This window comes from Glacieibacterium arshaanense (assembly GCF_004681125.1).
Taxonomy (GTDB): Bacteria; Pseudomonadota; Alphaproteobacteria; order Sphingomonadales; family Sphingomonadaceae; genus Polymorphobacter_A; species Polymorphobacter_A arshaanense.
In genome coordinates, this window is sequence record NZ_SIHO01000004.1 from 111578 (window position 1) to 167217 (window position 55640).

At 65.1% G+C, this 55640-nt stretch carries 58 protein-coding genes (2 of these 58 running past the window's edge); 32 read left to right on the plus strand and 26 right to left on the minus strand.

The window, feature by feature from the left end; translation table 11 throughout:
* Both EUV02_RS15150 and EUV02_RS15155 read left to right on the plus strand, forming a co-directional pair.
* Window positions 1–155, plus strand: the final stretch of a protein-coding gene (locus EUV02_RS15150; protein WP_135247151.1) for a pirin family protein. It extends 709 nt beyond the left edge of the window; the window shows 155 of its 864 coding nt (coding positions 710–864); its start codon lies beyond the left edge, outside the window; its stop codon occupies window positions 153–155.
* A 23-nt stretch (window positions 156–178) separates the two neighbouring features.
* A complete protein-coding gene (locus tag EUV02_RS15155) occupies window positions 179–1081 on the plus strand; it encodes a sulfotransferase domain-containing protein (RefSeq protein ID WP_135247152.1) in 903 nt (300 codons plus the stop codon).
* On the opposite strand, the gene EUV02_RS15160 is transcribed toward EUV02_RS15155, so the two are convergent.
* A complete protein-coding gene (locus tag EUV02_RS15160; RefSeq protein ID WP_243445941.1) occupies window positions 1078–2457 on the minus strand; it encodes a peptide MFS transporter in 1380 nt (459 codons plus the stop codon). The two genes, EUV02_RS15155 and EUV02_RS15160, sit on opposite strands and share 4 nt — an antisense overlap.
* Window positions 2458–2570: 113 nt before the next feature.
* Here EUV02_RS15160 and EUV02_RS15165 point away from each other — a divergent pair, with 113 nt between their 5' ends.
* Genes EUV02_RS15165 through EUV02_RS15175 form a run of 3 tightly spaced genes read left to right on the plus strand, consistent with a single transcriptional unit; the run spans window position 2571 to window position 4281 of the window.
* Window positions 2571–2993: a protein tyrosine phosphatase family protein gene (locus EUV02_RS15165; protein WP_135247153.1), complete on the plus strand. Its 423-nt coding sequence runs from the start codon at window positions 2571–2573 to the stop codon at window positions 2991–2993.
* A complete protein-coding gene (locus tag EUV02_RS15170; RefSeq protein WP_135247154.1) occupies window positions 2990–3382 on the plus strand; it encodes a hypothetical protein in 393 nt (130 codons plus the stop codon). The genes EUV02_RS15165 and EUV02_RS15170 overlap by 4 nt, the downstream gene beginning before the upstream one ends.
* Window positions 3379–4281 (plus strand): sterol desaturase family protein, encoded by a 903-nt coding sequence (locus EUV02_RS15175; protein WP_135247155.1) that lies wholly within the window; start codon window positions 3379–3381, stop codon window positions 4279–4281. Before EUV02_RS15170 ends, EUV02_RS15175 begins: the two co-directional genes overlap by 4 nt.
* Window positions 4282–4424: 143 nt before the next feature.
* On the opposite strand, the gene EUV02_RS15180 is transcribed toward EUV02_RS15175, so the two are convergent.
* The 3 genes from EUV02_RS15180 to EUV02_RS15190 all read right to left on the minus strand — a co-directional run bounded on the left by EUV02_RS15180 (window position 4425) and on the right by EUV02_RS15190 (window position 7128).
* Complete coding sequence (locus tag EUV02_RS15180; RefSeq protein ID WP_207790212.1) at window positions 4425–5168, minus strand: class I SAM-dependent methyltransferase; 744 nt, start codon at window positions 5166–5168, stop codon at window positions 4425–4427.
* Between the two features lie 169 nt (window positions 5169–5337).
* Entirely contained in the window at window positions 5338–6777 is a 1440-nt protein-coding gene (locus tag EUV02_RS15185) for an ammonium transporter (RefSeq protein ID WP_424022200.1), read from the minus strand.
* 12 nt (window positions 6778–6789) lie between these two features.
* Window positions 6790–7128, minus strand: coding sequence for a P-II family nitrogen regulator (locus EUV02_RS15190; RefSeq protein ID WP_135247156.1), 339 nt, complete (start codon window positions 7126–7128; stop codon window positions 6790–6792).
* Window positions 7129–7529: 401 nt separating this feature from the next.
* On the opposite strand from EUV02_RS15190, the gene EUV02_RS15195 reads away from it, so the two are divergent.
* The gene (locus EUV02_RS15195) at window positions 7530–7823 is read left to right on the plus strand and encodes an Imm27 family immunity protein (RefSeq protein ID WP_135247157.1); all 294 of its coding nucleotides are present in this window, start codon (window positions 7530–7532) and stop codon (window positions 7821–7823) included.
* A 126-nt stretch (window positions 7824–7949) separates the two neighbouring features.
* Here EUV02_RS15195 and EUV02_RS15200 read toward each other — a convergent pair whose 3' ends face one another.
* From EUV02_RS15200 to tldD, 4 genes are read right to left on the minus strand one after another with little or no spacing between them, the layout of a single operon-like run.
* Window positions 7950–8762, minus strand: a complete 813-nt coding sequence (locus tag EUV02_RS15200; RefSeq protein ID WP_135247158.1) for a patatin-like phospholipase family protein — start codon at window positions 8760–8762, stop codon at window positions 7950–7952.
* Window positions 8763–8772: 10 nt separating this feature from the next.
* Complete coding sequence (locus tag EUV02_RS15205) at window positions 8773–8979, minus strand: putative signal transducing protein (protein WP_135247159.1); 207 nt, start codon at window positions 8977–8979, stop codon at window positions 8773–8775.
* Complete coding sequence (locus EUV02_RS15210) at window positions 8979–9533, minus strand: pyridoxamine 5'-phosphate oxidase family protein (RefSeq protein WP_135247160.1); 555 nt, start codon at window positions 9531–9533, stop codon at window positions 8979–8981. Before EUV02_RS15210 ends, EUV02_RS15205 begins: the two co-directional genes overlap by 1 nt.
* Before the next feature lie 26 nt (window positions 9534–9559).
* Window positions 9560–10993, minus strand: a complete 1434-nt coding sequence (tldD, locus tag EUV02_RS15215) for a metalloprotease TldD (RefSeq protein ID WP_135247161.1) — start codon at window positions 10991–10993, stop codon at window positions 9560–9562.
* Between the two features lie 38 nt (window positions 10994–11031).
* Between tldD and EUV02_RS15220 the strand changes: the two genes are divergently transcribed.
* Window positions 11032–11493, plus strand: coding sequence for an SAM-dependent methyltransferase (locus EUV02_RS15220; protein ID WP_135247162.1), 462 nt, complete (start codon window positions 11032–11034; stop codon window positions 11491–11493).
* 4 nt (window positions 11494–11497) lie between these two features.
* Here the strand turns inward: EUV02_RS15220 and EUV02_RS15225 are convergent, their stop codons facing one another.
* A complete protein-coding gene (locus EUV02_RS15225) occupies window positions 11498–11719 on the minus strand; it encodes a zinc-finger domain-containing protein (RefSeq protein ID WP_135247163.1) in 222 nt (73 codons plus the stop codon).
* Between the two features lie 90 nt (window positions 11720–11809).
* Between EUV02_RS15225 and EUV02_RS15230 the strand changes: the two genes are divergently transcribed.
* From EUV02_RS15230 to EUV02_RS15240, 3 genes are all read left to right on the plus strand, one after another.
* Window positions 11810–12730: an ABC transporter ATP-binding protein gene (locus tag EUV02_RS15230; protein WP_135247164.1), complete on the plus strand. Its 921-nt coding sequence runs from the start codon at window positions 11810–11812 to the stop codon at window positions 12728–12730.
* Window positions 12723–14363 (plus strand): L-aspartate oxidase, encoded by a 1641-nt coding sequence (gene nadB, locus EUV02_RS15235; RefSeq protein WP_135247165.1) that lies wholly within the window; start codon window positions 12723–12725, stop codon window positions 14361–14363. Before EUV02_RS15230 ends, nadB begins: the two co-directional genes overlap by 8 nt.
* Before the next feature lie 80 nt (window positions 14364–14443).
* A complete protein-coding gene (locus EUV02_RS15240) occupies window positions 14444–14791 on the plus strand; it encodes a hypothetical protein (protein ID WP_135247166.1) in 348 nt (115 codons plus the stop codon).
* A gap of 21 nt (window positions 14792–14812) precedes the next feature.
* On the opposite strand, the gene EUV02_RS15245 is transcribed toward EUV02_RS15240, so the two are convergent.
* Complete coding sequence (locus EUV02_RS15245) at window positions 14813–15100, minus strand: hypothetical protein (RefSeq protein WP_135247167.1); 288 nt, start codon at window positions 15098–15100, stop codon at window positions 14813–14815.
* Window positions 15101–15233: 133 nt separating this feature from the next.
* On the opposite strand from EUV02_RS15245, the gene EUV02_RS15250 reads away from it, so the two are divergent.
* The 3 genes from EUV02_RS15250 to EUV02_RS15260 all read left to right on the plus strand — a co-directional run bounded on the left by EUV02_RS15250 (window position 15234) and on the right by EUV02_RS15260 (window position 19651).
* On the plus strand, window positions 15234–16139 hold the full coding sequence (locus EUV02_RS15250) for an MBL fold metallo-hydrolase (protein ID WP_135247168.1): 906 nt from the start codon (window positions 15234–15236) through the stop codon (window positions 16137–16139).
* A gap of 31 nt (window positions 16140–16170) precedes the next feature.
* Window positions 16171–18918 (plus strand): DNA polymerase I, encoded by a 2748-nt coding sequence (polA, locus tag EUV02_RS15255; RefSeq protein ID WP_135247169.1) that lies wholly within the window; start codon window positions 16171–16173, stop codon window positions 18916–18918.
* Between the two features lie 79 nt (window positions 18919–18997).
* On the plus strand, window positions 18998–19651 hold the full coding sequence (locus tag EUV02_RS15260) for a YbaY family lipoprotein (protein WP_166430654.1): 654 nt from the start codon (window positions 18998–19000) through the stop codon (window positions 19649–19651).
* Window positions 19652–19743: 92 nt separating this feature from the next.
* Here the strand turns inward: EUV02_RS15260 and EUV02_RS15265 are convergent, their stop codons facing one another.
* Window positions 19744–20178 carry a RidA family protein gene (locus tag EUV02_RS15265; protein ID WP_135247171.1) on the minus strand — a complete coding sequence of 145 codons (435 nt, stop codon included), beginning with the start codon at window positions 20176–20178 and terminating at the stop codon, window positions 19744–19746.
* Window positions 20179–20264: 86 nt separating this feature from the next.
* On the opposite strand from EUV02_RS15265, the gene EUV02_RS15270 reads away from it, so the two are divergent.
* Entirely contained in the window at window positions 20265–20888 is a 624-nt protein-coding gene (locus EUV02_RS15270) for a hypothetical protein (RefSeq protein ID WP_135247172.1), read from the plus strand.
* Here EUV02_RS15270 and EUV02_RS15275 read toward each other — a convergent pair whose 3' ends face one another.
* From EUV02_RS15275 to EUV02_RS15290, 4 genes are read right to left on the minus strand one after another with little or no spacing between them, the layout of a single operon-like run.
* A complete protein-coding gene (locus tag EUV02_RS15275; protein WP_135247173.1) occupies window positions 20889–21701 on the minus strand; it encodes an enoyl-CoA hydratase/isomerase family protein in 813 nt (270 codons plus the stop codon).
* Window positions 21702–21761: 60 nt separating this feature from the next.
* Window positions 21762–22925: a PAS domain-containing protein gene (locus EUV02_RS15280; RefSeq protein WP_135247174.1), complete on the minus strand. Its 1164-nt coding sequence runs from the start codon at window positions 22923–22925 to the stop codon at window positions 21762–21764.
* A 56-nt stretch (window positions 22926–22981) separates the two neighbouring features.
* Window positions 22982–24073 (minus strand): ferritin-like domain-containing protein, encoded by a 1092-nt coding sequence (locus tag EUV02_RS15285; RefSeq protein ID WP_135247175.1) that lies wholly within the window; start codon window positions 24071–24073, stop codon window positions 22982–22984.
* Between the two features lie 31 nt (window positions 24074–24104).
* A complete protein-coding gene (locus EUV02_RS15290; protein ID WP_135247216.1) occupies window positions 24105–24425 on the minus strand; it encodes a 2Fe-2S iron-sulfur cluster-binding protein in 321 nt (106 codons plus the stop codon).
* A gap of 109 nt (window positions 24426–24534) precedes the next feature.
* Here EUV02_RS15290 and EUV02_RS15295 point away from each other — a divergent pair, with 109 nt between their 5' ends.
* From EUV02_RS15295 to EUV02_RS15305, 3 genes are read left to right on the plus strand one after another with little or no spacing between them, the layout of a single operon-like run.
* On the plus strand, window positions 24535–25233 hold the full coding sequence (locus EUV02_RS15295) for a Crp/Fnr family transcriptional regulator (protein WP_135247176.1): 699 nt from the start codon (window positions 24535–24537) through the stop codon (window positions 25231–25233).
* A gap of 43 nt (window positions 25234–25276) precedes the next feature.
* Window positions 25277–25798: a flavin reductase family protein gene (locus tag EUV02_RS15300; RefSeq protein ID WP_135247177.1), complete on the plus strand. Its 522-nt coding sequence runs from the start codon at window positions 25277–25279 to the stop codon at window positions 25796–25798.
* 12 nt (window positions 25799–25810) lie between these two features.
* Complete coding sequence (locus tag EUV02_RS15305; protein ID WP_135247178.1) at window positions 25811–27256, plus strand: lipopolysaccharide biosynthesis protein; 1446 nt, start codon at window positions 25811–25813, stop codon at window positions 27254–27256.
* Here the strand turns inward: EUV02_RS15305 and EUV02_RS15310 are convergent.
* The 3 genes from EUV02_RS15310 to purH form a co-directional block, all read right to left on the minus strand.
* Window positions 27253–27903 carry a hypothetical protein gene (locus tag EUV02_RS15310; protein ID WP_135247179.1) on the minus strand — a complete coding sequence of 217 codons (651 nt, stop codon included), beginning with the start codon at window positions 27901–27903 and terminating at the stop codon, window positions 27253–27255. The genes EUV02_RS15305 and EUV02_RS15310 overlap by 4 nt on opposite strands.
* Before the next feature lie 12 nt (window positions 27904–27915).
* The gene (locus EUV02_RS15315) at window positions 27916–28362 is read right to left on the minus strand and encodes a DUF2721 domain-containing protein (RefSeq protein ID WP_135247180.1); all 447 of its coding nucleotides are present in this window, start codon (window positions 28360–28362) and stop codon (window positions 27916–27918) included.
* Between the two features lie 145 nt (window positions 28363–28507).
* On the minus strand, window positions 28508–30100 hold the full coding sequence (purH, locus tag EUV02_RS15320; protein ID WP_135247181.1) for a bifunctional phosphoribosylaminoimidazolecarboxamide formyltransferase/IMP cyclohydrolase: 1593 nt from the start codon (window positions 30098–30100) through the stop codon (window positions 28508–28510).
* 112 nt (window positions 30101–30212) lie between these two features.
* On the opposite strand from purH, the gene EUV02_RS15325 reads away from it, so the two are divergent.
* Together EUV02_RS15325 and EUV02_RS15330 are read left to right on the plus strand one after the other, a co-directional pair.
* Entirely contained in the window at window positions 30213–30857 is a 645-nt protein-coding gene (locus EUV02_RS15325; RefSeq protein WP_135247182.1) for a glutathione S-transferase family protein, read from the plus strand.
* Between the two features lie 14 nt (window positions 30858–30871).
* Window positions 30872–31228 (plus strand): DUF1428 domain-containing protein, encoded by a 357-nt coding sequence (locus EUV02_RS15330; protein ID WP_135247183.1) that lies wholly within the window; start codon window positions 30872–30874, stop codon window positions 31226–31228.
* A gap of 620 nt (window positions 31229–31848) precedes the next feature.
* On the opposite strand, the gene EUV02_RS15335 is transcribed toward EUV02_RS15330, so the two are convergent.
* The 4 genes from EUV02_RS15335 to rpe all read right to left on the minus strand — a co-directional run bounded on the left by EUV02_RS15335 (window position 31849) and on the right by rpe (window position 36010).
* A complete protein-coding gene (locus tag EUV02_RS15335; protein WP_135247184.1) occupies window positions 31849–32880 on the minus strand; it encodes a DUF7064 domain-containing protein in 1032 nt (343 codons plus the stop codon).
* Between the two features lie 159 nt (window positions 32881–33039).
* Complete coding sequence (locus tag EUV02_RS15340; RefSeq protein WP_135247185.1) at window positions 33040–33531, minus strand: SRPBCC domain-containing protein; 492 nt, start codon at window positions 33529–33531, stop codon at window positions 33040–33042.
* A gap of 60 nt (window positions 33532–33591) precedes the next feature.
* On the minus strand, window positions 33592–35343 hold the full coding sequence (locus tag EUV02_RS15345; protein ID WP_243445942.1) for a heparinase II/III family protein: 1752 nt from the start codon (window positions 35341–35343) through the stop codon (window positions 33592–33594).
* A 10-nt stretch (window positions 35344–35353) separates the two neighbouring features.
* Window positions 35354–36010, minus strand: coding sequence for a ribulose-phosphate 3-epimerase (rpe, locus tag EUV02_RS15350; protein ID WP_135247187.1), 657 nt, complete (start codon window positions 36008–36010; stop codon window positions 35354–35356).
* Window positions 36011–36138: 128 nt separating this feature from the next.
* On the opposite strand from rpe, the gene EUV02_RS15355 reads away from it, so the two are divergent.
* On the plus strand, window positions 36139–38106 hold the full coding sequence (locus EUV02_RS15355) for an alkyl/aryl-sulfatase (RefSeq protein ID WP_135247188.1): 1968 nt from the start codon (window positions 36139–36141) through the stop codon (window positions 38104–38106).
* 20 nt (window positions 38107–38126) lie between these two features.
* Here the strand turns inward: EUV02_RS15355 and EUV02_RS15360 are convergent, their stop codons facing one another.
* From EUV02_RS15360 to gmd, 3 genes are read right to left on the minus strand one after another with little or no spacing between them, the layout of a single operon-like run.
* Window positions 38127–38918 (minus strand): glycosyltransferase family 2 protein, encoded by a 792-nt coding sequence (locus EUV02_RS15360; RefSeq protein ID WP_166430655.1) that lies wholly within the window; start codon window positions 38916–38918, stop codon window positions 38127–38129.
* Entirely contained in the window at window positions 38915–39883 is a 969-nt protein-coding gene (locus EUV02_RS15365) for a GDP-L-fucose synthase family protein (protein ID WP_279379531.1), read from the minus strand. The genes EUV02_RS15360 and EUV02_RS15365 overlap by 4 nt, the downstream gene beginning before the upstream one ends.
* On the minus strand, window positions 39880–40932 hold the full coding sequence (gmd, locus tag EUV02_RS15370; RefSeq protein WP_135247190.1) for a GDP-mannose 4,6-dehydratase: 1053 nt from the start codon (window positions 40930–40932) through the stop codon (window positions 39880–39882). Before gmd ends, EUV02_RS15365 begins: the two co-directional genes overlap by 4 nt.
* A gap of 121 nt (window positions 40933–41053) precedes the next feature.
* On the opposite strand from gmd, the gene EUV02_RS15375 reads away from it, so the two are divergent.
* A complete protein-coding gene (locus EUV02_RS15375; RefSeq protein ID WP_135247191.1) occupies window positions 41054–41575 on the plus strand; it encodes a DUF1993 domain-containing protein in 522 nt (173 codons plus the stop codon).
* 94 nt (window positions 41576–41669) lie between these two features.
* On the opposite strand, the gene EUV02_RS15380 is transcribed toward EUV02_RS15375, so the two are convergent.
* A complete protein-coding gene (locus EUV02_RS15380) occupies window positions 41670–42908 on the minus strand; it encodes an MFS transporter (protein ID WP_135247192.1) in 1239 nt (412 codons plus the stop codon).
* Window positions 42909–43007: 99 nt separating this feature from the next.
* Between EUV02_RS15380 and EUV02_RS15385 the strand changes: the two genes are divergently transcribed.
* The 11 genes from EUV02_RS15385 to EUV02_RS15435 all read left to right on the plus strand — a co-directional run.
* Window positions 43008–43586 (plus strand): DUF937 domain-containing protein, encoded by a 579-nt coding sequence (locus EUV02_RS15385; protein ID WP_135247193.1) that lies wholly within the window; start codon window positions 43008–43010, stop codon window positions 43584–43586.
* Window positions 43587–43711: 125 nt separating this feature from the next.
* Window positions 43712–44236, plus strand: coding sequence for a J domain-containing protein (locus EUV02_RS15390; protein ID WP_135247194.1), 525 nt, complete (start codon window positions 43712–43714; stop codon window positions 44234–44236).
* Between the two features lie 14 nt (window positions 44237–44250).
* Entirely contained in the window at window positions 44251–45240 is a 990-nt protein-coding gene (locus EUV02_RS15395) for a glycerophosphodiester phosphodiesterase (protein ID WP_135247195.1), read from the plus strand.
* Window positions 45237–45605, plus strand: coding sequence for an ArsC family reductase (locus EUV02_RS15400; RefSeq protein WP_135247196.1), 369 nt, complete (start codon window positions 45237–45239; stop codon window positions 45603–45605). The genes EUV02_RS15395 and EUV02_RS15400 overlap by 4 nt, the downstream gene beginning before the upstream one ends.
* Window positions 45606–45696: 91 nt before the next feature.
* Complete coding sequence (gene panB / locus EUV02_RS15405) at window positions 45697–46566, plus strand: 3-methyl-2-oxobutanoate hydroxymethyltransferase (protein ID WP_135247197.1); 870 nt, start codon at window positions 45697–45699, stop codon at window positions 46564–46566.
* Between the two features lie 283 nt (window positions 46567–46849).
* On the plus strand, window positions 46850–47194 hold the full coding sequence (locus EUV02_RS15410; RefSeq protein ID WP_135247198.1) for a hypothetical protein: 345 nt from the start codon (window positions 46850–46852) through the stop codon (window positions 47192–47194).
* Between the two features lie 160 nt (window positions 47195–47354).
* Window positions 47355–48140, plus strand: coding sequence for a tetratricopeptide repeat protein (locus EUV02_RS15415; RefSeq protein WP_166430656.1), 786 nt, complete (start codon window positions 47355–47357; stop codon window positions 48138–48140).
* Between the two features lie 11 nt (window positions 48141–48151).
* Window positions 48152–49498: an outer membrane protein assembly factor BamB family protein gene (locus tag EUV02_RS15420; protein WP_243445943.1), complete on the plus strand. Its 1347-nt coding sequence runs from the start codon at window positions 48152–48154 to the stop codon at window positions 49496–49498.
* A 214-nt stretch (window positions 49499–49712) separates the two neighbouring features.
* Window positions 49713–51107, plus strand: a complete 1395-nt coding sequence (gene der, locus EUV02_RS15425) for a ribosome biogenesis GTPase Der (protein WP_135247219.1) — start codon at window positions 49713–49715, stop codon at window positions 51105–51107.
* An 11-nt stretch (window positions 51108–51118) separates the two neighbouring features.
* Window positions 51119–51769 (plus strand): maleylacetoacetate isomerase, encoded by a 651-nt coding sequence (gene maiA / locus EUV02_RS15430; RefSeq protein ID WP_135247200.1) that lies wholly within the window; start codon window positions 51119–51121, stop codon window positions 51767–51769.
* A gap of 196 nt (window positions 51770–51965) precedes the next feature.
* Window positions 51966–55640: part of a beta strand repeat-containing protein coding region (locus EUV02_RS15435; RefSeq protein ID WP_166430657.1), annotated on the plus strand (this coding region is incomplete at its 3' end). 7167 nt of the annotated region lie beyond the right edge of the window; the window shows 3675 of its 10842 annotated nt.

The window sequence follows — 55640 nt, forward strand, 5'->3', positions numbered from 1 at the left end:
TGCTCGGCGGCGCACCGATGGACGGCGAGCGGCTGATCTTCTGGAACTTCGTGGCGAGCAGCCCCGAGCGCATCGAACAAGCCAAGGCCGACTGGGAAGCCGGGCGCTTTGCCCCGGTACCCGGCGAAACCGAATTCATTCCGCTACCCAAATAGGGAGCGACAAACGGGGGGGAGTCATGGGAGACGCATCCGGTCTGCCGGTCAAAACGCGCGAGCTGCACAGCCATCATTTCGATTCGACGATCTGGAACGATCTGCAGTTCCGCGACGATGACATCATCATATCGACCTACGCAAAGTCAGGCACGACCTGGGTCCAGCAGATCGTCGCGCAAATGCTGTTTGGCGGCGATCCCGAACTGGCGGTTGCCGACATGTCGCCGTGGCTCGACCTGCGCGTGCCACCTAAGGCCGTGAAGCTGCCGATGGTCGAGGCGCAGACGCACCGGCGCTTCATCAAGACGCATCTGCCGGTCGATGCATTGGTGTTCAGCCCGCGCGCCAAATACCTCTACATCGGGCGCGATGGCCGCGACGTCGTGTGGAGCATGTACAACCATCACTTCAACGCCAACGCCACCTGGTATGACGCGCTCAACAACACGCCGGGCCGCGTCGGGCCGCCGATCGAGCCGCCGCCGACCGATATCCGGCAATACTGGCGCGACTGGATCGACCGCGACGGCCACCCATTCTGGCCGTTCTGGGAGAATATCCGCAGCTGGTGGGCCATCCGCGACCTGCCCAACGTCAAGCTGATCCATTTCGAGGATTTGAAGCGCGACATGCCCGGCGAAATGCGCCGTATTGCAGCGTTCCTTGATATTCCAATCGACGCGGCGCGCTGGCCGAAGATTGTCGAATATTGCTCGTTCGACTGGATGAAGGCCAATGCCACCAAAAGCGTGCCGCTCGGTGGCGCATTCTGGGATGCCGGCGCCGAGGTGTTCATCAACAAGGGCGTCAACGGTCGATGGCACGACACGCTGAGCGACGCTGAATCGGCGGCATACGAAGCGCGCGCCGTCGCCGAACTCGGGCCTGAATGCGCAGCCTGGCTGGCGGGTGGATCGCGTTAGCGCGCCAGCGCGCGCCGCAGCGGCCGGTCGAGCAGTGCGAAGATGACCGCACCCGCGCCGATGATCGCGGTGTGCAGCAGCCAGAAATTGGCCGGCGTCATGGTTTCATAGAAGCCACCGATGCGGCCGCTGATAGTGCTGCCGACAAACACCGACATCGAATTGATGCCGAGCATCATCGCATTGACCTTGGCGGGGGCGGCGCGGGCGAACAGCGCGACGGCAATCGGCACAAAGAACACCCAGCCGGCGTTCGACAGGAAGTGGAAGGCGACGGCCCACAACAGTGGCACGCGGGCCACGTCGCCGAACACCCAGCTTGCCGCCGCCAACCACAGCGTGCCCACCCCGAAGATCGCACAGCCGATGGCCATCTTGCCGATGTCGCTGGGTTCGGCGCCACGGGCGGCCTGCCAGCGCCACAGCGCCAGCACCGGCGGCACCAGGATTGCCGGCGCCAGCGCATCGAGCGCCTGCAGCCACGGGACCGGCATCGACCAGCCGTAAATGCTCAGGTTCACATGGTCGCGCACCCACAGATTATAGACGTTCCAGACCTGCGACTGCGCCACCCAGAACAGCGCCATCAGCGGCACCAGCGCCAGCAGGATCAGCACCGAGCGGCGTTCGGCTGCGGTCAGCTTTGCTGCGGGGGCGGCCTGTGTCCGGCGCGGCGGATCGGCAGGCATGTCGCGCATGCCGAGCACATAGATGACCAGCCCGATCAGCATCGCAAAGCCGGCGCTGGCGAATGCCGCGTGCCAGTTCCACTGCTGACCGATCCAGCCGCTCAGGATGGGGGCAAAGAATGCGCCGAGGTTGAGTAGCAGGTAGTAGATTTGAAACCCGTCATCGCGGCGGCGGTCGCCCTGCATGTACAGCCCGCCGACCTGCGACTGCAGATTGACCGCCATGCACCCGGCGCCGAGGATCATCAGCAGCACCGCGAGCAGGAACAGCCGCTCGGTCGCCATCGCGAAATTGCCCGCGGTCATCAACAGCGCGCCAATTGCGATAGTATATTTGCGCCCGAGCCAGCGGTCGCCGATCAGCCCGCCGAACACCGGGGTGAAGCGTGCCAGTCCCGCGAACAGCCCGAAGATCTGCGCGGCCAGCGCCTGCGTGCTCAGCGGCCCGGTGATGCTTTCGACGCCGGCGCGGAACGGCGCGAAGCCGGCGATGTTCTCGACATGCCCCGACAGCAGCAGCTCGTCGACCATGTAGAGCACCATCAGCGCCTGCGTACCGTAGAGCGCGAATGCTTCCCAGAAGGTGGTCAGCGAAATCCACGTCAACCCGCGCGGCTGGCCGAACAGGTCGCGCGATGCGCGCACCGAGGAATCGGGCAGCGTCACCGGCTCGGTAATGTTGCTCACGCGCACGCCCCCTTGCGAACAAAGCCTGTTTGACCATGTCCGCGCGCACCGCACAAGGCGGGCCGAGCGTTCGGAGGGTGACAGCAACGTCGCACCCGCGATAAGGTATGCCTATGTTCAAGCAACTCACCCCCGCCGTCGCGGTTTCGCCGCAGATCGAAGTCGCCGATGTCGCCACCGCCGCGGCACAGGGCTTCGTCTGCATCGTCAACAACCGCCCCGATGGCGAGTCCGCTGACCAGCCGGCGGGCGACGCCATCCGCGCCGCAGCCGAAGCCGCCGGGCTGCGCTATGTGGCGATTCCCGTCGATGCGCGCGGCTTTTCGCAGCCGATGGTCGCGGCGATGGCCGATGCACTCGGCGCCGGCAAGACGCTGGCGTTCTGCCGCTCGGGTACGCGGTCGACCAATTTGTGGTCGCTCGCCAGCGCCAGCCAGGGCGGTTCGATTGCCGACATCACTGCGACCGCCGCCGCCGCCGGCTATGATGTCAGCGGGCTGGCGGGCGCGATGGCACAACTCGGCGGCAAAGCTTGAACTGGCTGACGCTGGTCGTGCTGCCCGGCGCGGGGATCGCGCTGCTGGTGGTGCTGGCGCGCTGGCTGGGATTCAACACGCAGCCGGTGCTGACCGGCCCCGACGAGGCGCGCACCATCGCGCATGACGCGTTGGTCGCCTTCCATGCCGAACAGGCGGCGATTGGTGCCGATGCGCGCGCCGCGCTGGTCGCCGGCCGCGACGGCCGTGTCGCGCTGGTGCGGCCGCATGGCGACCGCTGGATTGTCCGCGTTGCCAATGGCGCGCGTGTGACGCGCAGCGGCGACACGCTGACCGTCGCGCTCGACGAACCGCTTTTCGCGCCGGTGCAATTGAAACTGGCGACCGACGCTGCCGGCTGGGCGGCGCGGCTGGAGGCCAAGCCATGAAGTTCCCCGATCCCGTCCAGATCGCCGTGCCGTTCTTCATCCTGCTGATCATCATCGAGATGGTGGCGGTCAAACGCGGCGCCCGCGGTGCCTATGACTGGCGCGACAGCGCGACGTCACTAACGATGGGCATGGGCAGCACGCTCGCCGGCCTGCTCAGTGCCGGCATCGTGGCAGGGCTGGCGTTCTGGTTCTGGCAGCACCGGTTGTTCGATATTCCAATCGCCTGGTGGAGCGGCATCCTGTGCTTCGTCCTCGATGACTTCGCCTACTACGTCTTCCACCGCACCGCGCACCGCATCCGCTGGTTCTGGGCGAGCCATGTCATCCACCACTCGAGCCAGCACTATAACCTGTCGACGGCACTGCGGCAGACGTGGACGGGGTTCATCAGCCTCGGCTTCATCTTCCGCTTGCCGCTGTTCCTGATCGGCTTCCCGCCGGCGCTGGTGTTCTTCTGCGCCGCGCTCAACCTCGTCTATCAGTTCTGGATCCACACCGAAGTCGTCAAGCGGCTGCCGTGGGGGCTGGAAGCATGGCTCAACACGCCGTCGCACCATCGCGTCCACCACGGCACCAACCCGCGATATCTCGACCGCAACTATGCCGGGGTGTTCATCGTCTGGGACCGCTGGCTCGGGACGTTCGAGCCTGAACATGACGACGAGCCGGTGCGCTACGGCATCGTCAAGAACCTGCCGACGTTCAACCCGCTATGGACCGCCACCCACGAATGGGTCGGCATCGCCAAGGACGTCTGGCACGCACCAAGCTGGAAAGCGCGCTGGATGTACATCGCCGGCCCGCCCGGCTGGACCCCCGACGGCAGCCGCGACACCGCCGATGTCATTCGCGCGGCGTGGGAGCAGGAACAGGCGCAGGCGCAGGCAGCAGAGTAGCGAAGAGCCTCCGGCGGGCAGGCCTGAGGCCTGCACCCATATATTTGGGCTGTGTATCACAGCGGGGCTTTGCTTGGTTTTGCACCGTCCCAAACAATCGGGTGCAGGCCTCAGGCCTGCCCGCCGGAGGCTCTTTGCCTGCCCTACTTCGGCTTCTTGAACCGCAGCATGAACTGGTCAGTCTTGCCGCGGATCGACGGGTCGAAGACGTTGGCGGTATGCGGGTCGGCGGGGTTGGCGAGTGCGCTGCTTTCGCCGTCGAGGATGAAGCCCGCCGCCTCGACTTCGCCTTTGACGGTTTCGGGGTCGATGCGGTGCAAGGCGTTCGCGGCGCTGAGCCCGCTGCCTGGTGCGGCGGCATGGTCGACGATGACGTAGTAGCCGCCGGGCTTGACTGCCTTGAAGATGGTTTCGTTGACTTCGATGACCTGGTCGACCGACAGCGCATTGTGCAGGTCGTGGTAGTTCTGCGCGGTCCAGAACACATCGACCTTGCCGAGTGCCGAACTGCCGACGCCGTCGACTACGGTGACATCGCCGTAGGCCGGATCGGCGGCAATCGCCGCGATCATCGCGGCGCCTTCGGCATCGCGCTTGGCGGCTTCGGGCGGCACGATGGCGATGACCTTGCCGCCGGGCTTGACCGCGACGGCGAACAGCCGCGTGAAATAGCCATGGCCGGGGATCAGGTCGGCGACATGGTCGCCGGGTTTGACGCGCGAGAAATCGAGCATCACGCCGGGCTTGCGGGCCGCGTCGCGTTCGGTGTCGCTGGCGGGTCGCTGCGGGCTGGTGACCGCGGCGGTAATATTGGCGGGGGTTTGCGCAATGGCGCTGGATGCAAGCATCAACGCGGTTGCGACGGCGAGGCCAAGACGGATCATCATGCTCTCCCAAGGCTGTCCGCAAAGCATAGCATGAGTCGGGAGGGTGAGTCCCGACGCCCGCGACGCGCAAAAAAATGGCCGGGCAAATCAATGCCCGGCCAGTTGGTTTTCCTTGGGGAGGAACTTGTGGAGCCTGGCCGGTGCGCCCGTGGGCGCACCGGCGCTTGGCTCAATAGTTGTAGGCGCGTTCGCCGTGTTCGGTGAGGTCGAGGCCTTCGCGCTCTTCCTCGACGGTCGGACGCAGCCCGATGGTCTTGTCGATGATGAAGTACAGCACAGCCGAGATGACACCCGACCACACCAGCGTCACGCCAACCGCCTTGAGCTGGGTGATGAACTGTGCGCCCATGTCATAGGTGCCCGCAACCGCCGGAATGACGGTGTAGTCGAGGAAGCCCTGACCACCGAGTGCCGGTGCCGCGACGACCGCCGTGCCGAGTGCACCGAAGATGCCGCCGACGCAGTGGACGCCGAACACGTCGAGCGCGTCGTCGTAGTTGAACTTGTGCTTCACCGTCGAGCAGAAGAAGTAGCAGATCGGCGACACCAGCAGGCCGAGCACGATCGACGTCATCGGCGTGGCGAAACCGCTGGCAGGCGTGATGGCGACCAGACCGGCAACTGCACCGGTGACACCACCGAGCAGCGACGGCTTGCCGCGCAGCACCTGTTCAACCAGCATCCACGACACGGCGGCGCCGGCAGTGGCGGTGAAGGTGTTCATCATGGCGAGTGCGGTCAGGCCGTTCGATTCGAGGTTCGAACCGGCGTTGAAACCAAACCAACCCACCCACAGCAGCGAGGCGCCGATCATCGTCATGACCAGGCTGTGCGGCGGCATCGGTTCCTTGCCGTGGCCGATACGCTGGCCGACCATGATGCAGCCCACCAGGCCGGCAATACCCGCGTTGATGTGGACGACGGTGCCGCCGGCGAAATCAAGCGCGCCCATGCCCCACAGATAGCCGTAGTCGGTCGGTGCGTCCTTGAGGAAGTCCGGGCCAGCCCAGTACCAGACCATGTGTGCGATGGGGAAATAGACCACCGTCACCCAGGCGACGACGAAGACGATGACCGCCGAAAACTTCATGCGTTCGGCAAACGCCCCGACGATCAGCGCCGGCGTGATGCAGGCGAAGGTCATCTGGAAGGCGATGTAGACGAACTCAGGGATGTAGACGCCGTTCGAGAAGGTCGCGGCGTTCGAGGAGATCGTCACGCCCTTGAGGAAGGCTTTGCTCAGCCCGCCGATGAACGGCGAACCACCGGTGAACGCCAGGCTGTAGCCGTAGCACACCCACAGCAGCGCGACGACGCAGACGATCATGAAGACCTGCGTCAGAATGCTCAGCATGTTCTTGGTGCGGACCAACCCGCCGTAGAACAGCGCGAGGCCCGGGACCGTCATCAACAGCACCAGCGCCGTCGAAGTCAGCATCCAGGCGGTATCGCCCTTGTCGGGCACCGGCGGCGCCGGCGGTGCGGCGGCCGCAACCGCAGCTGCGGCTTCCTGCGCAAAGGCCGGGCCGGCCAGCGCGAGCGCGCCGACCCCCAACAATGCCAGCAGCGCGGTGCGCCCCGGCATGTAATCACTCAATTCGGTTTTCATGTTTGCCACCCCTTACAATGCGGTGTCGTTGGTTTCGCCGGTCCGGATGCGGACGGCGGAGGCGACATCGACGGTGAAGATCTTGCCGTCACCGATGGTGCCGGTGTGCGCGGTTTGCTGGATCGTCTCGACAATCGCGGGCGCAATATCGTCCGCGACAACAATCTCGATCTTCAGCTTGGGCACCATGTTGGTGGTGTATTCGGCGCCACGATAGATTTCGGTCTGGCCCTTTTGACGGCCGAACCCCTTGACCTCGGAAACGGTCATACCCGTTGCCCCCGCACTCGCCAGCGCCTCACGCACCTGTTCGAGCTTGAAGGGCTTGATGATGGCAATGATGAGCTTCATGGCCCGCGTCCCTCCTCTGTCCAAGCCATTCCCGGCCCGAAACAGGCCTTGGCTGTGAAGAGCGATGCACGAACCGTGCCATTTCGCTGCACCGCAGCAGAAGCTGCGATTCCGCCGCGATTCGGTCATCCGCCGTGCCTGTTTATTGTGCGGTGCGGCAGGGCAGCCTAAAAATTAGGCGAATATGGCGAGGTTTAAGGTCCTCCGGCGGGCAGGCCTGAGGCCTGCACCCGATTCATTTCGTGCCACGCACTTCCTGCTCCCCTCCCTGCAAGGGATGGGTCGAGGGTGGGCTTTAGCTGCCGTTCTGCAAACGACCCCCAAAATTGTCACAAACTAGAGAAAATCACCATGCCCGAAACCCTCCGCTTTGTGGATCTTCTGGCCGTGTGTAGATTTAGATGATGGATCCACTTCTCCCACACGAAATCGAATTGACGGGTAAGTGGATAGCCTTGGACGGCGACGTCCAAGGCGACGCAGTATGCGAACGCATTGATTACCTCACCGAGATTCTCGATGTCGTTCAAGACCATCCACAGGCAGGAGGGTGGAGACGGCTTTTCCGCGATCCCGCCGACGGCCGATATTGGGAACTAACATATCCGCAAGCCGAGTTGCATGCAGGCGGGCCTCCCGCATTGCGCTGGATCAGCGACGACGAAATGAAGCAAGAATACGGCTTCAGCGGTTAAACTAGTGCAGCTTACCCGTGTCGTTCTCCAAAATCCGGCCAGTCGTCTTGCCTCCCCATTCCAGACGCAAACCAACAATCGGGTGCAGGCCTCAGGCCTACCCGCCGGAGGCCCTTTCGTCCGCCTTCAACGACCCCCAATCCGCGCAATCATCTCCCAATTCTCTTCGACGCTGGCCGCCCCCAGCGCGATCAGTTCGTCGGCGCGGGTGAAGTTGCGGACGTCGATATGGCCGATGCGCGGTGCCAGTTCGAAATCGGGCGGGTCGAGCGCCAGCGACTGGCGGGCGACGTGCATCATGATCAGGCTCAGCCCGGCACGGCCGACGCGCGTCGGTGACAGGCCGCCGTGGCGCGCGGCGCGCTGGCGGCGCAGCCAGGTCTCGCTGCGGTTGGCATAATCGCCCTGCAGGTTGACCGCGAGCACCGGCGCATTTGACAGCGCGCGTGCGGCGCGCACCGGCACCGGCGTCATCACGCCGCCATCGACCAGCAAGCGGCCGTCGTGGCGCACTGGCGGGAAGATGCCGGGAATGGCGATCGAGGCACGCACCGCCGGCACAATCTCGCCGCGGGTGAGCGCGACCTCCTCGCCCGCCACCAGATCGGCGGCGACAACCGCGCACGGGATGAACAGGTCTTCGAGGCGGGTATGGCCGAACTGGTGGCGCAGCTCGCGCTGGACGGCGCGACCGCCGAGCAAGGCGCTGCGCCCGAAATCGATATCGAGGAAGCGCATCATCGACCGCACATTGGTCGAGCGCGCCAGTTCCTCGAGCACATTGACGCGGTGCGCCGCGAGGCAGACCGCCGCCAGCGCGCCGATCGAGGTGCCCGACACTGCGACGATATCGACGTTGCGCGCCGCCAGCGCGTGGAGCACGCCGATGTGGGCCCAGCCCAGCCCGGCGCCGCCGCCGAGTGCCAGTGCCAGTTTCACGGCAGCGGCTTCATGGCGGGGCGATTTCGGCAAGCAGCGCGCGGGCGGCCGCTTCATCGTCGGGCGCCACCATTACGCGCACGCCCGAAACGCCGCCGAGCAATGACGCCAGCCCGGCATCGAACAGCACCGCTTCGATTCCCGCCGACGCCAGATAGCCACGGACGATTTCGGCACCGACCGAATCGAAGACGCGGTCGACTTCGACGAGGTCCATCAGCTGTAGGGCAGGAGGGTCGGCGAACGCACCGGCAGCCCGTCGATGCTGCGGTCGCGTTCGGCGTATTTGCGCATCCGCTCGGCGGGTTCTTCGTTGACGTAATATTTGCGCAGCGTCTCGCGTTCGGCCTTGAGCTCCATTTCGGGCACTGCCCAGCCGCACGAATCCTGTGCCGATTGAACCGTCATGTCGAAAATCTGGCGCACCCCCCGCTCGATGGTGAAGTTTTCGGCGAGTGCCGCCCAGCCGGCGTCCTGCGGCAGCACCGGCACCGCGCGGCCATAGAGGCGGTAGATCAGCGCCGGGCGGTCGAACGCGCAGAACATCACGGTGATGCGGCCATCGGCGAGCAAATGCGCGTTGGTTTCATTGCCTGAACCGCCATAGTCGAGCCAGGCGACGCGGTTGGGGCCGAGCACACGGAAGGTATCCATGCCCTTCGGGCTGAGGTTGATGCGAGAGTCGCCGGCGACGGTGGCGACGAAAAATACCGGCTGCTTCTTGATGAACGCCGCATATTTGTCGGTGATATGGTCGAAAAACTCGCTCATGTCGCAGACTCCCCTGTGTCGCTATTTCACGCGGCCGTGCCGCCTACTGTCAGCCCTTCGATCAGCAAGGTCGGCTGGCCGACGCCGACGGGCACCGATTGCCCGGCCTTGCCGCAGGTGCCGACGCCTTCGTCGAGCATCGGATCATTGCCGATCGCCTTGACGCGCGTCAGCACATCGGGGCCGTTGCCGATCAGCGTCGCCCCCTTGATCGGCGCGCCGAGCTTGCCGTTTTCGATGCGGTAGGCCTCGGTGCAGGTGAAGACGAACTTGCCGCTGGTGATGTCGACCTGGCCGCCGCCGAAGTTCTTGGCATAGATGCCCGACTTGGCACTGCGCAGGATTTCGCCGGGGTCTTCGTTGCCGCCCATCATCATCGTGTTGGTCATGCGCGGCATCGGCGCGTGCGCGAAGCTTTCGCGGCGGCCATTGCCCGTCGGCGCGACGCCCATCAGCCGGGCGTTCATGCGGTCCTGCAGATAGCCCTTCAAGATGCCATCCTCGATCAGCACGGTGCGGCTGGTCGGCGTGCCTTCGTCATCGATGGTCAGCGCGCCGCGCGTGTTGGCGATGGTGCCGTCATCGACCACGGTGACGCCGGGTGCGGCGACGCGCTGGCCGATCAGCCCGGCAAAGGCGCTGGTGCCCTTGCGGTTGAAATCGCCCTCGAGCCCATGGCCGATGGCTTCGTGCAGCAAAATGCCCGGCCAACCCGGCCCGAGCACGACGGTCATTTCGCCTGCGGGTGCGGCGACGGCATCGAGGTTGACCAGCGCCTGCGCCAGCGCGAGGTCGATCGCCTTGTTCCACGTCGCCTCGTCGAACAGTCCGTCATACAGGTAGCGGCCGCCGAGACCGTGGAAGCCGGTTTCGCGGCGGTCGCCGACCTGCGCGACGATCTGCACGTTAAGGCGCACCAGCGGCCGGATGTCGCGCGCCCGCAGGCCGTCGGCGCGGACGATTTCGACGACGCTCCATGACCCGAGCAGGCTGGCCGAAACCTGCACGACACGCGGGTCGCGCGCGCGCGCCGCCGCATCGATTTTCTGCAGCAGCGCGACCTTCTGCGCGAACGGCACCGCGCTCAGCGGGTCGGCATCGGTATAGAGCCGCGCGTTGGTGCTCGGCGGCCGGTCGAGCGCGGCGTTGCCGCCGTGGCCGGAGCGCACGACCTTGATGGTGTCGGCAGCGCGCAGGATGGCCGCGTCGGACAGTTCGTTGGCGTGGGCGTAGGCAGTAGTTTCGCCCGCCACGCCGCGCAGCCCGAAGCCTTGCTCGGTATTGAACGTCGCCGCCTTCAGCCGCCCGTCATCGAACGCGAAACTTTCGGATACGGCGTGCTGCAAATAGAGCTCGCCGTCGTCGCAGCCGTTCAAGGCCTGCGTGACGAGGCGTTCGGTGCGCGCCGGATCGAGCCCGGTGTCGCGGTAGAAGATGTTGGCGGGATCAATGATGGTCATGTACCCGATATAGGGACGAATCCGCCAAGGGGGAATGTATGTCATTCACGATTTTACCCGTGGGCCAGGTTGTCGGCGGCCGCATCCCCGCTGACGATGACGACTGGGACGGTGTCACCGCGCGAATCGAACTCGATACGACGCGCTTCGGGCCCGAGGCGCTGCAGGGCCTCGACGCGTTCAGCCACGCCGAAATCGTCTATCTGTTTGACAAGTTGCCCGAATCGCAGGTGTCCTTTGGCGCGCGCCGGCCGCGCGGCAATCCCGACTGGCCGCTGGTCGGCATCTTCGCGCAGCGCGGCCGCAACCGCCCCAACCGCCTCGCCGTGTCGGTTTGCCGCATCGAAAAGGTCGAGGGTACCACGCTTCACGTGCGCGGGCTCGACGCCATCGACGGCACGCCGGTCATCGATATCAAGCCGGTGATGCAGGGATTCGCGCCACGCGGGGAGCTGCGCGAACCCGATTGGGCCCGCGAAATCATGTCAGGTTACTGGTGACGGCTCAGTGGCCGCCGTCGTCCTTGGCAGGCGCGATGCCGGGGCGGGTTTCGGCGGGGCCGCCGGCCAGGATGAAGCGCCGGTCGCAATAGCCGCAATCGACATAGCCGCTGGCGTCAATCTGCAGGAACACGCGCGGGTGACCGGGCACGCCGCCTTCGTCGCCGTCGCAATGGACGCGGCGGTGGTCGGTGAAGAACACTTCGGGGGGCGGGATCGTAACCATGCGGCGGTTCTAGCAAGGCGTCGCGCGCCTGTCATCTGCGACGTGCCGACGGATTGCGAAGCGCGCCGCTGGCGACTATGCCCTTGCGACATGAGCCAATCCGCCATCTCTCTCCGCGGTCTCGAAAAGACCTATTCGAACGGCAAGCGCGCGCTCGACGGCGTCAGCCTCGAAATTCCGCGCGGCTCCATGTTCGGGCTGCTCGGCCCCAACGGCGCCGGCAAGTCGACGATGATCAACATCCTGGCCGGGCTGGTCAACAAGACCGGCGGGCAGGCGAGCGTCTGGGGCTTCGACATCGACGAACACCCGCGCAACGCCAAGGCGTCGATCGGCATCGTCCCGCAGGAACTGGTGTTCGACGCCTTCTTCACACCGTTTGAAACCTTGGAAATCCACGCCGGGCTGTTCGGCGTACCGCCCAGGCAGCGCCGGACGATGGAGCTGCTGCGCGCCGTGCATCTTGAGGACAAGGCGCACGTCTATTCGCGCACGCTGTCGGGCGGCATGAAGCGCCGCCTGCTGGTGGCGAAGGCGCTGGTGCACAACCCGCCGGTGCTGGTGCTCGATGAACCCACCGCCGGTGTCGATATCGAACTGCGCCAGCAGCTGTGGAACTATGTGCGCGAACTCAACGCCGGCGGCACCACCGTCGTTTTGACCACGCACTATCTCGAAGAGGCCGAGGAGCTGTGCGACCGCATCGCCATCGTCAACAACGGGCAGATCGTCGCCAACGACCTGACCAGCACGCTGATGGCGACGGCGCAGGAAAAGATCCTGCGCGTCACCGTCGACCGCGAACTCACCGAAGTGCCGCCGGGCTTTGCTGCAACGCTCGCCGGACCGCGCACGCTCAGCATCAGCTATGACAAGCGCCACAGCCAGGTCGGCGCCATCCTGACGGCGCTCGCCGACGCCGGGCTCGGCATCGTCGATGTCTCGACGCAGGAGCCCGACCTCGAGGACGTGTTCCTGTCGTTCACGCGCCGCGACGCTGTCGATGCGTAAGCGCCCACCCGCCGCCGAAGCGCAGGTCTTCGACGTCATCGTCATCGGCTCGGGCGCGGCCGGGCTGACCGCGGCGCTCAACCTCGCCGACCGCTTCAATGTCGCGGTGCTGTCGAAGGGCGAATTGTCGGCGGGCTCGACGAGCTGGGCGCAGGGCGGCATCGCCGCCGTGCTGGAGCCCGGCGACACGTTCGAAAGCCATATCGAAGACACGATGGTCGCCGGTGGCGGCCTGAACGACCGCGCCACTGTCGAATTCGTCGTTGAAAATGCCGCGCCCGCCATCGAGCGGCTGGCAGCGCTCGGCGTGCCGTTCAACCCCGGCGAGACCGTCAGCGAACGCTTCCACCTGACGCGCGAAGGCGGACACAGCCACCGCCGCATCGTCCATGTCGATGACGCCACCGGCTGGGCGGTGCAGAAAGCGCTCGAACGCGCCGCGCAGGCGCACCCGCGCATCACCATCGCCACCGGGCGCGTCGCGGTCGACCTGATCACCGAACGCAATGTCGAGGGCCAGCGCTTCGCTGAACGCCGCTGCCACGGCGTTTATGCGTTCAATGTCGATACGCATGCTGTGGAGCGCTTCATCGGCAAGGCGGTGGTGCTGGCGACCGGGGGCGCTAGCCGTGTCTATCAATATTCAACCAATCCCGACGGTTCGACCGGCGACGGCATCGCAATGGCGTGGCGCGCCGGCTGCCGCGTGTCGAACATGGAATTCAACCAGTTTCACCCGACCTGCCTCTACCACCCCGAGGTCAAGAACTTCCTGATCACCGAGGCGATGCGCGGCGAGGGCGGCCAGCTGCGACTGCCCCCGGCGGCGGCCGCCGCAGCCGGCGAGCGCTTCATGGCGCGCTATGACGAGCGCCTCGAACTGGCGCCGCGCGATGTCGTGGCGCGCGCCATCGATGCCGAAATGAAGCGTCTCGGCCTCGAAAACGTCGTGCTCGACATGACGCATCTGGCGCCCGAATTCGTCATCCACCACTTCCCGACGATCCATGCGCGGCTGCTCGAACTCGGCATTGACTGCACGAAGCAGCCGATTCCGGTGGTGCCGGCGGCGCACTATACGTGCGGCGGCGTGCTGGTGGATTTGAACGGCCGCACCGACTTGCCCGGCCTCTACGCGATCGGCGAAGTCTCGCAATCGGGACTGCACGGCGCCAACCGGCTGGCGTCGAACTCGATCCTTGAGTGCCTGGTGTTCGGCGCCGCGGTGGCCGACGATATCGCTGCCAGCTGGGATGCCATCGGCGCGACGCCGCCGATCCGCGCCTGGGACGAAAGCCGCGTCACCGATTCCGACGAAGAAGTCGTCGTCAGCCACAACTGGGCCGAGCTGCGGCGCTTCATGTGGGACTATGTCGGCATCGTCCGCACCGACAAGCGGCTTGAGCGCGCTGCGCACCGGGTCCGGCTGCTGCGCAAGGAAATCGCCGAATATTACAGCAATTTCCACGTCACCGCCGACCTGATCGAACTGCGCAACCTCGTCCAGGTCGCCGATCTGATCGTGCGCTCGGCGCAGGCGCGCCACGAAAGCCGCGGGCTGCATTTCACGCTCGACTATCCGCAGACCAACGCAGTGGCGCGCGATACCATCCTAGACCCGGTGGACCGTTGACGGTGTGGTTAATGCCCGCTTCATCTGCTGTGGCACAATGTCGCGGCATGGCATACCGCCTGCCCTTGATTGCGCTCTGTTTGAGTACCAGCGCAGCGCTGGCACAGACGGTTCCTGTACCCGATGCGGCAACCGCCAACGGGACGGCGGGCGGCGAGGTCTATCGCCTCTCCCCCGCCGAAATCGAGGCGACGCTCGATGCCGCCGCGACGCGCAACGCCAGCCAGTTACCGCTATTGCCGCCGCTGCCTGCCGCCGGCCAGGTGCAAACCTCGCTCAATGACGGCAAGCCGCATGGCAACGTCGGGATGATGATCGGCACCGGCGGGGCGCGCGCGGTCTGGGGCAGCACCGTGGTGCCGCTCGGGCAGAACGGCGTCGCCGCGTTCAGCTTCTCGACCGGCCGCTGGCCGGGGGCGCCTTACTGAAGCGGCAACGCGTCCTTTTAGTTATTTTGCCATTTTCGACTTGATCAGCCCGACAATCAGGCTGGTCACACCGCCGCCGACACCACCGCTGATGAAGCCGGCGATGATCGTCGCCATGTCGAGCCCGGTGCCGGCGACCGCGGTATTGCCCATCAACATCGGCAGCAGCTGGCTGACGATGATGCCGCCCAGCCCCCCGACGATGCTGTTGCCCGCGGTGCCCAGGCTGAGCCCGGGCGCAACCTTGCCCACGCCATTGCCGGCGGCAGCGCCGGCAACCAGTTGCACCAGCATTCCTGCGATATCCATGTGTAGTCCCCGTCTTGGGTTGAGAGCCCGATGCGGAGACTGCGCCCAAGACGCTGGCTTGTCCATACGTCGAAGGTTGACCGGCACGCGCGTCTGGCAGATGCTGCGCCCCGTCAAACAGGGGAGAGTTTGCATGCATAGATGGATGATGGCGACAGCGCTGCTGCCGCTCGCGGTGGCGCTACCGGTGGCGGCCCAGACCAACTACGACAAGGTCGAAATCACCACCGAAACGCTCGCGCCCGGCGTGCATGTGCTGTTCGGCGCCGGCGGCAATATCGGCGTTTCGACCGGTGCCGATGCGACCGTCATCATCGATGACCAGTTCGCGCCGCTGACCCCCAAGATCATTGCCGCGACCGCAAAGCTGTCGCCGCATCCGATCAAGTTCGTCATCAACACGCACTGGCACGGCGATCACACCGGCGGCAACGAGAACCTTGGGACAGCCGGCGCCATCATCGTTGCGCAGGACAATGTTCGAACCCGCATGGCGAGCGACCAGTTCATCGCCGCGATGAAATCGACCGTGAAGGCGTCGCCGGCGATCGCGCTGCCGGTGGTGACGTTCGACAGCACGACGACGCTCCACCTCAACGGCGAGGACATCCGCGCCATTCACGTGCCCCCGGCGCACACCGACGGCGACAGCATCATCCATTTCGTCCACGCCAATGTCATCCACATGGGCGACACCTTCTTCGCCATCGGCTACCCGTTCGTCGACCTGTCATCGGGCGGCGATGTGCGCGGCGATGTCACCGCCGCCGACAAGGCGCTGGCGCTCGGCAATGCGACGACACGCTACATTCCCGGCCACGGCAAGGCCGCCGACCGCGCTGGCCTGACCGCCTACCGCGATATGCTGGTGGCGAGCATCGCTGCCGTCGAAAAGGCCATGGCCGGCGGCAAAACGGTCGAGCAGGTCATTGCCGCAAAGCCCACCGCACCTTGGGACGCGCAATGGGGCAACGGCTTCATCAAGCCCGACGACTGGGTCCGGACGATTTACGCGAGCCTGAGCGCCAAAGCGCACTGACGCCGGCGCGCGCGGCTGCTAAAGACAGCGCATGACCAAGCAGCACCTCTATCTCGTCGACGGTTCGGGCTACATCTTCCGCGCCTATTTCAGCCTGCCCAAGCTGACCGATCCGCAGGGCACGCCGGTCGGCGCGGTGCACGGCTTTACCGCGATGCTGTGGAAGCTGATCGAGGAACTCAACGCTGCCGAGGCGCCGACGCATCTCGCGGTGATTCTTGACGCCGGCGCCAAGACCTTCCGCAACGACATCTACCCCGCCTACAAGGCCAACCGGCCGCCGGCGCCCGAAGACCTGGTGCCGCAATTCCCGCTGATCCGCGACGCGGTGCGGGCGTTTTCGGTGCCGTGCATCGACCAGCCGGGCGTCGAGGCCGACGACATCATCGCCAGCTATGCGCTCGCGGCACTCGCCGAAGGTTTCAACGTTACCGTGGTGTCGTCGGACAAGGACCTGATGCAGCTGGTGCAGCCGGGGCTCGATATCTTCGACCCGATGAAGAACATCCGCATCGGCCGCGACGGCGTCATCGAAAAGTTCGCGGTACCGCCCGAACAGGTCGGCGAGGTGCTGGCGCTGATGGGCGACACGTCGGACAACATCCCCGGCGTCCGCGGCATCGGTCCCAAGGGCGCCGCCGAACTGATTCTCGAATTCGGCACCGTCGATAATCTGCTCGCCAATCTCGATGCAGTGAAGCGCCCCAAGCTGCGCGACACGCTGGCCGAACACGCTGAAAACGCGCGGATGTCGCGCATCCTGGTCAGCCTCAAGGATGATTTACCGCTGGCGGTGCCGCTTGCCGATTTGACGCTCAAGGACCCGCCGCACGGTCCGCTTGGTGCGTTTCTGACCAAGCATGGCTTCCGCTCGCTGATGGCCAAGCTCGGCCGCGAGATGGAGGCCGACGCCGCCGGCCCCGAGCCGGCACCCGACGTGGCGTTCACGCACAAGGACTATGAAACCGTCACGACATCCGAACGCCTGGCGTGGTGGGTGGCCGAGGCACGGACGCGCGGGCTCGTCGCGGTCGATACCGAAACCGACAGCCTCGACGCGACGCGCGCCGCGTTGGTCGGGGTGAGTCTCGCGCTCGAACCGGGGCTGGCGTGCTATATTCCGGTGGCGCACAAGAAGGGCGAGGGGCTGCTCGCCGAAGCCGTCGAACAGCTCGATATCCCGACCGTCATTGCGGCACTCAACCCGCTATTCGCCGACGCGGCAGTGCTCAAGGTCGGGCAAAATCTCAAATACGACCTGATCGTGCTGCGCCGCCACGGCGTGGCGGTGCTCGCGCCGTATGACGACACAATGCTGCTCAGCTACGCGCTCGATGCCGGGCGCGGCGGGCACGGGATGGACGAACTTTCGGCAAAGCACCTCGGCCACACACCGATCCCGTTCAAGGCGGTGACCGGCACTGCGAAAGCCGCGATCACCTTCGATTTCGTGCCGCTTGACCGCGCCACCGAATATGCCGCCGAAGACGCCGATGTGACGTTGCGGCTGCTCGGCGTGCTGCGCGACCGGCTGTGGCGCGAAGGCGGCACGCGCATCTACGAAACCGTCGACCGGCCGCTGGTCGCGGTCATCGCCGACATGGAAATCGCCGGCATCAAGGTCGACCGCGCTGCACTGGCGCGGCTGTCGGCGGCGTATGAGGTCGAAATCGCCGCGCTCGAAACGCAGATTTTCGAACTCGCCGGCGGGCCGTTCAGCATCGGCAGCCCCAAGCAGTTGGGCGAAATCCTGTTCGAGAAAATGGGCCTCAAGACCGGCAAGAAGAGCAGCAAGACCGGCGCCTGGACCACCGACGTCACCGAGCTTGAACGGCTGGCCGGCGACGGTGTCGAAATCGCCGCGAAGGTGCTCGACTGGCGCCAGAACTCGAAGCTCAAATCCACCTATACCGATGCGCTGCAGGCGCAGATCAACCTGGCGACGGGCCGCGTCCACACCAGCTTCGCGCTGGCGGCGACCTCGACCGGGCGACTGTCATCGAACGATCCCAATCTGCAGAACATCCCGATCCGCACCGAAATGGGCCGCAAGATCCGCTATGCGTTCGTGGCGGAACCCGGCCACACGATTTTGGCGGCCGACTACAACCAGATCGAGCTGCGGCTGGTCGCGGCGATTGCCGATGAGCCGGCGCTGAAAGCGGTTTATGCGGCGGGCGGCGACGTCCATGCGCTGACCGCGCAAGAAGTGTTCGGCGAAGTGACGCGCGACACCCGCGCGCGCGCCAAGACCATCAATTTTTCGATCATCTACGGCATCTCGGCATTCGGGCTGGCGCAGCGCCTCGGCATCGATCGCGGCGAGGCGGCGCGCTACATCGAGCTGTATTTCTCGCGCTTCCCCGGCATCCGCCGCTATATGGCGGAGACCATCCAGGGCGCCAAGGACTGCGGCTATGTCAGCACGCTGTTCGGTCGCAAGACGCATCTGTCGATGATCAATTCGAAGAACGCCGGCGAGCGCCAGTTCGCCGAACGCGCCGCAGTCAACGCGCCGATCCAGGGCACCAGCGCCGACATCATCAAGCGCGCGATGGCGCGGATGCCTGCCGCGCTCGCCGACGCCGGACTGACGGGCACGCGCATGCTGCTGCAGGTCCATGACGAACTGGTATTCGAGGTGGCGGACGCCGAAGTCGAAGCGGCGTCGAAAGTCATCAAGACGGTGATGGAGGCTGCGAATCTGCCCGCTGCGCCGCTCGCCGTGCCGCTGGCCGTCGAAATCGGCACCGGCGCCAGCTGGGGCGACGCGCATTGATCCCAGCGCCATGCGCGCATTGATGTTGAGCGGAGCGGCCGGTGCGGGCATAAGGGCTGCCGAATCCAAGAGGACTGTGATGTTCAAATATTTGATTGCGCTTTTGCTTGCTGCACCGGCTGCTGCGGTGCCGTTCAATCCCGACGCCGCGATCGAGGTCAAGGCGGCGTTCATCTGCGCCGACGGCCGCGAAGTCGAAGTGCTGTTCCGCCGCCCGACGCAGGTCGCGCTGATCGACGGCCCCAACGGCCAGATCGTGCTGTACAAGACCGTCGCCACGAAGGGCTACAAATACATCGGCGGCGAAAACGAAATCAGCGGTGACGGCGAAACTGCCAGCTACCGCGTCTTCCCGCGGCCGCGCGTGCAGTGCCATGCCAAGCCGTCGCAGACCGTGCCCGGCACGCTGACCGGCACCATCACTTACCGCGAACGCATTGCGCTGCCCGAAGGCGCCACCGCCACCGTCGAAATCCGCGATGTCAGCCGCGCCGATGCGCCCGCACCGTTGCTGTCCTCGACAACGATCACCCCGACCGGCAACCAGGTGCCGCTGCACTGGATCATGACCTTCGACCCCGCCAAGGTCGCACCGCAGGCGAGCTATTCGGTATCGGCGCGCATCAACGACAAGGCCGGCAAGCTGATGTGGGTCAGCGACACCATCGAACCGGCGCTGACGCGCGGCGCACCGGCGGACTTCATCGACGTCGATCTGGTGCGCGCCAAGTAAGAGCCTCCGGCGGGCAGGGGTGACCCCTGCACCCATTTGAAGAGCGCACAACAATCGGGTGCAGGCCTCAGGCCTGCCCGCCGGAGGCTCTGTCATTTGGCCTTTGGATTGTAAGCAATGCACTCGACTTCGACCTTGGCGCCATAGGCCAGCCCGGCGGCGCCGAGCGCGCTGCGTGCCGGATAGGCGCCGGGCTTGAAATAGGTCGCATAGACTTTGTTGAACGCCGGCCAGTCGGCCATGTCGGCGAGCATGACGGTGCATTTGACGAGGTCGCCGTAGCCTAGCCCGCGCCGCTTGAGCACATCGCCGATATTGTCCATCGCCTGCTTCGCTTGCGCATCGATGCCGCCGGGCACGACCTCGCGCTGCCCCGGCGGCGCACCGATTTGCCCCGCCAGATACAGCGTGTCGCCGGCCTGCACGGCCTCCGAAAACGGCAGCCCCAAACTGCTCGGAAAATAGGTCGCGGGCGCGGCCGCAGCGAGCAGCGCGGCGCCGGCGGCAAGGGCTATGCGTGCGGACATCGGAAACTCCCCCGTGGTTTGAACGCTCAGTGTCGGTGGCAACTCCCGGCTTGGCAAGCCCCGCCGCGCCGTGGCAGCATGGCGGCATGTTGCGCTTCGCCCTCGCCGCGCTGCTGTTGGCAGCCGCACCTGTCGTCGCCGGTCCCGAAGGCCGCTACCGGCTGACCGGCGTGCAGGATGCCGCGTCAGGAATCGAACTCCGCGCCGACCACACATTCAGCTACGGACTGAGCTACGGCGCACTCGACGAAATGGCCGAAGGCGTGTGGAAGCAGGCCGGCGATACCGTGCTGCTGACGACGCAACCGACCCCCAAGCCACCGGTCATCGCGCCGGGGACGGCAACGCGCACCGATGAAGCGCCGCTGCGCTTGCGCGTCGTCGGTCCGGCCGGTCAGGGCGTGGCGCTGGTCGATTTCGAAATCCGCTACGCCAGCGGCGAACCACGCACCGGCTATACGCAGGACTATGGCTGGACGAGCCCGGGCGACGAAGCCCGGACGCCGGTTTCGGTGCGCTTTGCCGTGCCGATGTACGGCATCACATCGCCGGTGTTCCCGATCGATGCGGCGCGCGCCAATGACCTGGTTTTTGTGCTGACGCCCAACGATCTCGGTGTCATCGACTTCCGCGACCAGAAACTCACGGTGACGCCCGACGCGCTGCTGATGCAGCGTGGCAACGGCACGCTGCGCTACGTCCGCGATTGATCAGCGCCGGTTTATGTCCTCGCCGGTGGCGAGGAACGCTTGCATCGCCGCCAGCGCGGTATCGTCGTGCTTGAGCAGCAGCAGGAAGCGTGCGCGCGTTTCGGCCATGCCGTCGGCGAGCGACATCGTTTGCGCGCCGCGCAGCAACGCCTTGGCGTCCGCCAGCGCGCGCGGTGACTTAGCCGCCAGTTCGCGTGCAAGTTCGGTCGCCGCTTGCAACGCGCTGCCGTCGGCGAGCCAGTTGACCATGCCGATTACCGCAGCTTCCTCAGGCGTGGCGGTGCGGCCGCGCAGCACCATTTCGGTGGCGCGGGCCTGTCCGATCAGCTGGCTCAACCGTTCGATGCCACCGGCGCCGGGGAAGATGCCGATGTTGGTTTCGGGCAGCCCGATGCGGTAGTCGCCGCGTGCCGCAATGCGGAAGTCGCAGCATAGCGCGAATTCGAAGCCGCCGCCCTGCGCGAAACCGTCGATCGCGGCGATCGTCGGCATCGGCAGCGCCGCGACCTTGTCGAATAGCGCCGATACCGCATTACCGCTGCGCGCCTGTTCGGCGAGCGCGCGGTCATCGACATGCCCGCCGCGCAACTGCTTCGAAATCGCCACCAGTTCGCCGACGTCATAGTGGCGGATGAACACGCCCGGCACGCCGCCGGTGAAGATCACCGCGCGCACGTCGTCGAGCGCTTCGAGCGTGTCGACGATGACGTTGGCGGCATCGACCTGCGGCGCATTCATGTAACCGCGCGGCGGGTTGTTGAAGGTCACCGTGGCGACGCCGTCGTGAATCGACAGCTGGACGAGTTCGGACATGCAGGCCTCCCGGGTTTTGCCCGAGTGTGGCCGAGGTCGCGCCAAACGGCAATGCGCTGCTTAGGCCGTGCGTCCTTCGACCAAAATGTAGCGCACGCCGTCGTCATCGCGGATCGGGGTCAGCCGCACTTCGATCGGCAGCGGCGCGCCGCCGCGCTGCAGTTCGGCGGCGAAGCTCACCGCGTCGCCATTGCCGGCGCGCACAATGGCATCACGCAGCGGCGCGGTGTCGCCGGCGCCGAGCCACGGCAGTTCCCACAACGCGACGCCGGTCGCGACGCCGCCGCTGGTCAACGCCGTGCCGGCGTGGTTGATTTCGAGCACCAGCCCGTGCCGGTCGAGCAGCGCCAGCCCTTCGGTGGCATGGTCGAACACCGCGCGTGTCCGGCGCTCGCTTTCGAGCAGCCGATCGCGGACTTCGTTGCGCGTCGTCACGTCGCGCAGATGCGCGGTATAGGTCAGCGCGCCTGCAGCTTCGACCTTGGTAATTGTCGCCTCGAGCGGGAAGGTTTCGCCCGACCGCCGCACGCCGAGCACGCCGGGGCGCTCGCTCATCATGCGTGACGCGTCGCGCGCGGCGCCGAAGGCTTCGACCTGGCGGCCATGCCCGGCGCGCGCCGCCAGCGGGATCAGGATCGACAGCGGCTGACCGATGACCTCCTCGGCGCGGTAGCCGAACATGCGCTCGGCAGCGAGGTTGAACAGGATGATTTTCTGGTGTGCATCGACCGAGACGATGGCGTCTTCGGCGACCATCAGGATGCGCGCAGCGCGCAGATTGGCGTCCTTGAGCGCGGTCGCTTCGGCACGGCGGCGGCTGTTGTCGCGCACGGTGATGAAGAAGCGTTCGCCGGGTTCGTCTTCCGCATCGCCGATGATGCCGGCGCGGACGCGGACTTCGACGGGCATTTCATGGCCATCGGCACGGCGTGCAATCAGATCGACATAGCGCGCAGCGGTGGCGTCGGGCTCGGCCGCCCAGCGCGCCAGCCACGCCACCGGATCGACGCGGCGGTCGCTCTGGCGCGGCACCAGCACGGTGATCGGTTCGCCGACGACTTCGGCGGCGTCATAGCCGAGCAAGGTTTCGGCGGCGGCGTTGACGAAGGTGATGCGGCCGTCAGGCGTGGCGACGATCACCGCTTCGGGCAGGCCGTCGAGCACCGTGGCGTGGAAACCCGCAATGCTGGCATCATTGGCCAAGTCGCTGGATGGTCTGGACATGACGGCTTTCCTCGGGTGGTGCACCGGCGCGGCCCGCAAGCCGCGCCGGCGACCGTTTAAGCGGCGACCGGGTGGCCGCCCTCCATCGCCTGCAGCACCCGCAGGTCTTCGAAGATCGGAATGCCGACCTCCTCGTACTTCTTGCGCGCCAACGGGGTGAGCAGCCCGACGCGGGCGAGTGCCGGCAGCATCAGGTCCTTGAGCGAGTGGATCTGCCCCGGCGGCAGTGTCTGCTCGATGCCTTCGGCGGCCGCCGCCTCGACGCCCTTGAAGAAGTCCTCATGCTCGATGCCGCTGTTGTCGAGCACCTGCAGGAAGCCCGGGTCGACGCGGCTAGCGAGCGTGCCGGCGGTGCCGCCATGCGCGAGGATGTTGACCGCCTGGAAGGCGAAGTCGGCGAGGTCCTCGACTTCGTCGGGATGCAGCCTGGCGATCACGGGCTCAAGGTAGGAATGGCCGAACGACACGTGGCGCGATTCGTCGCGCATGACGTTGAACGTCAGCTTCTTGAGCAGGTCGCACTGCGTCGTGCGGTACATGTTGTTGAACGCGCCGAGTGCGAGGCCTTCGACGATCATGTTCATGCCGATCATGACCTTTTCGTAGCGGTCGGCCTTGAGCGTCGCGTCGATCAGCGCCTTGAGCCACAGCGACATCGGATAGACGATGGCGATCTTGTCGCAATATTTGGCGTAGACCTCGACATGCCGCGCCTCGTCCATCGTCTGCGTCGCGGCATACAGCTTGGCGGTGGCGTCGGGCACCGAGTGCGTGACGCACGCGGCGGTCATCAATGCGCCCTGCTCGCCGTGCAAGAACTGCGACAGCAATTGCGCCGTCGAATGTGCGGTGAAAGTTTCCTGCTGCGACTTCGACAGCTTCTTGAAGAACGGCATGCGGTGGTAGATGTCGTTTGCGTCGTTGATCAACGGCTTCGACGGATCGACGACGGTGTCCCACGGCAGCAGTTCGTCCGAATCCCACTGGTTCTGCTTGGCGCGCTTGTACAGGTCTTCGACCTTGTCGCCCGACATCAGATATTTGAAGGTCCAGGCGATATCCATCGGCGTCCGGTAGATGTCGTCGGGGTTCATGTTGACCTTCCAGTCCGAACCGGAAGCGCCAAGATCTTTCTGGTGCACGTTCATGGTGGTTCTCCTTTGGGTTAATACTGGTTGTTCAATATTGTCTGGCCGGGGTGCGAACGATCAGGCCGTCGACACTGTCATCGACCTTGATCTGGCAGCTCAGCCGGCTGTCGGCGGTGACATCGAAGGCGAAATCGAGCATCGCCTCTTCCAGTTCCTCGATGGGTGGCAGGCGGTCGCGCCACATGGGGTCAACATAGACATGGCAGGTCGCGCAGGCGCAGGCGCCGCCGCAATCGCCATCGATGCCGGGAATGGTGAAGCGCTTGGCGCCGTCCATGACCGACAGCCCGTTGGGCACATCGACATGGTGTTCGGTACCGCCGTGCTCGATATAGGTTATGCGCGCCATACAGCCTTCCATCCCCGCAATCAGCGTATGCGAGTCGCGCCGCACCGACGTTGATGCAGATCAACATGCAAAACTGGCTTTCGCGCGCGCCTGCGCCTACATTGCCGAAATGAACGCCCCGTTCCCGACATCGCCGTGTGCCGATTGCGCGATTCGCAATCAGTTGCTGTGCGCGGCGCTCGACGACAATGAACTGCTCAAGCTCAGCCAGCTCGGCCACAAGAAGCGCTTTGCGCGCGGCGAAACGATTATCCACGCCGGCAGCGTCAGCCCGATCTTCGCCAACATCGTGTCGGGTGTGCTCAAGCTGGCGCGCACCACCGGTGACGGCCGCGAAGCTATCGTGGGCCTGCTGTTTCCCGCCGATTTCGTCGGCCGGCTGTTCGGGGTGCGCACCGATACCGATGTCACCGCGCTGACCGATGTCGAACTGTGCATCTACCCGCGCCAGAATTTCGAAGCGGCGCTGACCGACCTCGCCAAGCTCGAACGCCAGCTGCTGACCAGCACGCTCGAGGCGCTCGATTTCACCCGCGAATGGATGGTGCTGCTTGGGCGCAAATCCGCCGAAGAACGTGTCGCCAGTTTCTTGCTGGCGATGGCGCAGCGACTCAAGGCCGCACCCGGCGCGGCGTTCGACCTGCCGCTGACCCGCGCGCAGATTGCCGATGTGCTCGGGCTGACGATTGAAACAGTCAGCCGCCAGATGACACGGCTCAAGGCCGCCGGTGTTATCGAAATGGCCTCGGTGCGTTCGGTGCGCATCATTGCGGCCCAAGAGCTGCGCGACCGCGCAGAAGTTGCCTGAAGGCGATTTGCAGCCGCCCGCCAGTTGCTTTAACGACGCTGCCATGGACGAACCCGCACCGATTGACACGATAGACGCCGCCGGACCGTTCGAGCCGCGGACGCTGCGCGACGCTTTCGGCTGCTTTGCCACCGGCGTGACCGTCATCACCGGGCGCGATGCCGACGGTGTCAGTGTCGGTCTGACGGCGAACAGTTTCACCTCATTGTCGCTCGATCCGCCGCTGTTGCTGTTCTGCCCGGCGAAATCGGCGTCGGCGTTGCCGGCGCTGCGTGCCACCGGGCGCTTTGCCGTCAACGTGCTGCACCGCGAATCCGAAGCCGTCGCCAATCGCTTCGCGACGCGCAACATCGACCGCTTCGCCGATGCGGTGTGGGACGATTGGGACGGGCTGCCGATCCTGGCCGACGCACTCGCCAGCTTCGCCTGCAGCCTGCACGCCGAACATGACGGCGGCGATCACATCATCATGGTCGGCCGTATCGAGCGGCTGCGCTTCGAACATGCGCGCGATCCGCTGCTCTACCTCAAAGGGCGCTACCGGCGGGTGCACGCGCCGCAATGACGCGCTGAATCGATGAGCGACACCGGCGATACCGACCTGCTGGCGCGCGGCGGGCGCACCAGCTTTGGCGGCTTCCTGCTGCGGCTTGGCGCGCGCATGCCGTTCCTGTTCATTGCCGGGCGCATGTACGGTGCCGAAGCGCTCGGGCTGTTTGCCTATGCGACGATGGTCATCGAACTGATGGCGCAGCTCGCGACACTGGGCTTGAAGCGCGGGCTCGCCGCCGAACTCGCCGAAGGCGCGCTGCCGGAACCGCAGATTGTCGCCGATGCGTTGCTGCTGGCGTGGATTGCCGCGATCGCCGGCGCGCTGCTGCTGGTTGCGGTGCCGGGCATCGTGTTTCCTAACGGCGGCGGCGGCGGCTTCGACCGCTTCCTGCCGCTGATGGCGGTGGCTATTGTCACCTCCGACGTGGCGATTGCCGCGATGGCATTCCGCCACAAGCTCGGCGTCGCGGTGGTGGCGCGCTCGGTCGTCGAACCGTGGACGCTGGCGATTGTCGCGTTGCTGATGGCGTTCACGCCGCTCAAGCGCGACGGCTTGCTGATCGCCTATGCCGCGTCGATGGTCGCAGCGATGGTCGCCAGCCTGCGGCCGCTCATCCGCGAATTCGGCTGGCCGTCGGGCTGGTCGCCGCACTGGCGCCGGCTGTTCGAACTGGCGCGCGCCAACCTGCCGCTGGCCGGTGCAGACGCCGCCGAATGGGGCTCGCGGCGTCTCGACATCTTCATCCTCGGGCGCTTCGCCAGCGCCGAAGTCGTCGGCATCTATTTCATCGCGCAACAGATCGCGACGCTACCCGGCAAGCTCAAGAGCAGCTTCGATTCGATCCTCGCACCGGTGGTGACGCGGACGCTGGCCGCCGGCGATACCGACGGCGTCGCCGCGCACATCCGCCAGGTCGGCTTCTGGATTGCCGCAGCGCAGCTCGGCGCCGTTCTCGCGCTGGGGTTCACCGGCGAGGCGAGCCTTGCGCTGTTCGGTTCGACCTTCGCGACCGGCACTGCGGTGCTGGCGCTGCTGCTGCTGGTCGAATTCCTCGGCGCACAGGCGTCGATTTCGGAGACCGCGCTGATCTATCTGCGCCGCAAGTCGAACCTGCTGCTGTCGGTTGCCGGACTGCTGCTGCAGACCGGGATCAGCCTGTGGCTGGTGCCGATTTACGGCGGCGTCGGTGCGGCGGCGGGGCTGGCGATTGCTGCGCTGTTCCTGGCGCTGACCAAATCCGCACTGCTGCGCCGCGTGCTCGACACGCCGGTCATTGGTTGGCGCTGGTCGCTGGTCGTAGCAGCGCTGCCCGCCGTGATTGCCGGCCTGCTGGTGCAACATCTGCACGGGCTGGTGCAATTGATTGTCGGCATTCCGTTCGTGCTCGGGGTGTTCGCTGCAGTCATCTGGACAATCGGCTTCCGCGGTCCCGACCGTTTGCTGTTCGTGCGCGGCAAGGGGCTCGGCTAGCGCGCCTTCGCCGGCAGCGCCGCCGCCATCGTCGCCAGTTCGGCTGTGGTCATGTCGTCACGGAACGGCTGCCTCGGCACCGGGCAGGCATCAACGCGCAGCGGCCGCGGCTGGCGGTCACGGGTATCGTTGACATAGCATTCGTCGAATACCGAACAGTAGCAGACGCGCGCCTTGATGGCGCCGGCGCCCTTCAACAACGTTTCCACATAGCGCACGCCGTCAGCCGCAGTCAGCGTGACCAGCATCTGCTTTTGCTGCGCACCGATGACAAAGCCGCTGACGCTGGCGCTTTCGACCTTGAACGCGGCGCTGCCGCCCAGCGCCTGCACCAGCGCCGCGATATCGGCAAGCGGCTGGCCGCGAAACCATAGCTCGAGCGTCTCGACGCGCGCCGGGCCGATACCGTTGTTGTCGAGCTGCAGCTTCAGTTCGGCACCGGTGGCGCCGCTCCGGTCGACGACGCTATCGAATTCGATGTTGGGCCAGCTGTTCGCCGCGACCAGCTTTTCCATCGCGCGGCCGTGCTGGATGCCGAGCCACAGCGATACCAGCGAGATGATGAAAGCCGATCCCCCGAGCGCCATGTCGAGCCAGCCCTTGCCCGAAGGGTGCGCGTGCGGCGTGTGGACTTCGGGGGCTTCCATGACGCGCCTTTGCTACTGCATTTCGTCGGCGCCACCATAGCCGATGCTGGCTTCCTGCGCGAAGCGGTAGAGCGCGAACCCCAGGAACATCGTCGCGATGATGAACAGCATGCCCGCGCCATAGGCGTAGTGAAATCCCATGAACTCAGTGACGAACAGGATCGCCAGCAACAATGTCGCGCAGATGCCGGCGCGCAGCGCTGCGACCATGCCGCTGTGCAGAAAGTGCGCGCGGCGCCGCAGCCGCTCGATGTCGGCCTTCAGATGCGCGCGCGCCGCATCGCTTTCGTCGATGGCATTGAGGCTGCGGACACGGTCGGTGACCGCCGCCAGCCGCGACGACATCAGCGACACAAACGCGGCAACCGAACCCAGAAAGAACGTCGGTGCCGCCGCCGCCGAGAAGATCTGCGACAGTCGCTGCGCGTCAGGTACGAATTGTGGCAGTTCAAGCAACATGGCACCCCCCTGAGTCCAGCACTGCTTTGGTGCCGCAAGTAGGGGTAGGATTCAAGGGCCTCCGGCGGGCAGGCCTGAGGCCTGCACCCATTTGAAGAGCGCATAACAATTGGGCGCAGGCCTCAGGCCTGCCCGCTGGAGGCTCTTAATGCCGGAAATGGCGCTCGCCAGTGAAAATCATCGCCAGCCCGCGTTCGTCGGCGGCCGCAATGACTTCGGCGTCGCGGATCGACCCACCCGGCTGGATGATGGCGGTGGCGCCTGCATCGGCCGCAGCGATCAGCCCGTCGGCGAACGGGAAGAACGCATCCGACGCCACAGCGCTGCCGATAGTCGCGACTTGCGCCCAGCCGGCGGTTTCGGCGGCGTCGCGGGCCTTCCACGCGGCGATGCGCGCCGAATCGAGCCGGCTCATCTGCCCGGCACCGATGCCGGCGGTGGCGCCGCCCTTGGCATAGACGATGGCGTTCGACTTGGTGTGCTTGGCGACCAGCCAGGCAAACAGCATGTCGGCTTCTTCCTGCGGCGTCGGCGCGCGCTTGGTGACGACCTTGCGGCCTTCGGGGATGCCGGTGTTGTCGCGCGTTTGCACGAGGTAGCCGCCGGTGATGGTCTTGACGGTCAGCCCGCCACGCCCGGCGTTCGGCAGGTCGCCGGTCAGCAGCAGCCGCAGGTTCTTCTTCGATGCGAAAACCGCCTTTGCGGCATCGTCAGCGGACGGCGCGACCACGACTTCGGTGAAGATCGCCGTCATCGCCAGCGCGGCAGCTTCGTCGAGCGGACGGTTGACCGCAATGATGCCGCCGAACGCCGACACCGGATCACACGCCAGCGCCTTGGCATAGGCTTCAGCGAGCGTCGCGCCCTGCGCGACGCCGCACGGGTTGGCGTGCTTGATAATGGCCACGGTCGGCGGGCCGTCGGCGAATTCCGCAATCAGGTCGAGCGCGCCATCGGCGTCATTCAAATTGTTGTAGCTCAGCTCCTTGCCCTGCACCTGTGTCGCCTGGCCGATGCCGCGGCCGTGCGGGCCGGCGGGCAGGTAGAACGCCGCCTGCTGGTGCGGGTTCTCGCCGTAGCGCAGCACGTCGCCGCGCTGCGCGATGATCGGCAGCGTTTCGGGGAACATCTGGCCCTGGTCGGCAAAGGCGAACCAGCTGGCGATCATCGAATCATACGTCGCAGTCGCGGCGAATGCCTTGGCGGCGAGGCGCTTGCGCGTCTCCAGCCGCGTCGCGCCGTCGTTGGCGTCGAGCTCGGCGATGATCGCCGGATAGTCGGCGGGGTCGGTGATGATCGCGACAAAGCCGTGGTTCTTGGCGGCCGATCGCACCATCGACGGCCCGCCGATGTCGATGTTTTCGATGATGTCGGGGCGGTCGGCACCGCGTGCCACCGTCGCCGCGAACGGGTAGAGATTGACCACCACCAGGTCGATCGGCGCGATGCCGTGCTCGGTCATCGATGCGACATGACCGGCGTCGTCGCGCAGCGCCAGCAGCCCGCCGTGGATCGTCGGGTGCAGCGTCTTGACGCGGCCGTCCATCATTTCGGGGAAGCCGGTGTGGTCGGACACGTCGGTTACGTCCAGCCCTGCATCGCGCAGCGCCTTGGCGGTGCCGCCGGTCGACAGTAGCGCGACGCCACGCTTGGCGAGCGCCTGGCCGAGTTCAATCAGCCCGGTCTTGTCGGATACCGACAGCAGCGCGCGGGTGATTTTGACGTGGTCGGTATTCATGGGCGGGGATTTCCTGCGGACTGCTGGTGACGCGCGCCTCCTAGCGCATGTCGCGGCTCGATTGAAGCGCGCAGATGCGGCATAATCGCATGGCAGGGGGAGGCAAAGGCGCATGACCGGATTGGTGCTCACCACCTATGACTGGGTTCCCGACGGCCCGCGCGGCTTTGTCCGCGACCTGCGCGTGCGCTGGGCGCTCGAGGAGGCCGGGCTGCCCTACCGCGTCGCCAGCGTGCCGTTCCAGCATCGCGACGCCGACCATTTCGCGCACCAGCCGTTCGGCCAGGTGCCGTGGCTGACCGACGGCGACCTGTCGATTTTCGAAAGTGGCGCGATCCTGCTGCATCTGGGCGACCGCAGCACGGCACTGCTGCCGGCTGATCCGGTGGCGCGCAGTACCGCGATCCAATGGCTGTTCGCGGCGCTCAACTCGGTCGAAATGGCGAGCCTGCCGTGGTGGCTGCTGCGGCCCGCCGATGGCACTCCGTCGCCGGCGTGGGAGCGCTTCGACACGTTCCTCGGCGCGCGGCTGGACCACCTCGAACCGGTGCTGGCGGCACGCGAATGGCTGGCCGGCGACTTTTCGGTGGCCGATATCATGATGGCCGACGTGCTGCGCCTGATCGACCGCTTCGACCGGTTGGCGTCGCATCCCGCCGCGCGCGCCTATGTCAACCGCGCCACCGCCCGCCCGGCGTTCGCCAAGGCACACGCCGACCAGCTGGCGCACTTCGCCGCCGCAGACGGCGCGGCCTGAAAGGAGCAAGCACCATGTATGTCGCGGGCATGATCATCCCGGTTCCGGCCGACAAGCAGGACGCTTACCGCAAATGGGCCGAAAACAGCGCGCGCGTGTTCAAGCGCTACGGCTGCCAGGAAATCGTCGAAGCATGGGAAGACTTCGTCCCCGACGGCAAGCACACCGACTTCCGCCGCGCCGTCGCGGCGAAGCCGGGCGAAAAAATCGTCTTCGTCTGGCAAATCTGGCCCGACAAGGCGAGCCTCGATGCCGCCGAAACCCGCATGCACGCCGACGGCGTGCTCGACGACTTCGACGAGATTCCGTTCGATGCCAGCCGGCTGATTGCCGGTTGCTTCACCCCGCTTGCCGTGATGGGGCGCGACTGACGCGTCCGTGTCCCCGGTCAAAGTGCAAAAGCGCCGCTGATGCTGCACGCGAAGTCGAGCGACCAGCCCGGGCCTGCTACATCACCCCTGATCCCCTCCCGGCACGGGAGAGCCGACCCGCACCAGCGAGCGGGCGTAGGCGTATAACCCCAATCAACATTTCACTTGACTTCACGAACCGAATCGGTTAGTAGATCAATCAAGGCGACGGGAAATGGGTGTTTCCCGTCCAACCTGTCCGGGCTCACGATCGCCACTTGCGTACCCGGACGTGTCGTTTCACCGCCGCGCTTTTCAGCCCCGCGCTCTGTCAGGTCGAGGACTTCAGCTCCAAGTGTTCCAAGGAGGGCACTTACGTCTGCACTAAATGCGTCCAAAAAACGCGTGAACTACAGCGTAATATACGCGTTCGGCCTTGGAAGCCGTCGCCCTCCGCTACCGGCTACCTCGACCAGCGACACAAAGCCTGCCTCTTCCCGGTAACCAAGCAACCCACCCAAGGAAGCCGTTACCGGGAAGAGGATTTCCCCCGCCGTGGCGGCGGGGGAACAGATAGCCAGGACGATGGACCGGGGCGGGGATATCCGCTGGCCGGAAATTCGTCGTGGGCGTTCGGCAGCCTAAAACCCCGCGCTGCGCCCGCTGGGCTGGCCGTCGACGATCTGATCGAGATATTCGCTCATGCCGTAACCGACGCGGCCATTGCAGCGATATTCGGTCATACCCTCGGTGATGCGCGTCTGCAGCTCGACGCCCTCGGGCGTGGTACGGCGGTTGCGCAGCGGAATCAGCGACAGCACCTTGCCTTCGACTTTGTAGGTCTTGCCGCCCTCGGTGCCGACCACTGCCGTCAGCGCGCGCTGATAGCCGTTTTCGTCCCAGTCGGTTTCAATCGTGCAGCTGTTGACCATGTCGTACTTGCCGTCGCTGAACACCATGCCGCTCGCCCGGGCATTCTTGCCGGCGCCGCCGACGGTGAACATCATGCCGAAGTCGGGGCCAAAGCTCATCGGGCACCAGCGGTACCAGTCGATCGCCTGCCAGTGTCGCGGGCCCCAGGACTTGTCGCGCAGGCCGTAGCCGTCGATTTCCAGCGTCTCGTCGCCGACGCGGATCGTGCCGCGACCGGCGCACAATTGCTCGTAATGCGCCGGGGCGAACGACTTTTCGGGGTCGATATCGAGCTTGCTGCCATCGGCATTGATCGCCTCGCCGCCGTACATCGGCGACAGGCCGGTATAGTCGATTTCGACGCTGCACGGCAGCGACGGGTTGTTGCGCCACGCCGTCTTGGGATCGGCCATCTCGAACGGATTGGCGAGCAGCAGCACCTTGCCCGAATAGCTGACCTTGAGCCGCTTGAACGGCTCGACGACGTCGATCTTCAGCCCGCCGGCTTCCATGCGGTCGTTGTTGGCGATTTCGGGCCGCCCGAACATGAAGCCGATACGGCCGTCGGGCAGATAGATGCAGACGGTGATTTCGGCATAATGTTCGTTCGGGCGGTTGCCGATGCGGAACCAGCCGCCGGCCTGCTTCGCATGGTCGAAGACGTTGAAATACATGCTTTCATTGTAGTTCAGCGCCGCGACCGGCGGATGCGTGTATTCGTCCTGCGGTTCCAACCGATAGTGAAGTTTCGGATCGCTCATTTGGGCACCTCGATACCGCTGCAATGTCATCGCGCCAGTGCGCGTACGCCGAAGTTAGACACCAATATCATGCGGACACAAGCGGTGACGGCGTTCGCCCGGGCATCGCACCGGGCCTGCAAGTGCGGCGTACGGCAGCGCCGGGGGGTAGGTCTGCGGTTACGGCATGCCCAGGCTGGCCAGCAGCTCATGCAGCTGCCCGAACTGTTCGGCCATGCCGCCTGCCATGCCGTCAAAGGCTTCGTCGAGCGCCGCTTTCGACGGGTAGCGTTCGCAGTAGACCAGCTGCGTCGTGCCGCCCTTGTCCGCGAAGGTCACCGTCGTCAGGCCGCCGTCATCGCTTTCATCATTGGTCCAGACCAGCCGCGACCCCGGCTCCACTTCGACGTACCTGCCGAAGAAAGCAAAAGTCTCCGCGCCCTCATGCCCGAACTCAAGCCGGTATTGTCCCCCGGCGCGCAGATCCATCTCGCACGACAACAGCGGCACCCCCATCGACTTCGGCGCCCACCAGCGCATGAACAGTGTGGGCGTCGTCCAAGCCTCGAAGACAGTCTGCGCCGCAGCGTCAAATGTCCGCGTCGCGACGAGCTCCTGATCCGATTGGCGCTCCACCACCGTGCGGTTGGGTTGGCCCCCGTGGTCGGTCATTGAACTTCTCCTTGAGTCTGAATTCCTCAATGATGGTGTCCAATGCATCGAAGCGCGGTGCTACTTCCCCGCGCGCTTGAACGACCAGTTGACGTTGGTGCCGGCGGCGACGCCGTTGCCGGTCAGCACCAGCTGGTGCGTCGGGCGCGGTTTGCCTTCGGCGTCGATCCAGACGCTGTCATCGACACTGAGCGTCGCGCCGCGCGCCTTGAACGCCCAGATGCGGCCGTCGGGCAGTTTGAGCAGCGCGCCCTGCGCGTCGGCGGTCGGCGTCGCCTCGACCCCGGCGCCGAGGTGGAAGCGGATATCGAAGCGCGTTGCAGCGCGACGGCGGCCACCACGGCCGGGTGCCGTTTCGAGCAGATCCTCGCCGCGCACGTCCTGGCCGTTCGCCGACACGAACAGCCGACGGCGGTGCAGCAGCCCGTAGCGCTGGCCGTAGCCGTCATGGACCATGTCGAGCCAGACGCCGTCCTCGCTTTCCTGGCGGTTGGCGATGACTTCCTCGACGCCCTTGCCGAGCGCGCCGTCGGGGCGGATGCGCGTCGAGTTGCTGTCGGCGAGCACCAGCGTCGAATGTGCGGCCGTCGTCCGCAACGCCGCGGCAAGCGCCGGCGGCAGCGGCTTGGTCAGCCCGGTCAGCGGCGTATCGGCGCCGCCGCAATTGACGACGACGCGGTTGGCGCCGTCGGAGAATTCAAACGCCAGCGTGCCGGTGTGGGCGCGCTCGGCAACGCGCGCGACCGGTGGCGGGCCGGCGTCGGCAACGATCAGCGTGCGACCGCTCGACAGCCGCTGATAGCCTGAATCGACGCCCTGGCGCAGCGCCCGCAGCGTCACGCCCGATGCGGTGATCGCGGCGTCGAGCCGCGCCGCACCGACCGTGCAACCGCCGTGCCACGACCCGAGCTGCCCGTCGCCCATGATCGCCGCCTTGAGCGACGGCACCAGCCGTTCGATGCCGTGCGTCAACGCTGACGGCGGCTTGAGGGCGCGCGACCGGTAGCTCGACTGGACGAACAGCAGCAGCTCGAGCAGCCGCAACTGGTCGATCGGGGCGCGGGTCAATATCCCGCCGTCGGGCAGCACCATCACATCGAGACTGCGGTCGAGCAGCGCTTCGCCGCGTGCCTGCCGGCCTTCACCGCCTGGGATCAGCAGCCCTGCAACAATCAGTCCGGCGATGGCCTGCAAGCGGCGCATGCCGTCGGGCATCTTCTCGACGGCGCGGTCGAGATGCCGTGCCCAGCGCGCCAGCGCGTTGAGGACGGCGGAGCGATAGACATGGTCCGACGACGACAGGATGTACGGTGCATAGGCCGTCCAGAACAGGATGCGCGTGCCGATGAGGTCGGGGCGCCATGCCAGTTCGTCGAACTCGCCGTGCGCCGCCAGCCAGCGCGCGACAATCGGCTCGGCGATCTTGGCGCCTTCCTCGCGCGGCGTGTCGCTGGCGAGGTCGCGCAGCCAGCTGAAGCCGTGCGCCCAGTCGCGCCATTGCGGCGGCGCCTGCGGGTCGTTGAAATCGCAGGTGCGCGCCGCGGCGTTGTGGCCGGCGTGCGGCATCTTGCCGGCGCGCAACCGCTCGGCAATCACCGGATCACCGGCGAACGGATCTTCGGGGACGGCGATGAGCTTGAGCGGGAAACGGCCACGCAGCCGGATACGGTGGACGAGCGTCTTGTAGGTCAGCCGGTGGAACGCTGCCGACAGCTTCTCCGACAGCGACAGCCCCTTGTCGCCGTCAACCCGCACCAGCCGCTGGCGCTCGGCCTCGGTATCGGGCGGGGTCGAGAACAGGTCGTCGCTCACGCGCCTCCGGTCAATTGCCGCGCAGCCGCGCGATGTTGGCGGCGTAGTCGCCGCCCTTGAAGGTGGCGGTGCCGGCGACGAGCACATCGGCACCCGCGGCAATCGCGCGTGTCGCCGTCACGGCATCGATGCCGCCATCGACTTCGAGGTCAATGGTCTTGCCGGTCTTGTCGATCGACTTGCGCAGCGCCTCGATCTTGCGGAGCTGGCTGTCGATGAAGCTCTGCCCGCCGAAGCCCGGATTGACGCTCATCACCAGCACGAGGTCGAGCTCTTCGAGGATATAGTCGAGCATCTTCGCCGGCGTGCCGGGGTTGAGCGAGGCGCCGGCGCGCAGTCCCAGCGCCTTGATGCGCTGGATGGTGCGGTGGACGTGCGGCCCGGCTTCGGGGTGGACGGTCAGGATGTCGGCGCCGGCTTCGGCAAAGGCATCGAGCATCGGATCGACCGGTGAAATCATCAGGTGCACGTCGAACGTCAGCCTGGTGTGTGGGCGCAGCGCCTTGACCACCATCGGCCCGACGGTGATGTTGGGGACGAAGTGCCCGTCCATGACATCGATGTGGATATAGTCGGCGCCAGCGGCTTCGAGCGCGCGGATTTCCTCGCCAAGCCGGGCGAAATCGGCGGACAGGATGGACGGGGCGATACGGACCGGCTGTTGCATGGCTTTCTCTAGCAGGGACCTCGACTCGCGCAAAGAGTCGAGTGGCAGTCACATTGCAATTTGCTTGCGAGGCACGCGCCGCCGTCGCATCCTGCGCGGCAAATAACGACAACCTCGGGGTGATTGATATGCGGATGATGTTGGTGGCGCTGGTGGCGCTGTCGGGGGTTTCACATGCGGCGCTCGCCGCCGAAAACACCAGGCCGAGCGCGGCGACCGAAGCGGCCAATGCCGCGCTCGCCGCGACGCTCAACTTCGACGACAAGCAGGACTTCGACTTCGCCACACGCGGCCTGATCGCGAAGCCCGCCGACAGCGTTATTCGCAACAAGGCTGGCGACGTCATCCGCAACTTCGCCGAGGATGCCCAGTTCAAAGGGGCAACGCCCGCCACCGTCAACCCCAGCCTGTGGCGCAACGGTGTGCTCAACGCCAACTACGGCTTGTTCGAGGTCGTTCCCGGGATTTACCAGATCCGCGGCTTTGACCTGTCGAACATGACCATCATCGTCGGCAAGACCGGCTATGTCATCGTTGACCCGCTGACGACCGCCGAAACCGCTGCGGCGGGGCTTGCGCTGATGCGCGCCAAGTTCGGCAACAAGCCGGTGACCGGCATGATCTACACCCACAGCCACGCCGACCATTTCGGCGGCGCCCGCGGCGTAGTCGATGCAGCCGACGTCAAGTCGGGCAAGGTGCCGATCTACGCGCCGCAGCATTTCATGCAGCATGCGATCAGCGAGAATGTCATTGCCGGCAACGCCATGGGTCGCCGCGCCGATTATATGTTCGGCAATTTGCTCGACCGCGGCCCCGATGGGATTGTCAGCAACGGCCTGGGTGCAGCGCGCGCCGGCGGCACGGTGACGCTGATTCCGCCGACGCACGAGGTTACGACCACCGGCGAGACCGCGGTCATCGACGGCGTGCGCTTCGAATTCCAGATGGCGCCCAACAGCGAAGCGCCCGCCGAAATGAACTTCTACCTGCCCGACTTCAAGGCACTGTGCATGGCTGAAACCGCCAATGGCATGATGCACAACGTGCTGACACCGCGTGGTGCGCTGGTCCGCGATTCGAAGGAATGGTCAGGCTATTTGACCGAGGCGCTGCGGCGCTACGGCGATACGTCGGACGTGGTGTTCACGTCGCACCTGTGGCCGCGCTGGGGCAATGCGACGATCAAATCCTATCTCGCCGTGCACCGCGATGCCTATAAATACCTTCACGACCAAAGCGTGCGGATGATGAACATGGGCATGACCGGCCCCGAAATTGCCGAGGCCATCACGCTGCCGCCGGTGCTGGCGCGCGCCTGGTTCAACCGCGGCAACTATGGCTCGCTGAAGTTCAACTCGCGCGCCGTCTACCAGCGCTACATGGGCTTTTTCGACGGCAACCCGACCAGCCTCGATCCACTGACGCGCGTCGAAGCCGGCAAGCGCTATGTTGCAGCCATTGGCGGCGCCAAGAAGGTGTTGGCGCTGGCCGCGACCGCGCACAAGGCCGGCGATTATCGCTGGGAAGCGACATTGCTGACGCATCTGGTCTTCGCCGAGCCCGACAATATGGCGGCCAAGCAGGCGCTCGCCGGCGCCTATGACCAAATGGCTTATCAGGCCGAAAGCGGCCCGCAGCGCAACTTCTACCTGACCGGCGCGCTCGAACTGCGCCACGGCATGTTGCCATCAAAGGCCGCCGCCAGCGACACGCTCGAACTTACGACCAGCCTGCCATTGTCCGACCTGCTCGATGCCATGGCCATCCGCGTCGTCCCCGAACGTGCGCTCGACAACCCGTTCAGCATCAAGATCAACCTCGACAATGGCGAGAACGCGCTGGTCACGGTCGAGAATGGCGTGATGTTCCACGAAATGAACGTCGATGCCCCCGCCGATGCGACCATCACCGCCAAGCGCATGGCGTTCCTCGGGCTAATCGGCGGCGTCGCCAACCCCGCCGACCTTATCAAGTCCGGCGCACTCACCATCACCGGCGACCGGCCGACACTGGCACGCTTCACCGGGCTGTTCGAAGCACCCAAGCGCAACTTCCCGATTGTCACGCCGTTGGTGCCGGTGGCGGCGAATTAGAGCCTCCGGCGGGCAGGGCCTTAAGCCGGCCAACGCACCGCAGCAGGCGCCGGCCATTGCACCGGCGGGATGACATATTGCAGCGCCTTGATGAGGTATTTCGACCAGATCACCGGCGGCGCGCTGGCGATGCCGTGGCGGCGCAGCGAGGCGAGCGCTTCGGTGTTGATGGTGCGGCGGCTGGCGAGGCCGCTGTTCGACACGCCGCCGTCGCGCAGAGTCACCAGCGTTGGCGTGATCGGCGCGGCGCACAGCTTGGCGTCGTGGAAGAAGCGCAGCATCCATTCGAAGTCGGCGCCGATGGCGAGTGCCGGGTCGAAGCCGCCGAGGCGATCGAAGACGCTGCGTCGCGCATAGAAGCCCGGGTGCGGCGGCATGTGCGCGAAGCGCAGCATCCATGGCGCGAAGGTCGGTGCATAGGCACGGCGGATGCGGTCGGGTTGCGCGGCATCGACGATGGCCACCGCGCCCGATACCGCGGCGGCTTCGGGGTTGGCGGCAGCAGCGGCGGCGATCAGTGACACAGCATCGCGGCGGCAGAAATAGTCGTCGGCGTTGAGGAAGCCGATGACGTCGCCGGTCGCGGCGGCGATCCCCTTGTTCATCGCGTCGTACAGGCCGTCATCCGGCGCGCTGTGGAAGATGGTGCCTGGCCGACCATGCGCAGCGACCAGCGCAGCGGTATCGTCCGTCGAGGCGCCGTCGATGACCAGATGTTCGACATGCGGGTAGGCCTGCGCCGCGACCGACCGCAGCGTATCGGCGATCGTCGCGGCGGCATTGTACGCCACCGTGATGACGCTGATTTTCAAGCGCGAGCTGCCCCGGAACGCGCTGCCACATCGCGCTGGAGGTGGGCATAGGCGTCGGCCAGGCCTTCGCGCAGACCGATGCGCGGGCTCCAGCCCATGGCCGCGAGCTTCGACCCGTCCATCAGCTTGCGCGGCGTGCCGTCGGGGCGGCTGGTATCGAACGTCAGCCCGCCCTTGAAGCCGACGACATCGGCGACGGTTGCCGCGAGTTCGGCAATCGTCACGTCGCTGCCCGAGCCGACATTGATGTGTTGCGCTGCCGAATAGTTCTTCAGCACGAACACCAGCGCATCCGCCAGGTCGTCGACATGCATGAACTCGCGGCGCGGCGTGCCGGTGCCCCACACCATCAGGTTGGCGTCCCCGGCGTCGCGCGCGGCCACCGCCTTGCGCAGCAACGCTGGGATGACATGGCTGCTTTCAAGGTCGTAATTGTCGCCGGGTCCGTACAAATTGGTCGGCATCGCCGAGATGAAATCGAGGCCGTATTGTTCGCGATAGGCCTCGGCCAACTTGATGCCGGCGATTTTGGCGACCGCATACCATTGGTTGGTCGGTTCCAAAGCGCCGGTAAGCAGCGCCTCCTCGACAATCGGCTGGTCGGCGAACTTCGGGTAGATGCATGAGCTGCCGAGGAACAGCAGCTTGCTGACCTTGGCCGCAGCCGACGCCGCCATGATATTGGCTTCGATCATCAGATTGTCGTGGAGGAAATCGACCGGTCGAGCGGCATTTGCAGCAATACCGCCAACGCGCGCCGCCGCCAGCATCACGACATCGGGACGGACTGCAGCGACCCAGTCCTCGACCTGCGACTGCCGTGTCAGGTCGACCTTGTCACGCGGTGCGACCAGAATTTCGCCAACGTTCTCGGTCACCAGCCGGCGCACGACGGCGCTGCCGACCATGCCGCGATGGCCGGCGACCCAGATGCGCTTGCCCGCCAGATCGAACGGCAAGGTCACGCCCGGCCCGTGCGCTTGGCTTCGGCGAGGTCGCTTGCCACCATTTCCTTGACCAGCTGTTCCATCGACGTCGTCGCTTCCCAGCCGAGCTGCTGCTTGGCTTTCGACGGGTCACCGAGCAGCAAATCGACTTCGGTCGGCCGGAAATAGCGCGGGTCGATGGCGACGAGCACTTGGCCGGTCTTGGCATCGACGCCGGTTTCATCGACGCCTTCGCCCTTCCACACCAGCTGGCGGCCGACCTCGGCAAACGCCAGTTCGACAAAGTGGCGGACGCTGGTCGTGCGGCCGGTTGCCAGCACCCAGTCCTGCGCGGTGTCGTGTTGAACGATGCGCCACATGCCCTCGACATAGTCGCGCGCATGGCCCCAGTCGCGCTTGGCGTCCATGTTGCCCAGATGCAGCTTGGTCTGCAGCCCGAGCTCGATCGCCGCGACCGCGCGGGTGATCTTGCGCGTCACGAAGGTCTCGCCGCGCACCGGGCTTTCATGGTTGAACAGGATGCCGTTCGACGCGTGGATGTCATAGGCTTCGCGGTAGTTCACCGTGATCCAATAGGCGTACATTTTCGCCGCCGCATAGGGCGAGCGCGGATAGAATGGCGTCGTTTCGCGCTGCGGCGTTTCCTGTACCAGCCCGTAGAGTTCCGACGTCGAGGCCTGGTAGAAGCGCGTCAACTTCTCGCGGCCGAGGATGCGGATGGCCTCCAGCAGTCGCAACGTGCCGATGCCATCGGCGTTGGCAGTATACTCCGGCGTTTCGAAGCTGACCTGGACATGGCTCTGCGCAGCGAGGTTGTAGATCTCGTCAGGCTGGGTTTCCTGCACCAGCCGGATCAGGTTGGTCGAATCGGTCAGGTCGCCGTGGTGCAGATAGAAATTCGTCGGCCCTTCGTGCGGGTCGCGATACAAATGATCGATGCGCGCGGTATTGAACGACGACGAGCGGCGCTTGACGCCGTGGACGGTGTAACCCTTCGAAAGCAGCAGTTCGGACAGATACATGCCGTCCTGTCCGGTAACGCCGGTGATAAGTGCGGTCTTGGTCATTGGTTTCCTGCACGGGGCTGCAAAGTGGCGCGCTTTAGCAAGGTTGCGCGGGGTTTGTCGATTGCCGAGCGGCACGCCAAGGCGCTAGGTTGTTTTCAAATCAATCCAAGGGGACAAAGTCATGACCTTCTCGCTCTACACTGCAACCATTCCGTCGTATCAACAAATTGTCAGCGCCGTCGATGCGCTGGTCGACAAGGCGGTCGCCTGGTGCGCCGAAACGGGCACCAGCGAGAGCGACCTGATCATGGCGCGGCTGATCGATGACATGCTGCCGTTCGGCTATCAGGTCAAATCGGTCGCCGAACATTCGGTCGGTGCCATCGAAGGCGTGCGCGCCGGCAATTATTCGCCCGACACCGGCCCGTTCCCGATGGATTTCGCCGGGCTCAAGGCCAAGCTGGCAAATGCACAGGCATTCCTGGCGGCGCTCGACCCGGCTGAAGTCAACGGGTTCATCGGCCGCGACATGCAGTTCTCGTTTGGTGCTTCGGTTATGCCGTTCACCGCCGAAAACTTCCTGCTGTCGTTCGCGCAGCCCAATTTCTATTTCCACGCCGCGACCGCCTACGACATCCTGCGGTCGAAGGGCGTCAAGATCGGCAAGCGCGACTTCATGGGCCGCCCGCGGCTGAAGATGTAAGAAAGGGCCTCCGGCGGGCAGGCGTGACGCCTGCACCCATTTGTGGTGTGCTCTTTAATCGGGTGCGGGCCTCAGGCCTGCCCGCCGGAGGCCCTTAGCTTCTGATTCCCCGTAACATCGGAATCAGCAGTAGACCGCTCAACGCCGCCCCGACCAGCGCTACCGGAATCTCGACGCCGCGGGCAATCGCGGCGCCGATCACCAGCACGCCGCCGACCTGGAACGCCGAGTTGATGATGTTGTTCGCGGCGATGGCGCTGGCGCGATGGTCGGGCGCGGTGCCGGTTTGCAGGACCCCGTACAGCGGCACCGAGAAGATACCGCCGGCCACCGCAATGACGAACAGGTCGGCGAGGATGCGCCACGCGGCCGGCGTCCGCAGGAAGTCGGCGACACCACCGGCGGGACCCGGCAAGCCGTGCACGGCGAACCAGAAATCGACCGCACCGACCGCCATGCCGACCGCCGCCCAGGGCGTCAGCCGCGCCGATATGCGCCCGGCGAGCAAGCGGCCGACCGCGACCGAACCCACCGCAATGCCGATCGAAAACGCCGCAAGGAACAACGTCGCCACGGTTTCGGTGCCACCGAGGATGTTGCGCACCAACGGCACGAACTGTCCTGTCCAGATCGCGCCGAGTGCCCAGAACCACGAAATCGCGATGGTCGCGGTACGCAGCGTCGGCGTGCTGAAGTTGGCGACGACGGCGCGCAGCGAGCTACGCCACAAGTTCCAGTCGATGCGTGCGCCGGGGTATTCGGGCGGGGCAGGTGGAATGAATTGCGCTGTCAGTGCGCCGAGCAGCGCCACCCCGATCGCGACTGGCCCGGCGGTCAGCCCGAGAAGTCCGCCGGCGATCTGGCCGAGCAGGATGGCAACGAAGGTGCCGCCTTCGACCAGACCCGTGCCATCGAGCAATTCATCTTCGGCGAGGTGCTGCGGCAGGATGGCGTATTTGACCGGGCCGAAGATCGTCGAATGCACGCCCATCAGCGCCAGCACGAAAAACAGCAGCGGCAACGAGCCGAGCCACAGTCCGACCGCGCCGAGCCCCATGAAGGCGATTTCCGCCAGCTTGACGAAGCGCGCCACGGTTGCCTTGTCGCGCTTATCGGCGATATCGCCCGCCAGTCCTGAAAACAGCACGAACGGCAGCACGAACAGCCCGGTCGCGGCAGTGACCAGCGTCGCGCTCGCCACTTCGTCGCCTGCCATGATGTGGAAGACGATCAGGAACAGCATCGCGGTCTTGAACAGATTGTCGTTGAACGCGCCGAGAAACTGGGTGGCAAACAGCGGGCCGAAGCGGCGTGAGAGGAGCAGATGTCGCATGCGGCGCCGACACTAGCGGGCGGCCGCGCGGCGCGATAGGTTCGATGTTTCTGTCATAAATCAGCGCTACGCTGCGCGCCGGACCTGAAGGAGAAGACGATGTCCCAGCAAATCCTCGACATGATTGCCCGCATGGGGGGCGCCGATTCGGTGGCGGCGATGGCGTCGCGCGTCGGCCTGTCGCCCGAACAGGGGCAGGCGGCACTTGCGGCGCTCGTGCCAGCGCTTGCCGGCGGCATGGCCAAGCAGGTGCAGGCCGGCAACGGTAGCATTGTCGATTCGGTCGCAGGGCTGGCGGCGGCGTTCACCGGCTCTGCCGCGAGCGATCAGGCGATTGGCCATGGCACCGAGATTCTGGGGCAGGTGTTCGGCTCGCAGGACGTGACGGCGGCGGTGGCGCAGAACGCCGCGGCGAAGACCGGCATCGACTCTGCCGCGCTCGCCGCGCTGCTGCCGATGGTGGCGACGCTGGCCGCGAGCGCGCTCGGCAATGGTAGCGGTACGGTTGCGGCACCGGCGCAGTCGGGGCTGGGCGGGCTGCTCGGTGGTTTGCTCGGCGGCACGAGCGGCGGTGCCGGCGGCGCGGCGGGCATGCTGATGGGCATGATCGACACCAACAAGGACGGCAACCCGCTCGACGAAATCATGGGGATGGCGTCGAAGATGATGCGCAGCTGACGCTGCGCGGGCAAGATGATGCGCAGTTGAGCGCAACGGCGGGCGCAGCGCTGGCATTTCCGGCGCTGCGCCTGTAAGTTCACCAGCCCCGTCGCGACCTTCGCGCCGGCAACACCGGAATCCTGATGGCGCGTGCATCGAGCAAGAATGACTGGGGCTTCCCGCGCTGGCGCGACTACGGTCAGGGCAGCGCCGCCGTACAGCAGCGTCAATGCGACCGCCACGGCTGCACCGAAGTCGGTGACCGCCCGGCGCCCAAGGCACCCAACCGCCCCGAACGCTGGTATTTCTGCGAGGCGCACGCCGCCGAATACAACCGCAACTGGAACTATTTCGAAGGCCTGACTGCCGAGGAAGCCAAGGAACGCGAAGCCGGTGAGTCGGCCGAAACGACGTTCAGCAAGGCGCAGCACTGGGCCTGGGGCGGCGCCGGTGACGGCAGCCGCAGCCGCGCCGAACTCGATGCGCTCGCCGCGCTCGAGCTCGATTCGGATGCCGACGTCGTGATGGTCAAAGCCGCCTACCGGCGTTTGGCGAAGGCCTATCACCCCGATGTCGCGCCCGGCGACGAAGCCGCGCAAAAGTTTCGCGCGGTGCAGGCGGCGTACGAAGTGTTGAACCGCGCCGAGGAAGCGCGCGCGGCACGGTGAACTTCGGGAGGTTGATGATGGTTGCTGCGCTGTGGACGACGCTCGCAGGAGCCGCGCCCATCGTCATCGCGCATCGTGGCGCCAGCGGCCAGCGCCCCGAACATACACTGGCGTCCTACGCACTGGCCATTGAGGAAGGCGCCGACTTCATCGAACCCGATCTGGTGTCGACCAAGGACCACATCCTCGTCGCGCGCCATGAAAACGAGATTTCGGGCACCACCAATGTCGCCGACCACCCTGAATTTGCCACGCGCCGCACCACCAAGACCATCGACGGCCACAGCGTCACCGGCTGGTTCACTGAAGACTTCACCCTCGCCGAATTGAAGACGCTGCGCGCCCGCGAACGGCTGCCCAAGCTGCGCCCCGGCAACACCGCATATGACGGCCAGTTCGAAATCCCGACCTTCGCCGAAATCATCGCACTGGCGCAGGCCGCGCCGCGCAAGGTCGGCCTCTATCCCGAAACCAAGCACCCAGGCTATTTCGCCGCGATCGGCCTGCCGCTCGAACCGCCGCTGCTCGCAACACTCACCAAGGCGGGCTACGGCAAGCGCAGCGACCCCATCTTCATCCAGTCGTTCGAAGCCGGCAACCTCAAGGCACTGCGCAAGATCACCGACATCGCGCTTATCCAGCTGATCGAATCGGGGATGTCGCCCGACGGCGTATCGTATGACGTGATGCTGACGCCTGCCGGCCTGCGCGAGGTCGCGACCTACGCCGATGGCATCGGCCCCAATAAGGACCGCGTGGTGCCGCGCGACGCGGCGGGCAAGCTCGAAACGCCAACCACGCTGATCGCCGACGCGCACGCCGCCGGACTCAAAGTCCACCCCTGGACCTTCCGCAGCGAAAACTACTTCCTGCCTGCGGACTTCCGCAGCGCCGGCGGCCCTGCCGCGCCCGGTGATGCGGCAGCCGAATACAAACTCTTCTACAGCCTCGGAGTCGACGGCGTTTTCGCCGACTATCCAGCAACAGCATTGGCCGCACGATGAGCCTCGACCTCTACGGCATCCGCAACTGCGACACGATGAAGAAGGCGCGGACCTGGCTCGATGCCAACGCCGTCGCCTACAACTTCCACGACTATAAGGTCGAAGGCGCCGACGCTGCGCTGCTCGCGGCATGGTGCAAGGCACTCGGCTGGGAGGTTGTGCTCAACCGCGCCGGCACCACCTTCCGCGCGCTCCCCGAAGCCGACCGCACCGACCTCGACGCCGCACGCGCCACCACGCTGATGCTGGCCCAGCCGTCGATGATCAAGCGCCCGATCCTGTCCGGCACCACCCCCAGCGGCGCCCCCGTGCTGCTCGCCGGCTTCAAGCCCGACATCTATGCTGCCTTGCTGTTGAACGGTTGAACCGCCTCCGCAACGCACTATCGCTGGCCCAACCCCCCCGAACTCCGCTAAAGCACCCGACCTGCCTTACCCTCGCTCCCCAGAGGTAACCATGTCGACAACCTTCACGCTCGATACCGCGACCAGTCGCGCGCACCCCGTCCCCGAACCCATTCGCCGGTTGACCGTACCCGCGATCGCGGCGCGCAAGGGCGGCGATCCCATCGTCATGCTCACCGCCTATACCGCACGCATGGCGCAGATCTTCGACCGCCACTGCGACATGCTGCTCGTCGGCGACAGCCTGGGGCAGGTTATCTACGGCCTCGATACCACCGTCCACGTGACGCTGGAGATGATGTGCGCGCACGGTGCCGCCGTTGTCCGTGGCTCGTACCACGCCGTCGTCGTCGTCGATCTGCCGTTCGGCAGCTACGAAGCCAGCCCGCAACAAGCCTTTGAAACTGCCGCCCGCGTCATGAAGGAAACCGGTGCCGCCGCCGTCAAACTCGAAGGCGGCGCGGTCATGGCCGAAACCATCACCTTCCTGTCGCAACGCGGCATCCCCGTCGTCGCGCACATCGGCCTCACCCCGCAGGCGGTCAACGCACTCGGCGGCTACGGCGCCCGCGGCCGCTCCGAAGCCGAATATGAAAAGATCCTCGGCGACGCCCGCGCCGTCGATGCCGCCGGCGCCTTCGCCATGGTCGTCGAAGGCGTCGTCGAGCCGCTCGGCCGCGCCATCACCGCCGCCGTCAAATGCCCGACCATCGGCATCGGCGCCTCGCCCGCCTGCGACGGCCAGGTCCTCGTCGCCGAAGACATGCTCGGCCTCTTCGAACGCACCCCGCGCTTCGTCCGCCGCTTCGATGACCTCGCCGCGCGTATCAACGACGCCGCCGCGCAATACGCCGCCGCGGTGCGCGACCGCTCGTTCCCCGATGCCGACCAGCTTTATGCGATCAAGCCGGCGGTAAAGTAGGGCGGAACGGCAAGGGGTTTAAGGGCCTCCGGCGGGCAGGCCTGAGGCCTGCACCCGATTATTGGGGTGCTGCACTTCCTGCTCCCCTCCCTGCAAGGAAGGGGCGAGGGGCGGCTTTAGCTGCCGGTCAGCAAACGATCCCGTTCCGGACGTCTTCGAGTTGAGCTAAGGTTTCAGCATGAAGATGACAAATTGGCTCGTGGCATGTCTGCCCTTTTTGACGGCGGCCACTGCGCACACCACGCCAACTGACGCGCGGGAGTAGCAATGGAAAACCATCGCCGTGGATGGCCAATATTCCTCCAAGGCAATATTTCTATCTTGGGACGGCAAAGAGACCGTGTTTACGGTTCGTTGCGACCGCCATTCCAAAGAGATCGTCATCAAATACTCTATTCCGAAAAACGTGTCTTTCGACCCCGCTCGTCCACTAGCAATCGGAGAAGTTGATTTTCGGACAACGAAAACAGGCCAAAACCTAGAAGGGCGCTCCCAATTGACATCGCCATTGAAAAGCCAGTTGAGCGCTCGCGCTGAACTGGAGATTCAAGCGCCAAATGAAATGGGCGAGCCTTGGTATGTGGGCATTGGCGAACCACTGCGAAGAGTTGCGCTAGCTTGCCACTGAACGGCAGCAAAACACCCCCCTTTCAGTCACGCCCAAACAATCGGGTGCAGGCCTCAGGCCTGCCCGCCGGAGGCTCTTCGCAACCTCTAACTCCGCATAGCCTTTGCACCGCCCCGCCTCCCCCGCTATGGGGAACACGAACGTCGCATTGGAGAGTGTTTTGGCGAAGACGGAAGAGCCCGACGACAGTTTCATCCGCGAAGTCGACGAGGAATACCGCCGCGACCAGCTGAAGAGCTTGTGGCAGCGTTATGGCAAGGCGCTGATTGCGGCGTTGGTCATTGGTCTGGCGGCGTTGGCGGGCGTGCTGTATTGGCGCGAGAGCCAGACGAAGGGCGCGGGCGCGACGGGCGAGGCGTTTGTCCAGGCGCTGTCGAAGATCGAGACCGGCGATGTCGATGCGGCTAATCCGGAGCTCAAGAAGCTCGCGGCGTCGGACAGCGACGGCTACAAGGCGCTGGCGCTGCTGATGCAGGCGGGCAATGCCGTGCAGGGTGGCGACACCGCTGGCGGCATCAAGATTTACAATGCGGTAGCAAGCAACGCTGCGCTGGCGCAGCCGTTCCGCGATCTGGCGCTGATCAAGGCGACGCGGCTCGAATTCGATGATTTGACGCCTGACGTCATCATCGCGCGGATGAAGCCGCTGAGCACGCCGGGCAATCCGTGGTTCGGCGTTGCGGGTGAAATGACCGGCATCGCGTATCTCAAGGCCGGCAAGCCGGCACTTGCCGAGCCGCTGTTCACCGCGATTGCCAATGACACCAGCCTTGAAGGCTCGCTGCGCGGCCGTGCGGCGCAGATGGCGAGCGCGCTGGCGGGTGCGGCGGGTCGCACACCGCAACTGGCGGGCGCCAAGTTCGCCGGCGAGGCGGCACCGGCAGACGCGGCGGCAACCGACAAGTCACCTGCCGTTCAGGCAGCACCAGCCAACAAGGCGCAATGATGAAGCCCCAGATGAACCAACGCCGTGCAATGTGGGCGGTGCTGCTGCTTTCGGCCTTGGCGGCACCCGTGCTGACGGCGCCTGCCGCTGCCGGCCTGTTCAGCAAGAACAACAAGAAGACGCCGACATCGGGCGTGCGTGAACCGGTGCTCAATTACGAAGCCAAGCCGGTGGCCGAGCCCGAACTCGCCGATCTGGCGATCGTGCTGCCGGCGCCGACGCTCAACACCAACTGGGCGCAGCCCGGCGGCAACGAGTCCAAGTCGATGGGGCATCTGATGCTCCCCGATACATTGACCAAGGCGTGGTCGGCATCGATTGGCTCGGGCAGTGACCCGACGCGCCGCCTCAACGCCGCACCGATGGTCTATGAGGGTCGGGTCTTCACCATTGATACCAAGGGCAATGTCCGAGTTTTCGATGCCAAGACAGGAAGGGTCACCTGGAATCAGCGCATCATCGACAAGGGCGAAAGCGACCAGGCGGCGTTCGGCGGCGGCGTCAGCGCCGGCGACGGGCGCATTTATGCGACCACCGGCTACGGGATTGTCGCAGCGTTCAATTTCGACGGCGGCAAGGAATTGTGGCGCGTCAACCTCAATACGCCGTTGCGCGGTGCGCCGACGGTGGCGGGCACCCGGCTGTTCGCGCTGAGCGCCGACAACCAGATTTTCGCGATCAATACCGCGACCGGCGAGACGATGTGGAACGTTGCGGGTACCACCGAAGCCGCCGGCATGGTCGGTGCGGCGGCGCCGGCAATTGCGCTCGACACCGCCGTCGTCGGCTTTTCGAGCGGTGAGCTGAACGCGCTGCGCGTTGAAAACGGCCGCACCGTCTGGTCGGACGCACTGGCGCGTACCGGTCGCACGACAGCGATCAGCGCACTGACCGATATCGACGCGTCGCCGGTCATCGACCGCGGCCGTGTTTTTGCCATCGGCCATGGCGGCCGCATGGCGGCGATCGAACTGGCGACCGGCCAGCGCGTCTGGGAACGCAATTTCGCCGGTGTTTCGACGCCGTGGGTCGCTGGTGATTTCATCTATGTCGTGACGCTCGACGCGCAGCTGATCTGCCTGACGCGCGGCGAGGGTAAGGTCCGCTGGGTGACGCAGCTGCCGCACTATAAGGACGAGAAAAAGAAGACCGGCGCCTATAGCTGGTCGGGACCGGTGCTGGCGTCTGACCGCCTGCTGGTGACGGGGTCGAACAAGACGATGGTCACCGTGTCGCCTTACACCGGCAAGCTGCTTTCATCGGTAAAACTGTCGGCACCGGCGTTCTTGCCGCCGATTGTTGCCGATAATCAGGTATTCGTGCTCACCGACGACGGCAAGCTCACGGCGTACCGTTAAGGCGCAAAACGTGCGGAAAGTGGTTTGATGTCGAACGACTTTGCACGCGGGAAATTCGCATAACATATTGATATGAAAACGTATTCTCGGTTTTGTGGATTCACGCCGAATTTGCTTTACTTCGTACACCCGTAAAGACTGACCAGATCCCTACAGGCGCCCCCCTGTAATCGGTCGGCGACTTTGCAGCAAAAGTCGCTATGAAGGCGCCATGATCCCGCACCTCCCCACCGTTGTTATCATCGGCCGCCCCAATGTCGGCAAGTCGACGCTGTTCAACCGCCTTGTCGGCCGTAAGCTGGCGTTGGTCGATGACACGCCGGGCGTCACCCGCGACCGCCGCGAAGGCGATGCGACGTTGTACGATCTCAAATTCCGCATTGTCGACACCGCCGGGCTGGAAGAAGCCGATGCCGCCAGCCTCGCCGGCCGGATGCGCGCACAGACCGCTGCGGCGCTCGACGACGCCGATGTCGCGATGCTGATGTTCGACGCCCGCGCCGGCATCACGCCGCTCGATCGCCACTTCGCCCAATGGCTGCGCCAGCACGATAAGCCGCTGATTCTGCTCGCCAACAAGGCCGAAGGCCGCGCCGGCGAAACCGGTGTTGCCGAAAGCTATGAACTCGGCTTCGGCGCGCCGGTGCAGATCTCCGCCGAACACGGCGAAGGCATGGCCGATCTGTTCGAAGCGCTGTTCCCGCTGCTCGATCCGCTGATCGCCAAGGCCGCCGACGAGATGCCCGAAATCGACGAGGACGACGAGGAAGCCGCCGCCGAGCGCCTGCTCAACGAGCCACTCAAGCTGGCGATTGTCGGGCGCCCGAACGCCGGCAAGTCGACGCTGATCAATCGCATGCTCGGCCAGGATCGGCTGATCACCGGCCCCGAAGCCGGTATCACCCGCGATTCGATTGCCATCGACTGGGAGTATCCGCGCGACGGCGTGCTGCGGCCGGTGCGGCTGATCGACACCGCCGGGCTGCGTCGCCGGTCGAAGGTCACCGACAAGCTCGAGACGCTGTCCGCCGCCGACACCAAATATTCGGTCGATTTCGCCGAGGTCGTCGTGCTGCTGCTCGATGCGACGCTGGGGCTGGAGGCGCAGGATCTGCGCATCGCCGACATGGTGCTGAAGGAAGGCCGCGCGCTGATCATCGCGCTCAACAAATGGGATGCCGCGCACGATCAGTCATCGCTGTTCCAGGGCGTCCGCAAGGCGCTCGATGAAGGGCTGGCGCAGATCAAGGGCGTGCCGCTGATCGCCATCTCTGGACTGACCGGCAAGAACATCGACATCCTGATGAAGGCGGCGTTCGAGGCCCGCGATGCCTGGTCGCGCCGCGTCTCGACCAGCCAGCTCAACCGCTGGTTCGAAGCCGCGCTCGAACGCAACCCGCCGCCGGCGCCCAACGGCCGCCGCATCAAGCTGCGCTACGTCACCCAGGCCGCAACGCGACCCCCGACGTTCGTGGTGTTCGGCAACCGCCTCGACGAGCTACCCGAAAGCTATCGCCGCTACCTCATCGGCGGCATGCGCGACACGCTCGGCTTCGACGGCGTGCCGATCCGGCTGACGCTGCGCGGCGGCAAGAACCCGTTCGCCTGAGGAGCCCTGCCATGTCCGCCGACGCCAACCGCATCCTTTATGGCTATTGGCGTTCGTCGGCGGCGTACCGCGTCCGGCTGGCACTGGCATTCAAGGGCCTCCCCTACAAAAGCAAGGCCATCGACCTGCGCAGCGGCGCGCAGAGCGGCGTCGGCTTTACGATGCTCAACCCGCAGGGGCTGGTGCCCTACCTCATCGATGGTGATGTCGGCCTCAACCAGAGCCTGGCGATCATCGAATATCTCGACGAAACCTATCCTGATCCGCCACTGCTGCCCGGTGACGCGGTGGCGCGCGCCCGCATCCGCGCCGCGGCGCTGACGATCGCCTGCGATATCCACCCGCTCAACAATCTGCGCGTGCTTAATTACCTGAAGGGACCGCTCGAAGTGGCACCCGAGTCGGTCGACCTTTGGGCAGAACACTGGATCACCACCGGCTTCGCCGCGCTTGAGGAAACCGCCGCCGCCAGCACCGGCCTCTACCTGTTCGGCGACTCGGTGACACTCGCCGACCTGTGCCTCATCCCGCAGATGTACAATGCTCGCCGGATTCGTGCCGATTTGACCGCATTCCCGTCATTGGTCGCAATCGATAAAAAATTGAATGCCTTGCCGGTGCTTCGCAAGGCACGCCCTGAAGCCCAGCCTGACGCCGTTTGATGCACTGCAGCATAGGCGTAAATCGGCATGAATCGCGCCGATAGCAGCTCAATTCCGGACGAAAACGGTCGTTCTTAAATCGCGTAAGATTCAGCGATTCCAGCAGAAATGGACCAAAATTCGGGTTGCGATTTGCCAGCGCTTGGTCCAATCTGAATAGGTGTTAATGGGCTACACGTGTCTGAGGGGCTTTAAAATGATTGCATCACGTTCGAACGTCGCACCGGTCGTTCTCGCGAATCGCCGCGAAAACAACGGGTTCCGGCGTCACGGCGGCTCGCTGACTGCAATGCTGCTCGGCAGCGCGGTGCTCCTCTCCCCGATGGCGGCGCACGCCCAGGCGCTAAACCTCGGTGGTTCCAACCAAACAGTGAGCAGTCGAACCGGTGCCGGCAATGTCACCAACACGGGTGGTGGCAGCCCTGCCACTTTGACGTTCGACGTAACCTCGGGCGGCCCATTCACGATGACCGGCGGCATCCTCGAAACGGACATCGCCAATCAGATTTCAGTCATCAAGAACGGCGCGGACCGTCAAAACCTCAATGGCGCCAGCACCTACACTGGCGGCACCATCGTTAATGACGGCATCCTCGGCTTTGGCACCAATACCTCATTCGGTACCGGCACCATCACCCTCAATGGTGGCCAGATTGCTGCCACCGGCATCACGCTTACGCTAGCCAATAACATCAATGTGATTGCCGACAGCCGTATCCTGTCGAACAATACGATTCTTTCTGGCACGATCAGCGGTAGCGCCCGCATTCTGAAATTCACCTCGTCGATCATGAACATTACCGGGGTCAACACTGGCTTCACCGGCGGTTTCCTTGTTGGCAGCGGGTCGGGCGGCGGCACGATCAATGTTGGCGAAGCGACGCTCGGCGCGGGTGCTATTGATACGCTCGGCGGCTCGCTTGCAACGTTCGAGACAACGTCGGCTGCGCGTATCAGCCTGTTCACTGGCACCCATTCGGCGGTGCTATCGAATAATTTCGTCCTCGGCGGCGGCACCTTCTCAGTTCAGCCGCTCGGAGCGAATGACATCATCACGCTCAACGGCACGATTTCGGGCAGCCAGAGCCTCTGGCTAAACGCCAGCCTTGGTGAGCTCGTATTGAACGGAAATAACAGCGGCTTCACCGGCGCAACAATTTCGGACGGTGGCACGTTGACTGCTGGCAACAACAACGCCTTCGGTACCGGCGCGACCGCCATTGTTCGCATCAACCATGATACGACCCTCAAGGCGGGCGCTGCTAATCTTGTCATCGCCAACCGTTTCAATGTCGGTGCCACCGGCAATGACATTCTGACCGTTGACACCAACGGTAACGACATGACGCTTAGCGGCCCGATCAACAATGGCTCCGCCGCCAACAAGGGTTCGCTGGTCAAGGTGGGCGCGGGTAAGCTCACGCTCACGTCGACAACCAGCACTTATTCGATTGGCACCTCGATCAATGGCGGCACGCTGTCGGTCAGCTCATCACCGAATCTCGGCATTACCGCGCCGCTCGATTTCGACGGCGGAACGCTGCAGATTACGGGTACCAGCTTCACCTCGACCAGCCGCCCTATCACGCTTAATGCCGGCGGCGGTGGCTTCGACATTGACAGCGCGGCCAACACACTGAACCTCAGCAATGTCATCGTCGGTACCGGCGGTCTGACCAAGCTGGGTGCGGGCACGCTGACGCTCAACGCCGCGAATACCTTCACTGGCAACAGCGCTGTTAACGCTGGCACGCTTAACCTTGCGAATTCGCAAGGCTTCGGCACTGGCGGCACCGTGACACTCGCTGGCGGTGAGCTCAAGGCGGGCAATCCCGGCCTCGATCTGACGCGTGACGTGATTCTGTCGGGTGGCGGTATCGATACTAATGGCGAAGACTTTACCCTCTCCGGCATGGTTTCGGGCGCCTCGAATCTCACCATGCACGGCTTCGGTACGCTGATTCTGACGAACAGCGGCAATACCTACAGCGGCGATACCGTGGTTAACGATGGCGCGGTTCAGGCCAATGCCAGTGACGTCTTCGGTACCGGCGCGATTTTGCTCAGCGATGGCACCAAGCTGATTGCCGGCGCGACGCTATCGTTCAACAACGATGTCTCTATCGCCCCGACGTCGATCATCGATACCGGCACCAACGACCTGACGCTGAACGGCGCGGTGCACGATAATGGTCTCGTTGCCGGCGCGATCAACAAGGACGGCAGCGGCACGCTCATCCTGACGCAGGCCAGCGACTTCACCGGTGGCACCAACATCAACGCCGGCGCGATCAACATCGACGACAATGACGCACTCGGCACCGGCGCGGTCGTCATGGCCGGTGGCACTCACCTCGGCGGCGTCAATGGCCTTACGATTTACACGCTGCCCAATGACATCACGATCAATGGTCTGTCGACGATTGGCGACAACGTCTTTGTATTCGAGGTTGCGGGCAACATCGATGGCCCCGGCAAGCTGGTCAAGGGCAACGGGCAGATCCTCACGCTCTTTGGCAACAACAGCTACACTGGCGGCACTGAGGTTGGCACCGGTGAACTCTACGTCGGGCAGAACAATTCGCTCGGCGGTGTTGCCGGCGGAGACCTGACGCTCGGTGACGGCACCGCGCTCCATGGCTATAATCCGGGCGTCGTTCTGCCCAATGCCATCTTTATCTCGGGCACTTCGGCCGATGCCCTTACCGATAACTTGACGCTGGCTGGCAACATCACCGGCGGTATCCTCAACGTCATCAACGCTGGCGGCTATTTGCAGCTGACCGGCACCAACACGCACGCCAGCACGTCGATCGGCGCCGGCGCGCTCCTGATCGCCGGTGCCGACGCCAACCTCGGCGTCGGTGCGCTCGAATTCGCTGGCCCCGGCGCAACGCTGCAGTTCGCCAACGCCACGACCTTCACCCGCGACATGACGATGACTGCCAATGGCAACATCGACACCAACGGCTTCAGCGGCGGCATTTCGGGCGCCATCACCGGCGCTGGTCTGGTCAACAAGGTCGGAACCGGCACGCTGACACTGTCGAACGTCAGCAATAGCTTCCTCGCGCTCGCGATCAGCGGCGGCGAAGTCGATGTCACCAGCGAAGCCGCCACCGGCGGCGGCACCATCATCATGCACAGCGGCACGCTCGGCCTGCAGGGCGTCTCGTCGCTGAGCAATGACATCCAGGTTTCGGGCTTCGGCCCGACCAACACCATCGATGGCGGCGGCGCTGCCAGCGTCGCGCTCAATGGCGTGATTTCGGACATCGCTCCGGCCACCTTCCCGCGCAACCTCGTCCTGACCAACGCAACCGAATTCGATATCGCCGGTGCCAACACCTACACCGGCACCCTGACGATTTCGGGCACCGAGCTCGTCGTAGGTGATGCCAACTCGATCGGTGCAAACTCGGCAACGCTGGTTCTTGACGGCGGCACGCTGAGCAGCAGTGCTTCGGTGACGCTGGCGCAGAACATCGGCATCGTGCCGGCGACGTACAACTATGTCGGTGGCGCGAATGACATCGTGCTCAACGGCGACATTGACGATCCGGTCGGCAACGCCGCGCTTGAAGTCTATGGTTCGGGCATTGTTACGCTGGCCAGCACGAGTGGCTTCAGCCGAGTTGGCACGCTCTTTGTTTCGGGAACCGCAAATCTTACAGGCGACCTGACGACAATTGATACTGTCGTACTGGGCGGCGGCACCATCGCTGGTACCGGCACCATCACAAACATCTTGGGTAGCAACGACGTCCTCAACGGCGGCATCATCAACCCCGGCGACGCTACCGTCGCCAACAGCATTGGCACGCTGACGGTCGGCAACCTCAACCTGAGCAGCGGCGCGCTGCTCAACTGG

What these genes read in the sequence shown, in the direction of transcription:
- EUV02_RS15315 (WP_135247180.1), bottom strand. Translation starts at nt 28,362, where the DNA reads ATGTTGCTTGAACTGCCACAATTCGTACCTGACGCGCAGCGACTGTCG.
- EUV02_RS15290 (WP_135247216.1), bottom strand. Translation starts at nt 24,425, where the DNA reads ATGGCGCGCATAACCTATATCGAGCACGGCGGTACCGAACACCATGTC.
- EUV02_RS15400 (WP_135247196.1), top strand. Translation starts at nt 45,237, where the DNA reads ATGAGCCTCGACCTCTACGGCATCCGCAACTGCGACACGATGAAGAAG.
- gmd (WP_135247190.1), bottom strand. Translation starts at nt 40,932, where the DNA reads ATGACCAAGACCGCACTTATCACCGGCGTTACCGGACAGGACGGCATG.
- EUV02_RS15275 (WP_135247173.1), bottom strand. Translation starts at nt 21,701, where the DNA reads ATGTCCGAACTCGTCCAGCTGTCGATTCACGACGGCGTCGCCACGGTG.
- EUV02_RS15155 (WP_135247152.1), top strand. Translation starts at nt 179, where the DNA reads ATGGGAGACGCATCCGGTCTGCCGGTCAAAACGCGCGAGCTGCACAGC.
- EUV02_RS15220 (WP_135247162.1), top strand. Translation starts at nt 11,032, where the DNA reads ATGTCATTCACGATTTTACCCGTGGGCCAGGTTGTCGGCGGCCGCATC.
- EUV02_RS15355 (WP_135247188.1), top strand. Translation starts at nt 36,139, where the DNA reads ATGCGGATGATGTTGGTGGCGCTGGTGGCGCTGTCGGGGGTTTCACAT.
- EUV02_RS15260 (WP_166430654.1), top strand. Translation starts at nt 18,998, where the DNA reads ATGTTCAAATATTTGATTGCGCTTTTGCTTGCTGCACCGGCTGCTGCG.
- EUV02_RS15325 (WP_135247182.1), top strand. Translation starts at nt 30,213, where the DNA reads ATGACCGGATTGGTGCTCACCACCTATGACTGGGTTCCCGACGGCCCG.
- EUV02_RS15340 (WP_135247185.1), bottom strand. Translation starts at nt 33,531, where the DNA reads ATGACCGACCACGGGGGCCAACCCAACCGCACGGTGGTGGAGCGCCAA.
- EUV02_RS15385 (WP_135247193.1), top strand. Translation starts at nt 43,008, where the DNA reads ATGTCCCAGCAAATCCTCGACATGATTGCCCGCATGGGGGGCGCCGAT.
- rpe (WP_135247187.1), bottom strand. Translation starts at nt 36,010, where the DNA reads ATGCAACAGCCGGTCCGTATCGCCCCGTCCATCCTGTCCGCCGATTTC.
- EUV02_RS15165 (WP_135247153.1), top strand. Translation starts at nt 2,571, where the DNA reads ATGTTCAAGCAACTCACCCCCGCCGTCGCGGTTTCGCCGCAGATCGAA.
- EUV02_RS15310 (WP_135247179.1), bottom strand. Translation starts at nt 27,903, where the DNA reads ATGGAAGCCCCCGAAGTCCACACGCCGCACGCGCACCCTTCGGGCAAG.
- panB (WP_135247197.1), top strand. Translation starts at nt 45,697, where the DNA reads ATGTCGACAACCTTCACGCTCGATACCGCGACCAGTCGCGCGCACCCC.
- EUV02_RS15380 (WP_135247192.1), bottom strand. Translation starts at nt 42,908, where the DNA reads ATGCGACATCTGCTCCTCTCACGCCGCTTCGGCCCGCTGTTTGCCACC.
- EUV02_RS15330 (WP_135247183.1), top strand. Translation starts at nt 30,872, where the DNA reads ATGTATGTCGCGGGCATGATCATCCCGGTTCCGGCCGACAAGCAGGAC.
- polA (WP_135247169.1), top strand. Translation starts at nt 16,171, where the DNA reads ATGACCAAGCAGCACCTCTATCTCGTCGACGGTTCGGGCTACATCTTC.
- tldD (WP_135247161.1), bottom strand. Translation starts at nt 10,993, where the DNA reads ATGACCATCATTGATCCCGCCAACATCTTCTACCGCGACACCGGGCTC.
- EUV02_RS15195 (WP_135247157.1), top strand. Translation starts at nt 7,530, where the DNA reads ATGATGGATCCACTTCTCCCACACGAAATCGAATTGACGGGTAAGTGG.
- EUV02_RS15250 (WP_135247168.1), top strand. Translation starts at nt 15,234, where the DNA reads ATGCATAGATGGATGATGGCGACAGCGCTGCTGCCGCTCGCGGTGGCG.
- purH (WP_135247181.1), bottom strand. Translation starts at nt 30,100, where the DNA reads ATGAATACCGACCACGTCAAAATCACCCGCGCGCTGCTGTCGGTATCC.
- EUV02_RS15280 (WP_135247174.1), bottom strand. Translation starts at nt 22,925, where the DNA reads ATGTCCAGACCATCCAGCGACTTGGCCAATGATGCCAGCATTGCGGGT.
- EUV02_RS15230 (WP_135247164.1), top strand. Translation starts at nt 11,810, where the DNA reads ATGAGCCAATCCGCCATCTCTCTCCGCGGTCTCGAAAAGACCTATTCG.
- EUV02_RS15185 (WP_424022200.1), bottom strand. Translation starts at nt 6,777, where the DNA reads ATGAAAACCGAATTGAGTGATTACATGCCGGGGCGCACCGCGCTGCTG.
- maiA (WP_135247200.1), top strand. Translation starts at nt 51,119, where the DNA reads ATGTCCGCCGACGCCAACCGCATCCTTTATGGCTATTGGCGTTCGTCG.
- EUV02_RS15225 (WP_135247163.1), bottom strand. Translation starts at nt 11,719, where the DNA reads ATGGTTACGATCCCGCCCCCCGAAGTGTTCTTCACCGACCACCGCCGC.
- EUV02_RS15265 (WP_135247171.1), bottom strand. Translation starts at nt 20,178, where the DNA reads ATGTCCGCACGCATAGCCCTTGCCGCCGGCGCCGCGCTGCTCGCTGCG.
- EUV02_RS15390 (WP_135247194.1), top strand. Translation starts at nt 43,712, where the DNA reads ATGGCGCGTGCATCGAGCAAGAATGACTGGGGCTTCCCGCGCTGGCGC.
- EUV02_RS15180 (WP_207790212.1), bottom strand. Translation starts at nt 5,168, where the DNA reads ATGATGATCCGTCTTGGCCTCGCCGTCGCAACCGCGTTGATGCTTGCA.
- EUV02_RS15205 (WP_135247159.1), bottom strand. Translation starts at nt 8,979, where the DNA reads ATGGACCTCGTCGAAGTCGACCGCGTCTTCGATTCGGTCGGTGCCGAA.
- EUV02_RS15395 (WP_135247195.1), top strand. Translation starts at nt 44,251, where the DNA reads ATGATGGTTGCTGCGCTGTGGACGACGCTCGCAGGAGCCGCGCCCATC.
- EUV02_RS15285 (WP_135247175.1), bottom strand. Translation starts at nt 24,073, where the DNA reads ATGAACGTGCACCAGAAAGATCTTGGCGCTTCCGGTTCGGACTGGAAG.
- EUV02_RS15295 (WP_135247176.1), top strand. Translation starts at nt 24,535, where the DNA reads ATGAACGCCCCGTTCCCGACATCGCCGTGTGCCGATTGCGCGATTCGC.
- EUV02_RS15175 (WP_135247155.1), top strand. Translation starts at nt 3,379, where the DNA reads ATGAAGTTCCCCGATCCCGTCCAGATCGCCGTGCCGTTCTTCATCCTG.
- EUV02_RS15190 (WP_135247156.1), bottom strand. Translation starts at nt 7,128, where the DNA reads ATGAAGCTCATCATTGCCATCATCAAGCCCTTCAAGCTCGAACAGGTG.
- EUV02_RS15420 (WP_243445943.1), top strand. Translation starts at nt 48,152, where the DNA reads ATGAACCAACGCCGTGCAATGTGGGCGGTGCTGCTGCTTTCGGCCTTG.
- nadB (WP_135247165.1), top strand. Translation starts at nt 12,723, where the DNA reads ATGCGTAAGCGCCCACCCGCCGCCGAAGCGCAGGTCTTCGACGTCATC.
- EUV02_RS15245 (WP_135247167.1), bottom strand. Translation starts at nt 15,100, where the DNA reads ATGGATATCGCAGGAATGCTGGTGCAACTGGTTGCCGGCGCTGCCGCC.
- EUV02_RS15300 (WP_135247177.1), top strand. Translation starts at nt 25,277, where the DNA reads ATGGACGAACCCGCACCGATTGACACGATAGACGCCGCCGGACCGTTC.
- EUV02_RS15270 (WP_135247172.1), top strand. Translation starts at nt 20,265, where the DNA reads ATGTTGCGCTTCGCCCTCGCCGCGCTGCTGTTGGCAGCCGCACCTGTC.
- EUV02_RS15305 (WP_135247178.1), top strand. Translation starts at nt 25,811, where the DNA reads ATGAGCGACACCGGCGATACCGACCTGCTGGCGCGCGGCGGGCGCACC.
- EUV02_RS15335 (WP_135247184.1), bottom strand. Translation starts at nt 32,880, where the DNA reads ATGAGCGATCCGAAACTTCACTATCGGTTGGAACCGCAGGACGAATAC.
- EUV02_RS15210 (WP_135247160.1), bottom strand. Translation starts at nt 9,533, where the DNA reads ATGAGCGAGTTTTTCGACCATATCACCGACAAATATGCGGCGTTCATC.
- EUV02_RS15375 (WP_135247191.1), top strand. Translation starts at nt 41,054, where the DNA reads ATGACCTTCTCGCTCTACACTGCAACCATTCCGTCGTATCAACAAATT.